Below are 57,671 nucleotides of genomic sequence, written 5' to 3'. Positions count from 1 at the left end.
TCAACGCCCCTGCTGGCTGCATCATGCGCGGCCCTTCGGTGGTGAGCGAGGGCACCGTCTCCCTGGCGGCGGGGGAAGCGGTCAGTTTCGATTACAAACCGGTCGCGGGCGGCGACACCTACGATGTCTTCGGCTATCTGTTGAACGTCAACACCGGCGAATACCAGATCATCCTGAACGAAACCGGGAACGGTACGGGCGCGGTGGATTGGAAAAGCCATACGGCAACGGCTGATAGGGCCGGCACCTACAAGTTCGTCTTCGTTTCGGGCAGTTTCGACCAAACTGCCGGCAAGCAGGTCGGCGGCTCGCTGTACGTCGACAACATCAAGACCAACACCTCGGGCAGCAAGGGCCTGCAAGGCAGTTCCATCACCTTCAACGGCAGCCTCAACAGCACCGACAACAACCTGGCCATCAAGGCCGACGACATCAACTTCAACGGCGGCGTCGGCAGCGTCACCGGCAATGGCAAGATCGCCCTCGAGACCAACACCCCGAGCAAGAACATTGCGGTGGGCGGCAGCACCGGTGACGCCCCCGGTTCGTTGGAGCTGACCGGCACCGACATCAGCGCATTGGGCGACGGGTTCACCTCCGTCAAGATCGGCGGCGCGGACATGACCGGTGACATCAGCATCATCGAAGCGACGCGGATCAACGACAACCTCATCCTGGATGCCGGTACCGGCGATATCCACATCAATGACCAACTGACCGTGGCGGACGCGCCGGGCACCGGTAGCGACGACAACAAACCGGCTCCGGTCCTGGCATTGCAAAGCAATGGCGGCAAGATCGACCAGACCGCCGGCGGTGCAATTGTCGCCGATGGCCTGGTGCTGTTGGGTGACGGTGCCGTTCATGACCTTGACAACGCCGCCAACGACGTCAACACGATCGCCAGTAACACCGGCACGGTCAGCTTCGCCGATGTCGATGACCTGACCGTCGGCGTGGTGACCGTTCCCGATAGCCAGACCCCGGCAAACCCGCAAGGCGTGCCGGTCGCAGGCATGACCCAGAGCGGCGACCTGAACCTGGTCGCCGACACGCTCACGGTCGACCAGGCCTTGCTCACCCAAGGCGATACGAGCCTGACCGCCGACGAAATCGATCTCGCCGCGAGCGTTGCCGGTAGCGGCAGCCTCACGCTGAAACAGAAGACCGATGGCCTGGATATTCACCTGGGCGGCAGCGATGACCCGGAAGTGACCGGGCCTAACGATCCGCTGGTGCTGTCCGACGCTGACCTGGCGAATATCCGGGATGGTTTCGACAAGGTCGTCATCGGTAACGACAAGACGCGCAACATCACCGTCGACGATGAAGGCGCGACGTTCGTGGACGACCTGGCACTGGTCGCAAGCGGCGTTCTGGACCTGCTGGGCGATTTGACGCTCAAGGATCCCGAAGGCACCGACGAAGACGGCACCACCGGCAAGGGGCTGACCCTGAGCGTCGACGCGGGCAAAGGTGCGACCCAGGCAACAGGCGCTACCATTACTGCAGACGAATTGGCCTTGCGTGGCGACGGCGATTTCAACTTGGGTAAAGGCGGGCATGACGTGAGCGTCATCGCCGCCGATGTCGGCAGCCTGAAATTCGCCGGCAACGGCAACCTGACGGTGGGCGTCGTGGACGGCACGGTGGGGATCACCTCCGATGAGGCGGTCACCCTGAAAACCGATCACGACCTGACGTTGGTTAAAGGCATCACCATTGAAAATGGTCCACGTGATGACGCCAGCCAGGGCCAGACCCGTGCCGACGACATCATCACCCTGGAGGTGGCGGGCAAGACCACCCAGTCCGGCGACGCCGGGGCCAAGCTCGATGCCCGCGGCCTGGTGCTGCTGGGCGGCAATTACGCCCTGGGCAACACCGGCAACGTGATCGGCGATATTGCCAGCGAGGCGGGCAAGGTCCAATTCAACAACAGCGGGAACCTCAAGGTGGGTTCGCTCACCGCGACCCATGCCGACGGCACGCAGACAACCATCACCGGCGTGAACAACACCGGCGACGTCAGCATCGGCACCCAAGGCAACCTGGCGATCAACGAAGGGCTGGCGACCAGCGGCAACGTGTTCCTCAATGTCGACGGCAAGACCACCCAAAACGCCAAGGGCAACATCACCGCTGACGGCCTGGCCCTCAACGGTGGCGACTTCGAGTTGCGCAACAACGGCAACGTGGTGGGTGACATTGCCAGCGAGGCGGGCAAGGTCGCCTTCAACAATACCGGCAACCTCAAGGTCGGCACGCTGACTGAAACCGATGGCAACGGCAATCTGATCAAGACCACCACCGGCGTGAACAACACCGGCGACGTCAGCATCGGTACCCAAGGCAACCTGGCGATCTACGAAGCGCTGGCGACCAGTGGCAACGTATTCCTCAATGTCGGTGGCACGACCACCCAGGACGGCAACGGCAACATCACCGCCGACGGCCTGGCCCTCAACGGTGGCGATTTCGAGTTGCGTAACAACGGCAACGTGGTGGGTGATATTGCCAGCGAGGCAGGCAAGGTCGCGTTCAACAATACCGGCAACCTCAAGGTCGGCACGCTGACCGAATCCGACGGCAACGGCAAGCTGGTCAAGACCACCACCGGCGTGAACAACACTGGCGACGTGAGCATCGGCACCCAAGGCAATCTGGCGATCAACGAAGCGCTGGCCACCCGCGGCAACGTGTTCCTCAACGTCGATGGCAAGACTACCCAGAATGCCAAAGGCAACATCACCGCAGATGGCCTGGCGCTCAAGGGCGGCGATTTCGACCTGCGCAACGCCAGCAACTGGGTCGGCGATATCGCCAGCCGCGCGAAGGACGTCAGCTTCGTCAACCGCAGTGACGTCACCGTCGGCAGGCTGACCGAGACGGCACTGGACGGCACCCAGTTGGATCAGATCGTCGGCATCGGCAACACCGGCAAAGTCCAGGTTGTCACGACGACCGGCAACATCACCCTGGCCGAGAACGTCAGCACCGCCAGCAAAGCCACTGATGCGATCGTGCTCAACGCCGGTCAATCCGCTTTGGCGGGCGTGGCCACGGGCGGTGACGTGAAGGCCGACGCAGGCGTGACGGTGTCCACCGGCGTCGGTGGCCGGGCGGTGATCTATACCGGTAGCCTCGCTGGCAGTACCCGCGTGGTGGATGTGGTCGGCAGTGGCAGCGGCAATTTCCGCTACAACAGTGACGAGCAGCAGAGCAATTTCGGCAGGGCGTTGGGTAGCACGGGCGTGCATGCCGTGTACCGCGAGCAACCCACCTTGGTGGTATCCACCAACGGTACGACCACCCAGACCAAGCCGTTCGATGGCCAAACCACGTTCAATGGCGGCGGTATAGCCGGTTATGACGCCAACGGTCTGTGGAACGGCGACACCAAGCAAATGCTCGGCAACCCACTGTATTCGGTAGGGACACAAGGTCCGGGCTCGCACCTGATCAACATCGGCGGGCTGGCTGACCTCGGTTACCTGATCGTCAGCAACCCGACCAATGCCAACCTGACCGTGACAGCGTCCGTTGACTACGACGCCGTCCGGCAGAGCGTCGCCGATGCAACACGCGTCGGTGCGCAGGTGACGTCGCCGCATGCCCCTGAGCTCAACCCGGCACAGCCGAAACCGGCTGACTGGTCCGACTACGGGGTCGACGACGGCGGTCTGTTGCTGGTGGACCAAGGTGGTACTCGTGGGAACGGCGCCGGCAATACTGACAGCGATTCCGCTGCCCAGGCCGAGAGCGCCGACAGCGAGCGGGAACTGGCCGGGAACGTCTGCGCCGATGGCGGTGTATCGGGTGGAAGCGCTTGTGCGGCCTACCCGCCGCAGACCGTTTTCGTCGTGCGCGGCGGTGTGCGCTTGCCGAGTCTGGCCATGCGTCCCTGATCCCTGACATCCACCTTTTCATTTGAAGGAGCCCCTTGGCCACGTCCGCGGACGTGGCCAAGGCTCAGGCAAGCCGAATCATTCGAGATTTATTCAATGCATAACAAATTGATGTCCTGCGCCGCCGGTCTGGCGTTGCTATTCACTTCACCGGTCTGGGCGGCGACCCTGCCGGCACGCCCGATTCCCGATGCCGGTCTTATCCTGCAGGAACTGCCGATTCCACAGCAGGAGTTGCCGCAAAGCATTCGCCTGGATGTGGAAGCGCCGCAAGCGGCCCAGGAAAAAGTCGGCGGCGCCAAAGTCCAGCTCAGCGCCGTCCATTTCACCGACAACACGCGCATCGACGAGGCCAGCCTGCAACGCGTGGTCGCCCCGGCCATTGGTCAGGCCCTTGACCTGGACGCGCTGCGGGAAGTGGCCCGGCAGGTCACGCTCTACTACCGCGAGCAGGGCTACCCGTTTGCCCGTGCCTATTTGCCGGCACAACGCATGGCCAACGGCGAGCTGACCATTGCCGTGATCGAAGGCCGCTATGGGAAAGTCACCGCCACCCACGACGATGCGAAACTGGCCGCGCAGGCGCAGCCCTTCCTGGACGACTTGAAGCCGGGCGACGTGATCGAGCGTGACCGACTGGAGCGCAGCATATTGGTGCTCTCAGACTTGCCAGGCGTGGCTGTCCGCCCGGTCATCCGGCCAGGTGAGGCACTCGGTACGGGCGATCTTGACGCCAAAGTGAGTAAAACCGAGGCCTTCGAAGGCAGGGCTACGCTGGACAACCACGGCAACCGCTACTCGGGGCGCAACCGCCTGACGGTACAAGGTGACTGGAACAGCCCGTTGATGCTGGGCGACAAGCTCAGCGCCGCCGTGATGGCCACCGATGAAGAGCTGTATTTCGGCAGCCTCGGCTACTCGATGCCATTGGGTACGTCCGGCCTGCGCGGCAACGTGGGTTACGCCCAGAGCGCCTATGACCTGGGCGCTGAATTCGCCGACCTGGGGGCGACCGGCACCGCCGAGGTCAGCAGCATTGGCCTGAGTTACCCGCTCCTGCGCAGCAACCAGGCGAACGTCATGTTGGCCGGGCAATACCAGCACAAGGACCTTGAGGATAAGTACGAAGTGCTGGGCCTCAGTTTTGAAAAAAGCAGCAACACGCTGCCCATCAGCTTGCAATTCGACGTCAGGGACACCTTGTTCGGCGGCGGCATCACCTACGGCGGCGCGACGCTGACCTACGGTGACCTGAAACTGGATTCGGCCCTGCGCGAGGGCGACCGTCAGACTGCCCAGACCGAAGGCCAGTTCAGCAAAGTGAACGTCGACCTCGCCCGTCTGCAAGCGCTGCCCGCCAACTTCACACTCTTTGCTCGTTTCCTTGGGCAGTGGAGCCAGGACAACCTGGACTCGTCCGAAGATTTCAGCCTTGGCGGTGTCGATGGCGTACGGGCTTATCCGCAAAGCGAAGCCTCGGGCGACGAAGGCATGCTGACCCAGATCGAGCTTCGCTACCCGATCGACAAGCTCACGCCCTACCTGTTCTGGGATGCCGGCAAAGTGCGCATCAACCACAACGAGTGGGCCGATGAGGAAAACACCCGCAGCATCTCCGGCGGCGGTGTGGGTCTGCGCGCTCAATACGGCCAGATCTCGTTCGATGCAACGGTCGCATGGCGCCACTCCGGCGGCGAAGCACAGAGCGATACCCGTCAGGAAAACCCCCAACTGCTCGCCCAGATCGGTTACCAGTTCTAACCGGTTCAATTCACGGTTGTACTGCTGTTCACCAAACCGTGGCGAGGGAGCAAGCTCCCTCGCCACGGTTCAAGTGAACGACATCCCCCCGCATCAGCGGCCGCCCCGGCCGGAACGACCGTTTATCGCCCATTTAAAATTTGATAGCTTCAGTTCTCGCCTGATCTGCCGTTATAGCGACTTGTTGCCGGCCCGATACGTGATTCCTCGCCTGGCAATTCGCGACAGTGACCTGGCTAACCACAACAAGAGACCTGGCGAATGGACAACGCACGATACGAAAGGCAGGCAGCGACGGCGGGGGGCGTGGCGGCGTCTGAGCTGTTGCCGCATATTCTGCTGATCGACGATGTCCCTGAAGACATCCGCGCCACGCTCATTCTGTTGAAAACCCAGCCCTGGCGCATCTCCCTGGCCAGCGATGCCTATCAAGGCTATCAACGGGCACTTGCCCTGCGCCCGGATCTCATCGTCCTGGACGTGCACATGCCGCAAATGGATGGTTTCAGCCTGTGCCGGCTGTTGCGCGAGGCACCGGCCACCCGGCATATCCCGATCCTGTTCCTGTCGTCGGCCAATACCTCATTGGAGCGGTTGGAAGGGCTGTCGGTGGGCGCGGTGGACTACATCCTCAAATCCTGCGCCGCCGAAGAAGTGTTGGCACGTATCAAGATCCACCTGCAATTGACCTGGCGAGCGCCGCCGGTCGCTCGAGAAACCCCGGCCGATCCGGAACCGCAAGGCGATGAAATCGTGCTGCGCGCAGCGATGCGGCTGATTGAACATCAGCTGGACGACATACCGTCCCTGGGCATGCTCGCGCAAAAGGTCGGCACCCACGAAAAACGCCTCTCTGCCATTTTTCGCGAACACCTGGGCATGACCGTGTTTGCCTACATTCGTGACGCGCGGCTGCGGCGCGGCCAGGAATTGCTCTGCGAAAGCGCCATGAGCGTGCAGGACGTTGCCGAAGTGGTGGGCTTTCGTAATGCCTGCAACTTCACCACCGCATTTCGACAGCGAATCGGCATGACGCCCAGTCAGTTTCGCCAGCAAACCCTGGGCATCAACGAAATCGAGTCGGCCGGGCGTGCCTGATGCGGCTACTACAGTTTTTCTTGCTGACGATAACGTTGTTTTCCACAGGCCTGCTGCGTGCGGCGCCTGTGGATATCTGCCGGACTGACCACCTGGACCTGATGCCCTCGGCGCAGATTTTCGAAGATGCCCAGGCCGGCCTGAGCCGGGCGGAAGTCGCTCAACTGCCCGAAAGCCGTTTCAATGCTGTAACGCCTCACTGGCCGACCCAGGGCTATAGCCGCTCCGCGTTCTGGTTGAAATGGCATTTCACCAATTCGAGCGCAGAGGCGTGCTCGCGCATGCTGGTCGTCGGGGCGCCGCGCCTGGAAGACATTCGCGTCTACCAGCCGGGGCATGAGGCCCACGCCGGCGGCGCCTATCCCTTGGCCGACTGGCCGCAGCCGGCGGCGCGTCAACCGGCATTCCCGGTGTCGTTGGTGGCGGGGGAGAGCGCCACGGTGTTGGTCCGGGTAACGAGCAATTTCCAAATGCTACTGGAGCCGGAGCTGTGGTCCGAACCGGCGCTGCTGCGCACTCAACAACGGACGTACCTGAGCGACGGGCTCACCCTCGGCATCGTCCTGCTGGTCGTCCCGTTCGGTCTGATCGTCGGCTGGATCCTCCGCTCCCGACTGCTCACTGTGAACGCGGGCGCAGTTCTCAGCTACATCCTGCTGACCTGCATCCTCAACGGCTACCTGATCTACTGGCCCGCTGCGCTGGGCTGGACGCGTGAGCTGCTGACCTGTGCCAGCGCGCTCTCGTTCGTGCTGTTCCTGGCCTACTTCCGCGTGTTGTTGCAGGTGTCCGTGCTGCCCAGAGTCATTGGCTGGAGCTATTGTGTGCCGCTGTTGGGCTGTGTCCTTGGCCGACTCTGGTGGCTAAAAATCGATCCGGTCCAGGGCGCGCAGATAGTCCAGGTGTCCCTGTTTAGTTTTTATGGTGCGCTGCTAGCCACGCTGTTCATGGCTTGGCGCAGAAGGCTCACTTACAACTGGATGGCGTGGCTGGTGCCGGCGCTATTGCTTGGGCAATTGCTAATGCGGATTTTCTTCCCGCAAGAACAACTGCCCTGGCAATCGCCGGAAACTAAATACAGCCTATCGTCCACCTTGTCCGGCGTGGTGTTGCTGGTATGCACGTTGATCATGGAAGTCAGCCGCAGCCGCCATCGCGAAAAGAACGCCCTGTCCAGCCTCGAACAACAGCGCCTGGCCGAGCACGAACGCCTGGAAAGCACCGTAGCGCTGCGCACCTCGCAACTGCGTGAATCGCTGGCGGCCCGCAGCGCGTTGATGGCGCGGATCAGCCACGACCTGCGCTCGCCGCTGGTGCGCATCATCGACTACGCACGCCTGCTGCACGCCGGGCCCAACCGCGACTATCAAGCGACGATCGAGCGCAACGCCCGCCAGCAACTGGAGCTGATCGACGAAATGCTCGAATTCTCCCGTGGCGAACTGGAACAGATGCAACTGTCCCTCGCACCGGGTTATCTCTACGGCTTCCTGAAAGAGATCGCAGACGAGGCGGGTTTCCTCGCCGCGCGCCAGGGCAATACCTTCGAGGCGGACTTGGCAGACGACCTGCCGCCGCTGGTGGAAGCTGACTTCAAACGCCTGCGGCAGATCCTCATGAACCTGCTGGCGAACGCGGCGAAATTTACCCGCGATGGCCAGATCCGCTTCGAAGTGAGCGCTCATCCGGGGACTACCGCCGACACCGTGGAACTGCGCTTCAGTGTGATCGACAGCGGCATCGGCATAGAGCCACAAGAGTTCGAACAACTGCTGCAACCGTTCCGCCGCGGCCGCAATGCCCAGCGTTACGAAGGCAGCGGGCTGGGCCTGTCGATCGTCACGCAACTGCTGGAACGCATGGACAGCCGCCTCGAACCCCAAGCCACGGAGCAGGGCAGCCACTTCAGTTTTCGCCTGCCATTGAAATGCGCCCAAGAACACGACTTGGAACACGGCATCCTCGACAACAACGCCACGCCGCTCGATGGCCAGGGCAAACACGTCCTGCTGGTGGACGACATCGAGCAAAACAGCGAGTGGCTCTATGACCTGCTGGCCGGCTACGGTTTTGATGTGAGCATGGCGGCGAACGGCGAAGACGCCTTGGCCTGCCTGGCTGAACAACCGATCGACCTGCTGATCAGCGACCAGATGATGCCGGGCATGGACGGTTGGGAATTGCTGCGCCAGGTGCGCGAACGCTGGCGCCATCTGCCCGTAATGCTTTACTCGGCGGTCCCGTCACGCAGACCGGAGAACTACCCCAAGGACCTGGACTTCGACGCGGTACTGCTCAAGCCCGCCGACAGCCGCCAATTGCTGGGATGGGTCAAGACACTGGCCTGCCCGGACACGGTGCGTCGCGCGATGGCTCGGGAGTTCTAGCATGCCGGGTTTGGGTTACCGGCTGCTCTTGCTCGGCAGCCTTTCAGCGTTGCCTTGGGCATCGGGCTATGCCGAACAAGCGGCCCCCAGCGCCCTCACACTCGACGAAACCACCGTCACCGCTCGGCGCCGCGAGGAAGACCCACAGCAAGTGCCGATCCCGATCAACGTTCTCTACGGCGATCAACTGGACGAGGCCGGCCTGCATACGCTTAAAGACATCCAGCAACGCGTACCCGGTTTGATAGTCTCCGGTCACGACGCCCGTTACGCCGGCTTCGGCCTGCGCGGTTTCGGCGCGACGGCCTATAACGATGGCCTGGAAGGCAGCGTCGGCACGTACGTCGATGGCGTTTACCAGGCGCGCCAGGGCATGGCCTTCACCGAGTTGATGGACATCGAGCGCATCGAAGTCTTGCGCGGGCCGCAAGGCACCTTGTTCGGCAAAAACACCACGGCGGGCGCGCTGAATATCATCACTCGCCAGCCGACCTTCCAGCCCGAGGCCAACCTCGAAGCCAGCTACGGCGAGCACGGCTTGCGCGAATTTCGCGGGACGATTTCCGGTCCGCTGCAAGACGACGTCCTGGCCGGCCGACTGAATGTCTTCGACAGCGCCGCCGATGGCACCGTGGAAAACCTGCACGACGGCAGCCGCCTCGGCGACGCCGACAGCCAGGGCCTGCGCGGTCAATTATTGTGGACGCCGAACAGCGACTTCAGCGCCCGCCTGATCGCCGACTACGCCGAGCAAAACGAGGCCGGCAACGTCCTGCTGCCCAATCACTACAGCGAGCAAACCCGCAAGCGCGCCAAGTTCCACGGCTATCCACTGACCGAGCCCGACCCTTACAAACGCGAATCCCGCATCGACTCGCCGGGCCGTCCGCAAACCTTACAGAACGGCGTGTCATTGGAATTGAACTGGGACATCGACGAGGCAATGCGCTTCACCAGCATCACCGCCTACCGCGATTGGGACTACCGCGCCACCCGCGACGGCGACAGCACCGCGCTGGCGGTGGCGCAGTCCGAAACCGAGCTCGGCCATCGGCAGTTCAGCCAGGAATGGCGCCTGTCCGGCACGGCCGGTTCGTCCGTTGACTATGTCGCCGGCCTCTACTATTTGCGCCAGCAGCTCGACCGCGAGATCGACGCCGAATTCGGCAAGGACGCCGCGCCCTGGTTCGTCGGCGATCAGCTCGACCAACTGAAAAAACTCTTCGGCATCAATTTCACCCATCCGAGCCAGGTGCCTTCCATGCTGCTCGATGGCGCCCAGCAACATTTCGACGGCGAGCAGAAGGGCGACAGCCGGGCGATCTTCGGCCAGCTTTCCTGGCGCCCGATCGAACCGCTGGAACTTACCGGCGGCCTGCGCTACAGCCATGAGCGCAAGGACGGCTGGATCTCCCGCGACGTCAGCAACCTCGCCCCGTTGACCGGCTTGCCGCCGGTGTTCCAAGCCGGAGGGCAACTGCTGCGCGACATCGCCCTCGGCCGGGGTTACTACCGCGAGGATTCGATCGAAGAACACAACGTCTCCAGCCTCGCCAGCGCCAGCTACCGTTTCAGCGAGGCGGTGATGGGCTACGTCAGTTGGTCGCGGGGCTACAAGGCCGGCGGCATCAACTTCGACGTGGTCGGCCCGTTCACCGCGCCGACCTTCGAGCCGGAGCGCGCCACGTCGCTGGAACTGGGCGTGAAAACGCGCTTCTGGAATGAGCGCGCATTGCTCGACCTTGCCGTCTACCAGACTGACGTCGACAACTACCAGGCACTCACCTACAGCCCGCCGACCTCGCTGTTCGCACCACCGCTGCGGGACAACCTGATCAACGTCGGCAAAGTCCGCCTGCGCGGCATCGAACTCGATACCGCCTGGCAACTCGCCCCACGACTCACCGGCCGCCTGGGCCTGGCCTGGAGCGATGCGCGCTATCGCAGCTTCCCCAACGCGCCATGCCCACCGGCTTCGGGCCAATGGACCTGCGACCTCAGCGGCGAGCGCCTCTACAACGCGCCGGAATGGAACCTCAGCAGCGGCCTCGACCATACCCACCCGCTGCCCTACGGATTGGAAGCCTTCAGCGGCGTCGACTACAGCTTTCGCACCGGTTACTACGGCACCCTCGAAGGCGGCGAGGGCAGCTATCAACCCAGCTACGGCCTCACCAACCTGCGCCTGGGCCTGCGCAGCCAAGACCGTGCATGGGAAGTGGAAGGCTGGGTGCGCAACGTCTTCGACCGGCAGTACATCACCGCCGTGTATTCACTGCTCGGCGCCGGCGACTATGGCGTCATGACCGGCAGCGAACGCACCCTCGGCACCACCGTCAGGCTTCGCTATTGACCGAAATAAACCGCGTCGGACAAAACGCCAAACGGTTACCGCCGGCCTTCTTCGACAGGTACATCGCCTGATCCGCCTTGTTGATCAGCCCATCGACCTCCAGCCCATGCTCCGGATAAAACGCCACCCCGATACTCGCCGCAATCTCCACCGTCTGCGCGCCGATCAAAATCGGCGCATTGGCCGCCGCCAGCATCCGCTTGAGCAACGGCTCGCAGTCCTCCACCGCCTGCAACCCCACCAGCCCCGCGACAAACTCATCGCCACCGAGCCGCGCCAACGTATCGCCCTCGCGCAACGTCGCATTGATCCGCGCCGCGACAATCTGCAACACCCGATCTCCCCAGTCATGGCCATAACTGTCGTTCAGCGCCTTGAACCCATCCAGATCAATAAACGCGATCGCCACCTTCTGCTGATAAAGGCGCGCCTTGCCCAACGCCTGACGCATGCGCTCGGCCAGCAACAGGCGATTGGGCAACTGCGTAAGCGCGTCATACCGCGCGTCACGCTCCAGCAACCGCAAACGCTGCTTCATTTGCGTCATGTCACTGAACAGCGCCACATAGTGCTGAACGTTGCCGTGACGGTCATGCACCGCACTGACGCTGATCCGTGACGTCATCTCCCGGCCATCCTTGCGGTTGCTCTGAATCTCACCGGACCAATGCCCGTGGAAATCCAACGCATTTTTCACCGGCGCATAAAACGCCGCGAGCCGCCGCAGCATGCGATGGGAGTTCAAATCCCGGCCTAGCACCTCGTCCTGCCCGTAACCGGTCAGCCGCGTAAAGGCCTCGTTCACGGCGATGACCCGGCCGAATGGGTCGACCAGGATGATGCCTTCGCGGGCGTGGCTGAACACGGTGGCGGCCAGCTCTGGGCAGAGGGTGTTGAGGTGCCGGTCCAGCGCGCTTTCGTCACGGGTCGCCGGCCATATCTTGGAATCGAAACCTTGCTGGGCCAGATAGGCGGCCAGGGACGAGAGGGAATTGTGCAGGCGGGTGAGCGCATTCGTGGCGAGCCTGGAGTTGCGGCAGTAGCTGCGAATGAAGGTGCGTAGGTTCATGGGAGGTACACAGTGCTCGGTTGCAGCGGTAGGGTGAGTGAAGAGGGGATTATCGAGGCGGGGGGGGGTGAGCGTGTTTGCTAAAGCGGATGTGAGTTTTGCGGGAAGGGATGAAGTCGAAAGATTTTTGTGTGGGTTTTATAGCTGGGGCGAATTAACAGTCACGTACTTGTTGCTAGATGTTATTACGAACTGTCATTTCCTACAGGTGCGCGAGAATTTTCGAGGGCCGTATTCTGAGGGCGATATCGCGAGATTTCGTTTGAACAGTGTCGCGCTATCACGGTGCTTGATTTCGTGAGGTGCGATATGGAATTCGTAGAGAACTACAAAGGCTGCGCGATACACAAAAGCGCAGTGGGAGGCCGATGGACCGATGGGGTTTGGGTGGGGCCTCGTTATGACTACAACATCTTTTTTCCCGATGGAACGGTCTGCGCGCGGGCTTGTGACAGCGCAGAGGGGGCGAGAGCCGAAATTGATAAAGTGGCTGATGCGTTTGTGCGTGTTCCTAGGAAATTTGAGTGGGCGTTTTTTCTGGAATTCTTGGGCGTGCGGAAAGGGGACGGGGTTGTTCGCAGAAGGTGACGGACGAGTCTGTCAGTCATTGCTAACGCGAACCGCGAGCCGACGTCGCCTTGCGCCTTTGCCTACAACTACGCCAGAATCCGCCGGCTTGTGCGCCTGGGGTTGCGTCGGTAGTTTGGGTTCGGTCACTGCTCATCAGTGATCGGGTTTAGCAGCTCGCCGAGTTAAGTCGCACAACGCATCGTCAGTCAGGAATCCCCATTCCTGCACTCGATGGTGGCTGTGCGCAGGGCGCCCTCGGGCGCGCCGATTTCTTAACTCGTCGGTCTGCTAACCTGCGTGCAGCTGCCTCCCAATTCGTTTAGCAGCGAACGGGTCGTGGCCTCAACCAGAGAGTTAAGACCATGGTTAAAATTACACCGAATCCTCCCGTTACCGATGAACACGTGTCGCGTGCTCAGGCTGCGCGGAACAAGAAAATTGATGATGCGGCCACTCGCGCGTTAGATTACTACCTGAAACCCAAGCCTAAGAGCGAAACGTCTGACAAGCCCGACTCCATTTTCCGGATTGATCCTGGGATTGATTCTGAGTGTTTGCTTGCGAATCTCAGTGAGAACCTGGCTTCGGCGAATGCGATGATCAGTGATCTTGCGTTCGACCTGGATGGCTCGCGAAGGCGGGTTGCGTTGGGGATTTTGCAGGTGATTGAGGTGAGTGAATTGTTGGCGAATCGGGCGTTGGATATTGTTGAGGTGAGGTAGCCGAGGCGTTCGCCTCGGTAGAGGAAAGGTCTTGCGCAGCAGACCTTTCCTGCCGCCTGACGGGAGCATCAAAGCACACCGGAGACCTGCACCGTGTGTGGGAAGACCAGAGTCGTTTTGATCTGCGCAAACACATCCGACAATTCCCGGTACTCAAGCCGGTGGAGGACTTGCGTTGTTCCGCACCGTCCAAGTGGGCGATCGGGGCTTTGATGTGAGCTGGAGTGATGACTCGGAACTGGCGGCTGTCACCTTGCATCGGTTGGCGCTGGAGCAAGCTGTGATGTAAACAGGAATTACAGAGTCATGCTTTGCATTAAATGGGTGGCCTGAAAAGCCCGTGGCGTACTGCCTGTTATTTTTCGAAATGCCGCCACATAAGCGGCTGCACTTGCAAACTGAAGAGTGTGCGCAACCGATTTTACGGACCGATTCGATGCCAGCAAATCCAGTGAGGCGACGATGCGCGCTCGTTGGTGCCAGGTGCGATAGTTCAAGCCAACTTCCGCGCTAAAGCGCCGCGTAAAAGTGCGTTCGGACATGGCCGCACGATACGCAATTTCAGATATCGGCCAATGCCATTGATTGCCTGAAATCAGTTCCATCAATGCCGTGCGCAGCCGGTCGTCAGTCGGCATCGGTAAATGTGTCGGCAGGCAAGCTGCTTCACGCAATGCATGCAGCAGTAAATGCACCATCAGGTCGCGCATTTCATCTTCGCGCGGCTGCTCGAACAATCCCAGTACCAACTCCTTGATCAGCGTGGATGCCACAACTGCGTGCACCTCGTGGCAGCGCGCGAAGTTGGCGATTTGGGTGAATAGCGCCGGTTGGAAATACACCGTTCGCATTTCAACATCCGACAGGATCTGAATGGTATGCGGTTGATGTGGCGGTATCCACAACGCGCGTTGCGGCGGAATCGTCCAGCGACTCAGGTGGGTCTCAATCAACATGATGCCGCTCAACGCAAACACCAGTTGCCCGGTCTGGTGCTCGTGCGAAGGCAGCACAGCGCCACGCTCATGCCGCTTCGCTAACAGGCGAAACCCGGCGGGCTCGTGATGGCGCGTCAGCGATGTTTTTTGGCCGATGGAGTCTGACATGCCAAACATACTATAGGACTCTGACTACTTGAATCGAGGCCATCATGCATCGTGAATCTGATCTTGTTCACCTAGGCCGTACCAGTGCCGCAGCGGTTCATGCGGTCAACCCGCCCTTGGTACGTGCGTCAACGGTCGTGTTTGAAACCCTGGAGGAATATCGGCACTCGTACCAGAGCAGGGTTTTTGAATCGTTCCGTTATGGGCGTTCGGGTACAGTGACCGCGTTTGAGTTACAGGAGGCCATGGCACGAATTGAAAATGCCGAAACCTGCATCGCCACCTCCAGCGGTTTGAACGCTATCACCGCAGTGTTAGGCGCGCATGCGGGACCGGGAAAACATATTCTGGTCTACAACGGTGTGTATGGTCCGACCCGTATATTTTGCGAGCAATCGCTGACAGCACTCGGCACGCGGATCAGCTTCTTCAATGACGGCACCGAAGTAAGCCAACTGATCGATGACGATACGAGTCTTGTGTTCATCGAAGTGCCTTCGTCGTTGACGATGCAGATGCTGGACATCACGCAAGTTTGCGCGGCGGCGCACGAACGGGGCATACCGGTTGCCTGCGATTCAACATGGGGCTCACCGATGTATTTCAATGCCCATGCGTTGGGGATCGATATTTCGATTCATTCGGCAACCAAATTCATCAACGGTCACTCAGACGTCATTCTCGGTCTGGTTACCGGTGCTTACTCAACGTTGGAAACGACGCGCCAATGGTGTGACCGCTACGGCTCACATGCCTCCCCGGACGTTTGCTGGCTCGCCCTGCGCGGATTGAGGACACTCGCCGTGCGCATGCCCCGGCATCAAGCCAGCGCAATCGAAGTGGCTGAATGGTTGTGTAAACATCCGAAGGTCAAATGCGTGATGTTTCCAGTGCTGGCGTCAGACCCTGGGCACGCACTTTGGAAAAAGCAGTTTGCCGGTGGCGCGGGGCCCTTCACCTTCGAACTGCAACCGTGCAACGAAGCCGCTTTCGAACGGTTCATCAATGCGTTGACATTGTTTGGTCTGGGTACCAGTTGGGGCGGTTATGAAAGCTTGGTGATGCCCGCAATTCCATACGCGTTGCGCTCGGTCAAGACCCTGCCTGACGAGGGGCGACTGGTTCGTCTGCACATCGGGCTCGAACATGCGCCGGATCTGTGTGCAGATCTGGCTCACGCGTTTGATCGGATGGATGAGTGAGGCTGGGCAGCGGAGTTCAGTCCGGTGGCATTTGGGGAATGAAGCAGGAAAATCGCTTCTTTTGAAAGGTCTGACAGTCTCGGCTCACAGAGCCCGCAAACCCCACAGCGCGTTGCGCCTTTGCCAACAGCTACGCCAGAATCCGCCGGCATGTCCGCCTTGGGTTGCATCAGTAGTTTGGGACCTGTCACTGCTCATCAGTTACCGGGTTTAGTCGCCCGTCGTTGCTAAGTCGCTCAAGCGTCCATCAGTCAGACGTCTTCAAATTAAAGAGATCGCGCTCGGGGGCATGGTCGTACTTGTGCTTCAGCATCGGCTTGGCGATCAGTGCCCGCTGTAGAGCGGGCACCACTTCCTATGGGAGAAAAAGGCTTACGCCAGCTTACCAGTTGTAACTCACTTTGGCGGTAATTTCGCGACCCGGGTTGTAATAGTTCGCCGTGCCGGAACCGACCACGTGTTGCTCGTCCAGCAGGTTGCTGACATTCACGGCAAGGTCGGTGCCCTTTGCAATCTGGTAGTTGAAGGCGGCGTCGAACAAGGTGGTGCCATCGCTCTTGCTGTTGTTGGCGGCCTCCATGTAATAGGCACCGACGTAGCGTGCGCCCAGGCCGAGGCTCACGTCAGTGCCGGGCAAGCTGTAGTAACTCCACAGAGAAGCGGAATGCCTCGGTGCCGTGGTGAACTCATTGCCCTTGAGGGAGCTGCCGTCGTACAACGTACCGCGCAGCACCTCGGACTTCATGTAGGAATAGCCGCCAATCAGGCTGAGGTTCTGCGTCAGTTGCGCTTTGGCCTCCAGGTCGAGGCCGCGCACTCGCGACTCGCCCACCGTCTGCTGTTCGATGATGCCGCTTGGCAGCACCACAGCGATCGTGACGTTTTCCTGGGTCAGGTCATAAACGGCTGCAGAGAACAGCGCGTCCATCGCCATGGGCGAATACTTCACGCCCACTTCGTACTGCTTGCCCGTTTGCGGTGTAACGCCAACCTGGGGGGGCGAGACGGATTCCACCATGCTCACATAGGTGGACACCTCATCGTTGACGATATAGGTCAACGAACCGCGGTAGGAGGTTTCGGAGAAGTTGTCTTTCTCAGTGGATTGCAAGCCTTCGCTGGTCAGGTCCATCGAGTCGTTGCGCATACCCGCGGTGACGATGAAACGCTCGTAGAACGATAGGTTCTGCTGAAGGAATACGGCCTTGGTGGTCGCGTCTCGCTTATTGACGGCATACGGCGTGATTGAGCGTGAAACGCCAGTAAACACCGGATTTGCAATGTCAATCGGGGTCGCCAGGGCGTAGACCGAGCTTTCCTTGGTGGTCGAATCGAGGTACTCCACGCCCACCAGGCTGCTGCTGTCGATATTCTCGAAGCGGGCATCGTATTGCAGCATCAGATTGCCGTTGAACTGGTCGGCTTCACTGTCCGTTCCAAACAGATACCGGTCAACGGTAGTACCGACACGTGCGGCGCTGTCGCTGATGTAAACGTAGCCAAAATCATCGGTCAGTTTGCTGTAACGCAGGTTGCTGCGCAGTACGAAGCCGTTGTCGAAATCATGGGTAACATTGCCGCTGAGGCTGGTGCGCTCGACATCGTGAAAGTTGTAGCTGGGCTCACCATAAAACTTGCTGCGGTCGTATTCCTTGTCCAGCGGATAACCACCACTGTTGGGCGAACTTTCGGTTTTCAGGTAGTCCAGAATCATTGTGGCCGACGTGTAGTCGGTAGGTGCCCAAGTGAGGCCACCCATCACCAACTTGTTGTCGTCCTGTGAGTGGTCGTACTCGCGGTCGCTGTTTTGCCCTTTGGCAGTAAAGCGGCCGGCCAGGGTTTTTTCGTCGTTCAGCGCGTCCCCCACATCGACGCCTGTCTCGACATGGTCAAAGGAACCGTAGGTCACGTAGCCCTGGCCAAACTGCTCGAAGCGCGGCTGTTTAGTCACGAAGTTCACCGAGCCACCTGGGTCCGCCGGGCCAAACAGCGTGGAGTTGGCGCCACGCAGAATCTCGATGCGCTCATAGGCGAAAGGATCTTCGCGTACGCCGCGCATCGAACTCAGGGTCAAGCCGTCACGGTAGGTAGTGGCCTGGAAGCCGCGGATCTGGAAATAGTCGTTGCGGTCGTCCGAACCATAAAAGTCGCTGATCACGCCCGGCGTGTATTGAAGTGCCTCTTCAGTGGTGCTGACGCTGCGTTGCTCCATTTCCTTGCGGGTCACAACCGACACGGAGGCGGGCGTGTTGAGAATGTTGGTTGCCACCTTGCCGCCGACCCAGAGCTCCTTGGCGACCACCGAGTTGGTGTCGTCGTCGGCGTTGACCTTGACCTTGGCATTGATGATAAGGGGGGCGAGGCGGTAGTCCTCGGTGTCGGTTGCGCCAAGTTCGAGCGGGCCGGCAGGCTTTTGTTGAGGTATCAGCAGGTAAGCGTTCGGGCCTTGCTGCTCGATTTGCAACTCGCTTCCCTGTAACAACATTGACAGCGCTGCCGACGTATCGAAGGTGCCGTTCACGCCTCCCGTTGTGCGGTTCGCTACGCTCGAGTCATCGAAGGAAAGACTGATGCCCGCCTCGCGCGCAAAGCGGTCAAGCGCCGGCGCCAGCGGGCCGGCAGCGATATTCCACTGCTGGACCTGGTTGCGGTGTTCAGCGCTCGAAGATTGCGCCAGCGATGGCAGGCCGTAGCTGCTGACGATCAAACCCAGAATCACGCCTTGTACGGCATGACTCAATGGACGGCGCTGTGTAACCGGGGACGAACTCATTTTCTCGCTCCATGGAAGGGTATCGGCAGATTGGCCTGTAACGTCGGCCTTCCTTACAAGTCGAACGAGAATGAGAAACTACCTCATTAGTTTTTTCAAATACGAGAAAAGTGCGAATGGACTCAGCTGGCGGCGGTCAATGTCACCCAGTAACGGGTCCGATAATCAACGTGCAAGCGCAACGACTGCGCGACCAATGCCAGCACCTGATCGTTGTCAGCGAGCTGAAAGGTGCCGGAAACCCGACGGTCAGCCACTTCTTCGGCGCATCGCAATACGCCGGGACGGTAGCGCGACAACTCAACAATAAAATCACTGAGGCGCATATTGCGCGCGGTGATCACCCCGTCACTCCAGCTCCAGAGATCAAGGCCGTTATCCTTGAACTTATGGACGCCATTTGATGTGAACAGCAGCAGGTTTGCGGCCTGGACACTGCTGCTTGCGCTATCGGCCAGGGTTTGACTGGCTCCCGGAAATACCGTGACTGTGCCTTCCTGAACCGCGAGCAGGGTGCCGTCGTCACGTTCCCGCGCCAGGAAGCGGGCACTCTGAGCGCGCATGACCCCGTCCCGTGTCTGTACCCAGAAGGGGCGCGTTTGTGTCGAGTGTTCATCCGCGCCGACATTCACGATGATTTCACCACGCCGCAGAATGATCAGGCGCCGCTGTGCGTCGAAATCGCTGTCGACAGCGCTGTCGCTATTGAGCTGGATAAGGCTGCCATCATCGAGCTGGACGCGTCGTTGCTCACCGGTGCTGCTGCGCTGCTGCGCAAGCATGGCCGGCACGGGTGTGTAATCCCGGCCGAGCCAGGCGGCTGCGCCGACAGTGGCCAACAGGCCCAGTAGCTTCAGGCTTTCCCGTCTTCGTATGCCACGGTGGGTGCCGTTAAGGGTTTGTCGGGCCAATTGCGCTGGCACGCCGGCGAATTCATCCCCAAGCGCTTCCACACGCTGCCACGCCAACAGGTGCTCTGGGCGCTGCTGTAGCCAGTGCTCAAAAGTGCGCTGTGTTTGCTCATCTGGCTGATTGAAGCGAAGGCGCACCTGCCAGTGGATCGCCTGGTCGACAACGGCCGGATCCAGCGCCTGCGACTCACGCCTCGACATAACGCAAGCGATAACAGTGTTGCAGGGCTATGGCCAGGTCGCGCTCCACCGTCGCACGGGAAACGCCCAACTTTTCGGCTATTTGCGCGCAGGTCAAGCCGTCTAGCCGGGCAAATAGAAAGGCCTGGCGAACTCTCGGCTTAAGCATATCGAGCATGCGATCTATCCGCTCGAGCGTATCAAGAATCAGCAGTCGGCTTTCTTCCGAGGGAACCTCGTGTTGAGGCAGTAACGCGACGCTCTCCAGATAGGCACGTTCGAGTTCGCGACGACGATACTGATCAATCATCAGCCCGCGGGCGATGCTGCTCAGATAGGCACGGGGTTCGCGCAAGGGGCTTGATTGACGGGATTTGAGCAGACGTACGAAGGTGTCTTGCACCAAATCTGCTGCGTTATCGCGACATCCAATGCGTCGGCTTAGCCAGCCGTGTAACCACGAGTGGTGGGTGCGATAGAGCAGCGCTAGATCTGCAGTGCCTAGTATTTCGTCGCTGCGCATCGGTATTCCGGCGAGTAATTGATAATTACTCGCATTCTACCTGCGCGATAGGACTCAGGCAAATGCGTGGCGCTCAGCGTCCGCTTTTGGCCGTTTTTGCCATGTCCCGCTCAAAGAACATCGCGCAGATAGGCCTTGAGCGTGAGAGCTGGGCCACGAAGTTCCTCCATCGCCCGCACAGAACCAAAGTCCTCTGCCAGCCGCGCCAACTCTCGGCCCAGCACTGTATCCACCCCACCAATCGCCCCCAACGCCAAATCCAGGCATCGGCCGATTTCGCCCTGAATCCCTGTCACATCGCCCCGCCGTATCAACAACTCAAAAACCTCACGGTCGCAACTGCCCATCAATGGATCATCTCGCAGAATCGGGCTGTGACCCTCTGCCTCATAAGCCAGCTTGAGGGAATAAAGAGCGACCGTTTCCAGTAGCAATTCCATGGGGTGAAATCCTTGGTGACTGGGTGAGAAGGGTGGGTTATGTCTTGGATTTGGCTGCTCGGGTACTGGTGAAGGGGGTGACTGCTTTGTGAGCGGTTCGCACTCAAGCGGGAGCAACTTCTTCCTCACCATGGGGTTGGCTATGGGGGCCCGCTTCACGCCCTGAGCTCTGCGTTAGCCGCGGCAAATCACTTTCCAGCAGACGAAAAAAAAGACCTTGAATTTCAAGGTCTTTCTTTAAGATGGTGCCCCGAGGGAGACTCGAACTCCCACTCCTTTCGAAAACGGATTTTGAATCCGCCGCGTCTACCAATTCCGCCATCAGGGCTCAATGGCGGCGAAGTATAGAGAGGTGCCTACCGTTGGTCAATCACGTTTCATGGTGAATTTTTGATAATTCCGCTAGACTTTCGGCCCCTGCTAGACGAACCCCATCATGCGTGTTGCTGACTTTACCTTCGAACTCCCGGATTCGCTGATCGCTCGCCACCCTCTGGCCGAGCGTCGCGCCAGTCGACTGTTGACCCTGGACGGGGTCAGCGGTGCCATGGCTCACCGTCAATTCACTGATTTGCTTGAGCATTTGCGCCCGGGCGATTTGATGGTGTTCAACAATACCCGAGTCATTCCCGCGCGTTTGTTTGGCCAGAAGGCCTCCGGCGGCAAGCTGGAAATTCTGGTGGAGCGGGTGCTGGACAGCCATCGGGTGCTGGCCCATGTGCGGTCGAGCAAGTCGCCCAAGCCGGGCTCGTCGATCTTGATCGACGGCGGCGGTGAGGCGCGGATGGTGGCGCGCCATGACACGTTGTTCGAGCTGGAGTTTGCCGAAGAGGTGTTGCCGCTGCTCGACCGTGTCGGGCATATGCCGTTGCCTCCTTATATAGACCGCCCGGACGAAGGTTCGGACCGCGAGCGTTATCAGACGGTGTACGCCGAGCGCCTGGGGGCGGTGGCGGCGCCGACGGCGGGGCTGCATTTTGATCAGCCATTGCTGGAGGCGATTGCCGCCAAGGGCGTGGAGACGGCGTTCGTGACGCTGCACGTCGGCGCCGGGACGTTCCAGCCGGTGCGCGTGGAGCGCATCGAAGACCACCACATGCACAACGAATGGCTGGAAGTCAGCCAGGAAGTGGTCGATGCCGTGGCGGCCTGTCGCGCGCGCGGCGGGCGGGTGGTGGCGGTGGGGACCACCAGCGTGCGTTCCCTGGAAAGCGCCGCGCGCGACGGCGTGCTCAAGCCGTTCAGTGGCGACACCGACATTTTTATCTACCCGGGCCGGCCGTTTCATGTGGTCGATGCCTTGGTCACCAACTTTCATTTGCCTGAATCCACGCTGTTGATGCTGGTTTCGGCGTTCGCCGGTTATCCCGAAGCCATGGCCGCCTACAAGGCCGCCGTCGAGCATGGATACCGCTTTTTCAGCTACGGTGATGCGATGTTCATCACCCGTAACCCCGCGCCACGCGGACCCGAGGAAACAGTATGAGTCGCACCTGTCGCATGTCCTTCGAGTTGCTTGCTACCGATGGCAAGGCTCGTCGCGGTCGTCTGACCTTCCCCCGCGGTAGCGTGGAAACCCCTGCGTTCATGCCGGTGGGCACCTACGGCACGGTCAAGGGCATGCTACCCCGTGACATCGTCGCCACGGGCGCGGAGATCATCCTCGGCAACACCTTCCACCTGTGGCTGCGCCCGGGCATGGAAGTGATCAAGGCCCACGGCGACTTGCACGATTTCATGCAGTGGAAAGGCCCGATCCTGACCGACTCCGGCGGCTTCCAGGTGTTCAGTCTCGGTGCCATGCGCAAGATCAAGGAGGAGGGCGTGACCTTCGCTTCTCCGGTCGATGGTTCCAAGGTGTTCATGGGGCCGGAAGAGTCGATGCAGGTGCAGCGCGACCTGGGCTCGGACATCGTGATGATCTTCGACGAATGCACGCCGTACCCGGCCGATGAGGACGTGGCGCGGGTGTCCATGGAGCTGTCGTTGCGCTGGGCCCAGCGCTCGAAGAACGCCCATGGCGAAAACACCGCGGCGCTGTTCGGCATCGTCCAGGGCGGCATGCACGAGGATTTGCGCAAGCGCTCGCTCGACGGCCTGGACAAGATTGGCTTCGATGGCCTGGCGATTGGCGGCCTGTCGGTGGGCGAGCCGAAGCACGAGATGATCAAGGTGCTCGATTACCTGCCGGGCCTGATGCCGGCTGACAAACCTCGTTACCTTATGGGCGTTGGCAAACCGGAAGATCTGGTTGAGGGTGTGCGCCGCGGGGTGGACATGTTCGATTGCGTGATGCCAACCCGTAATGCCCGCAATGGGCATCTGTTCATCGACACTGGCGTGCTGAAGATCCGTAACGCGTTCCATCGCCATGATGATTCGCCGCTCGATCCGACGTGCGATTGCTATACCTGCCAGAACTTCTCCCGCGCTTATCTGCATCATTTGGACAAGTGCGGCGAAATGCTCGGCAGCATGCTCAATACCATCCACAATTTGCGCCATTATCAGGTGCTTATGGCTGGTTTGCGCGAGGCTATCCAACAGGGTACATTGGCCGCCTTTGTCGAGGCCTTCTATGCCAAGCGCGGGTTGCCTGTTCCGCCTTTGGACTGAGTTTTCCGATCCCTAGATTCAATATTTGCAACTGGAGTGCTAAATGAGCTTTTTTATCTCTAATGCCATGGCTGACGCGGCTGCACCTGCTGCTGCCGGCCCTATGGGTGGCGGTTTCGAGTGGATTTTCCTGGTCGGCTTCCTGGTCATCTTCTACCTGATGATCTGGCGTCCACAGGCCAAGCGCGCCAAAGAGCAGAAGAACCTGCTCGGCAGCTTGCAGAAAGGCGATGAAGTGGTCACCACCGGCGGCATCGCTGGCAAGATCACCAAAGTGGCGGATGACTTCGTGGTACTGGAAGTGTCGGACACTGTTGAAATGAAGTTCCAGAAGGGCGCCATCGCGGCCACGCTGCCAAAAGGCACGCTGAAAGCGATCTAAGTAACAACTTCTCTTCAATCGACGGGGCGCGCAAGGCGCCCCGCGTCATAAGCGGGCGGCGTGATGCTGAACAAATACCCTCTGTGGAAATACGTACTGATCCTGGCGGTGCTGGCGGTCGGTGTGATTTATTCCGCTCCGAATTTATACCCGGATGACCCGGCCATCCAGGTCAGCGGCGCCAGCACGGCGTTGCAGGTCACCCAGGCCGATCTGGACCGCGCGAGCGCAGCGCTCAAGGCGTCCAATATCGATGTGAAGGCTGCGTCCATCGCCGAAAACGGCAAGGGCGGCCTGTTGCGCCTGGTCAAGTCGGAAGACCAGCTGCCAGCCAAAGACGTCGTTCGCAAGGCCTTGGGCGACGATTATGTGGTTGCCCTGAACCTGGCCCAGACCACCCCGCAGTGGCTGCGCAAGCTGGGTGCCCACCCGATGAAGCTCGGCCTGGATTTGTCCGGTGGTGTGCACTTCCTGCTGGAAGTGGACATGGACAAAGCCCTCGACGCACGCCTGAAAGTCTATGAAGGCGACGTCAAGAGCCTGTTGCGCAAAGAGCGCTTGCGCTATCGCAGCCTGCCGCAACTCGACGGTGCCATTCAGTTGGGCTTCAGTGATGAAGACACCCGCGAGCAGGCCCGTGCCCTGATCCGCAAGAATTTCAATGATTTCGACATTGTGCCGGCCGACCTCAATGGTCAGGCGGTGCTGCGTCTGGCGATGACCCCAGCCAAGCTGGCGGAAATCCGCGAATACTCCATCAAGCAGAACTTGACCACGGTGCGTAACCGCGTCAACGAGCTGGGTGTGGCCGAGCCGATCGTCCAGCGCCAGGGCGCCAACCGCATCGTGGTTGAGCTGCCGGGCGTGCAAGATACCGCCGAAGCCAAGCGTATCCTCGGCAAGACCGCCAACCTGGAATTCCGCCTGGCCGCTGAGCCGGGGGCTTCCAAGGCCTCTTCCGAGAGCTTCGAGTTCCGTGAAGGCGGTCGTCCGGCGGCGCAGATCGAGCGTGGCCTGATCATCACCGGTGACCAGGTGACCGACGCCCAGGCGGGCTTCGACGAGCAAGGTCGTCCACAGGTGAACATTCGCCTCGACGGTCATGGCGGCGAACTGATGAGCCGCGCCACGCGCAGCAACGTCGGTCGCAGCATGGCGGTGATCTTCATCGAGCAGAAGCCGACCACCACCTACACCAAGCAAATGGTCAACGGCGTCGAGAAAGACGTGCCGGTCCAGACCTTTAAGGAAGAGAAGAAGATCATCAGCCTGGCGACCATCCAGTCGCCACTGGGCAGCCAGTTCCGCATCACTGGCCTGAACGGCCAGGGCGAATCCTCGGAACTGGCCCTGCTGCTGCGTGCCGGTGGCCTGGCCGCGCCGATGTACTTCGCTGAAGAACGCACCATCGGCCCGAGTCTGGGTGCCGACAACATCGCCAAGGGTGTCGATGCGTCGCTGTGGGGCATGCTGTTCGTGTCGCTGTTCATCATTGCCATCTATCGCTTCTTCGGCCTGATCGCCACGGTTGCGCTGGCGGTTAACATGGTGCTGCTGCTGGCCCTGATGTCGCTGTTGGGCGCCACGCTGACTCTGCCCGGTATCGCCGGTATCGTCTTGACCATGGGGATGGCGGTGGACGCCAACGTGCTGATTTTCTCGCGGATACGTGAAGAGATTGCCGCGGGCATGTCGATCCAGCGGGCAATCAACGAAGGCTTCGGCCGCGCATTCACTGCGATTATCGACTCCAACCTGACCACGTTGCTGGTCGGCGGGATTCTCTTTGCCATGGGCACCGGCCCGGTCAAGGGCTTCGCAGTGACCATGTCCCTCGGGATCTTTACCTCGATGTTCACAGCCATTCTGGTGACCCGTGCAATGGTCAACCTGATTTATGGTGGCCGTGACGTCAAGAAGTTGTGGATTTAAGGGGCTGCCATGTTACGTACAATCAACTTCATGGGCGTTCGCAACATTGCGTTCGGCGTCACATTGTTCCTTACCGTCCTGGCCTTGTTCAGTTGGGCCACCAAGGGCCTGAACTACGGACTGGACTTCACCGGCGGTACGCTCATCGAGCTGACCTACGAGCGTCCGGCGGATGTTGGCAAGGTGCGCGAGCAGCTGATGACGTCGGGTTATACCGACGCTGTTGTGCAAAGCTTCGGCGCGACCACCGATCTGCTGGTGCGCATGCCTGGCGAGGACCCGCAACTGGGTCAGCAAGTGGCTGACGCCTTGCAGAAGGCTGGCGGCGACAACCCGGCCCAGGTCAAGCGCGTCGAGTTTGTCGGCCCGCAGGTAGGTGAAGAGCTGCGCGACCAGGGCGGCCTCGGCATGCTGTTGGCGCTGGGCGGCGTGATGCTCTACCTGGCTTTTCGCTTCCAGTGGAAATTCGCGGTGGGCGCGATTGTCTCGTTGATCCACGACGTGATCGTGACCGTGGGCATCCTGTCGTTCTTCCAGATCACCTTCGACTTGACGGTGCTGGCGGCGGTGCTGGCGATTATCGGTTACTCGCTCAACGACACCATCGTGGTGTTCGACCGGGTGCGTGAAAACTTCCGTGTGCTGCGCAAGGCCTCGCTGATCGAGAACATCAACATCTCGACCACCCAGACCCTGCTGCGAACAATGGCAACGTCGATCTCGACCTTGCTGGCGATTGCCGCGCTGCTGTTCTTTGGGGGCGACAACCTGTTCGGCTTCTCCATCGCGCTGTTCATCGGTGTGATGGCGGGTACCTACTCGTCGATCTACATCGCCAACGTGGTGCTGATCTGGCTGAACCTGAGCTCCGAGGACCTGATTCCTCCGGCAGCCACCGAGACCGAGGTGGACGACCGCCCGTAAGGCTCGGTTTTCCGTCCGTCACCGCTAAAAAGGCGCGAGTTGAACTCGCGCCTTTTTTTGTGCTCCAAGGCTGGGAGAAGCGCGGATTAATCCGCATGTGATGGCCTGGAGGTTCAAGTGAACAAATCGATGCTGGTTGGTGCGGTATTGGGTGCTGTCGGTGTGACTGCCGGTGGTGCGGTCGCGACCTACAGCTTGGTAAAGAGTGGCCCCGAGTATGCGCAAGTACTGGCCGTGGAACCGGTCAAGACCCAAATCAAGACCCCGCGTGAAGTGTGCAAGGACGTCACCGTGACTCGGCAGAAGCCGGTCCAGGATCAACACCAGATCGCCGGCACCGTGCTGGGCGCGGTGGCCGGAGGCCTGTTGGGCAACCAGATCGGTGGCGGCAACGGCAAGAAAATCGCCACCGTGGCGGGTGCGGCCGGCGGCGGTTATGCCGGTAACAAGATTCAGGAAGGCATGCAGGAGCGCGACACCTACACCACCACCCAAACTCGCTGCAACACCGTCAATGACATCAGCGACAAGGTTGTAGGCTACGACGTTCGCTACATGCTCGACGGCAAGGAAGGCAAAGTCCGCATGGACCGCGACCCGGGCAACCAGATCCCGGTCAGCAAGGAAGGCCAGCTGATCCTGGGTCAGAACGAACCGGCTCAGTGATCCAACCGCTATGAAAAAGCACCCTCCGGGTGCTTTTTTTTTCGCCCGATTTTTATGCCTCGCCCCTATATCCAGGCGTAAATTCATCGTGGCGAGGGAGCTTGCTCCCGCTCGGTTGCGCAGCGATCGCAAAATTTCTGGGGCCGCTGCGCAGCCCAGCGGGGATAAATCTCCTCGCCACAGGGGTATTTGGTGTGAAACGCATGCATAAAAAAAGCACTCCGAAGAGTGCTTTTTTTATAGCTGAACTGCTTAGCGCTTCAACGAAGCCGGCAAGTGCGGCTGGATAGCCGTCAGCACGGCCTTGAAGCATTTGGTGTTGCCGGCAACGATGTGGCCTTTTTCAAGGAAGTCGTGACCGCCGGTGAAGTCGCTCACCAAGCCGCCGGCTTCCTGGATCAGCAGGGCGCCTGCCGCCATGTCCCACTCGGACAGGCCCGATTCCCAGAATGCATCGAAACGACCGGCAGCGACGTAAGCCAGGTCAAGGCTCGCGGCACCGGCGCGGCGGATGCCGGCGGTTTGGCCGACCAGGGCGCGGAACATGCCCAGGTAGTTGTCCAGGTTGTCCATCTGGTCGTCACGGAACGGGAAACCGGTACCCAGCAGGGCGCCGTCCAGGCTGGTGCGGCCGCTGACCCGCAGGCGACGACCGTTCAGTTGGGCGCCGCGACCACGGCTGGCGGTGAATTCTTCCTGGCGAACCGGGTCCAGCACGACGGCGTGTTCCAGGCGACCACGGTATTTGCAGGCGATGCTGACAGCGAAGTGAGGAATGCCGCGCAGGAAGTTGGTGGTGCCGTCCAGCGGATCGATGATCCACAGGTACTCTTCGCCTTCGATGCCAGTGCCGGCGTGCATGCCGGTCTCTTCACCGAGGATGGAGTGGTTGGGGTAAGCCTTGCGCAGGGCGTCGACGATCTTCTGTTCGGCGGCGCGATCAACCTCGGACACGTAGTCCTTGGCGTCTTTTTCATCGACCTTGATGGTATCCAGGCGCTCGATGGAGCGGAAGATCAGTTCACTGGCGCTGCGGGCGGCGCGCAGCGCGATATTCAGCATGGGCTGCATGGATGTGTCACCTAAGGTTGTTAAAGAAAGCCGCGCATTCTATCAGAAAGTTTTCTCAGGAGAAGGTTGGTGTTCGCTTTCATAGCTTAACGGTAGGTGCTTAGGTAAGATTTGCTCCCTTTTAAGTGTTCGAGAGCGCCTCCCTTGTTGCAGAACATTCGTGTCGTCCTGGTCAATACCAGCCATCCGGGGAACATCGGCGGAGCTGCGCGGGCCATGAAGAACATGGGCCTGTCGCGGCTGGTGCTGGTCGAGCCTCGCTCGTTTCCCCATCACGAAGCCGATGCCCGGGCGTCCGGCGCCGGTGATGTCCTGGCCAATGCCCAGGTCGTCGCCACGTTGGAAGATGCCCTTGTAGGGTGCAACCTGGTGCTCGGCACCAGCGCCCGTGATCGCCGCATCCCCTGGCCGCTGCTCGACCCTCGCGAGTGCGGCACCAAAGTGGTCGAGGAAGCCGCCCAGGGCGCTGAAATCGCGCTGGTGTTTGGCCGTGAAGATTCCGGCCTGACCAATGAAGAGCTGCAGCGATGTCACTTTCACGTGCATATCCCCTCCGACCCCGAATTCAGCTCGCTGAACCTCGGGGCGGCGGTGCAGGTGTTGAGCTATGAAGTGCGCATGGCCTGGCTGAAAGCCGAAGGCCAGCCGAGCAAGGTGGAAAAATACGAGGCGACGTCGCCGCGCAGTGAGACACTGGCGACCATGGACGAGTTGGAGCGGTTCTATGAGCACCTGGAGCAGACCCTGGTGGATATCGAATTCCTCGACCCGGACAAGCCTCGGCATTTGATGGCGCGCCTGCGTCGGTTGTACGGACGAAGCTCGGTGAGCCGAGCGGAAATGAATATATTGCGCGGCATCCTCACGGAAACCCAGAAAGCGGCCCGTGGCGAGCTGATTAAGCGGAAGGAATAAAATGTTCGAACGTTTGCGTGAAGATATCCAGAGCGTTTTCCATCGTGACCCAGCGGCGCGCAATGCTTTTGAAGTGCTGACCTGCTACCCGGGCATGCACGCCATCTGGATCCATCGCTTGTCCGGCGCCTTGTGGAACATGGGTTGGAAATGGTTGGCGCGGCTGGTCTCGAACTTCGGGCGCTGGTTGACCGGCATCGAGATCCATCCGGGCGCCAAGGTCGGCCGCCGGTTCTTCATCGACCACGGCATGGGCATCGTCATCGGCGAAACGGCGGAGATTGGCGACGATGTCACGCTGTACCAGGGCGTGACCCTCGGCGGCACCAGCTGGAACAAAGGCAAGCGACACCCGACGCTGGAAGACGGCGTCGTCGTCGGTGCCGGGGCCAAGGTGCTCGGGCCGTTCACGGTGGGCGCGGGGGCGAAAGTCGGCTCCAACGCGGTGGTGACCAAGGCCGTGCCCCCCGGCGCGACCGTGGTCGGCATTCCAGGTCGGATCATCGTCAAGTCGGACGAGGAGCAGGACGCCCGGCGCAAAGCCATGGCCGAGAAGATCGGTTTCGACGCCTACGGTGTTGGCGAAGACATGCCCGACCCGGTGGCTCGCGCCATCAATCAGTTGCTCGATCACCTGCAAGCGGTGGACGGGCGCCTGGAGGGGATGTGCGGCGCCCTCAAGGACCTCGGTAGTAATTATTGTGCCAAGGACCTGCCCGAACTGCGCGAAGAAGATTTCGCCTGCGTGAAGGACAAGGACGAAACCCGCGCCAGCTGATCTCGTCGCGGTGAAAGCTGGTCGCCGCAGGCCGGCCTTTGCTATGATGCGCGCGCTGTTTTGCGGGTAATCCCGAGTAAATCACTAGGTCTTATACTTGACTTAAATACTCGGGAATTGCATACTCGCCCCCATTCCGAACTCCGTGGTAATTGTCCATGCGACTGACTACAAAAGGCCGATACGCCGTGACCGCGATGCTGGATCTGGCATTGCACGCGCAGCACGGGCCGGTGTCCCTGGCCGATATCTCCGAGCGCCAGGGCATTTCCCTGTCTTACCTTGAACAGCTGTTTGCCAAGCTGCGCCGCAGCAACCTGGTTTCCAGCGTTCGTGGCCCCGGTGGCGGCTATCAGCTGTCGCGGGAGATGCAAGGCATTCAGGTCGCCCAGGTGATCGATGCCGTGAACGAATCGGTCGATGCGACCAAATGCCAGGGGCTGGGCGATTGCCATGGCGGCGATACTTGCCTGACCCATCATCTGTGGTGCGACTTGAGCCTGCAGATCCACGAATTTCTGAGCGGTATCAGCTTGGCCGACCTTGTGACTCGCCGTGAGGTGCAAGAAGTAGCCCAGCGTCAGGACCAGCGCCGTTGCAACAGCAAGGCGCCGCGCCTGGACAAGATTGAAGCGTCCGCCGTCGAATGACTGCCGCAGAGCACGCGGAACGCCAGCCAGCCTGATTTAGGAGAGAGTCCATGAAATTGCCGATTTACCTTGATTACTCTGCGACCACCCCGGTTGACCCGCGTGTCGCGCAAAAGATGAGTGAATGCCTGCTGGTCGACGGAAACTTCGGTAACCCGGCCTCGCGCTCCCACGTGTTCGGCTGGAAAGCCGAAGAGTCGGTCGAAAATGCCCGCCGCCAGGTCGCTGACCTGGTCAATGCCGACCCGCGTGAGATCGTCTGGACCTCTGGTGCTACCGAATCCGACAACCTGGCTATCAAGGGTGTCGCGCATTTCTACCACACCAAGGGCAAGCACCTGATCACCTCCAAGATCGAGCACAAGGCTGTCCTGGACACCATGCGCCAACTGGAGCGTGAAGGCTTCGAAGTCACCTACCTCGAGCCAGGCGAAGACGGCATCATCACCCCGGCCATGATCGAAGCTGCACTGCGCGACGACACCATCCTGGTGTCGATCATGCACGTGAACAACGAAATCGGCACCGTTAACGACATCGCTGCCATCGGCGAACTGACACGCTCCAAGGGCGTCCTGTTCCATGTCGACGGCGCGCAGTCTACCGGCAAGGTCGACATCGACCTGTCGAAGCTGAAAGTCGACCTGATGTCGTTCTCCGCCCACAAGACCTACGGCCCTAAAGGCATCGGCGCGCTGTACGTGAGCCGCAAGCCGCGTGTTCGCATCGAAGCGACCATGCACGGCGGCGGTCACGAACGCGGCATGCGTTCGGGCACCCTGGCGACCCACCAGATCGTCGGCATGGGCGAAGCCTTCCGCGTGGCCAAGGAAGACATGGCTGCCGAGAACGTGCGCATCAAGGCCCTGAGCGACCGTTTCTTCAAGCAGGTCGAGCACCTCGAGGAGCTCTACGTCAACGGCAGCATGACCGCCCGCGTACCGCACAACCTGAACCTGAGCTTCAACTACGTTGAAGGCGAGTCGCTGATCATGGCACTCAAGGACCTGGCCGTGTCGTCCGGTTCGGCGTGCACCTCGGCGTCGCTGGAACCTTCGTATGTACTGCGCGCCCTGGGCCGCAACGACGAACTGGCGCACAGCTCGATCCGCTTCACCTTCGGCCGCTTCACCACCGAAGAAGAAATCGATTACGCCGCGCAGAAAGTCTGCGAGGCCGTTACCAAGCTGCGCGCTCTGTCGCCGCTGTGGGATATGTACAAAGACGGCGTCGACATTTCGAAAATCGAATGGGCGGCGCACTGAGAAGTCGCCACCAGAGCGGCTCCACTGATGAGGATTAAAGCAAATGGCATATAGCGAAAAGGTCATCGACCACTACGAGAACCCGCGCAACGTCGGCAAGATGGACGCGCAGGATCCTGACGTCGGCACCGGCATGGTCGGCGCCCCGGCGTGCGGCGACGTCATGCGCCTGCAGATCAAGGTCAACGAGCAAGGCATCATCGAAGACGCCAAGTTCAAGACCTACGGCTGCGGCTCGGCCATCGCGTCCAGCTCCCTGGCCACTGAGTGGATGAAGGGCAAGACCCTCGATGAAGCCGAAACCATCAAGAACACCCAGCTGGCCGAAGAGCTGGCCCTGCCGCCAGTGAAGATCCACTGCTCGGTACTCGCCGAAGACGCCATCAAGGCTGCCGTTCGCGATTACAAGCAGAAGAAAGGCTTGATCTGACCCGCGTTACGGTAAGGAGTTTTCCATGGCTATCCAGATGACAGAAGCGGCAGCTAACCATATCCAGCGCTCACTTGCGGGGCGCGGCAAGGGCGAGGGTATCCGCCTGGGTGTTCGCACCACGGGCTGTTCTGGCCTCGCCTATGTACTGGAATTCGTCGACGAAGTCGGTGAAGACGACCAGGTGTTCGAAAGTCATGGTCAGAAAGTGATCATCGACCCGAAGAGCCTGACGTACCTGGACGGCACCGAGCTGGATTTCGTCAAGGAAGGGTTGAACGAAGGCTTCAAGTTCAACAACCCCAACGTGCGCGGTGAATGTGGCTGCGGCGAAAGCTTCAACATCTGAGGCAGCTTGTGGGTACTCCTTGTCACTTTGCGTTGTTCCAGATGCAGCCTGCGTTCCAGCTGGATCTCGAGCAGTTGTCCGCGCGTTATCTTGAATTGGCCCGTGGCGTCCATCCCGACCGCTTTGCCGATGCCTCCGAGGCGGAGCAGCGGCGGGCGCTCGAGCAGTCGGCGAACCTCAACGAGGCTTACCAGACGCTCAAGCACCCGGCCAAGCGCGCGCGTTACCTGCTCGCCATCAGCGGCCATGAGTTGCCGCTGGAGGTCACGGTCCACGATCCCGAGTTCCTGTTGCAGCAGATGCAATGGCGTGAGGAGCTCGAAGACCTGCAGGACAGCGCCGACCTGGCCGGTGTCGCGGTATTCAAGCGTCGCTTGAAAGACGCCCAGCAAACACTGAACGACAGCTTCGCAGCCTGCTGGAACGATGCCGCGCAACGCGAACAGGCCGAACGCCTGATGCGGCGCATGCAGTTCCTCGACAAGCTCACCTACGAAGTGCGCCAGCTAGAAGAGCGCCTCGACGATTAACCCAGTGCCGCTCCGGTCGCACGCCTGATTACAGATAAGTCCTGATTACGATGGCCCTACTGCAGATCGCCGAACCCGGCCAAAGTCCACAACCGCACCAGCGTCGCCTGGCTGTGGGGATCGACTTGGGTACCACCAACTCCCTGGTCGCTGCCTTGCGCAGCGGTCTCTCCGAACCGCTGGCCGACGAGCAGGGGCGGGTAATCCTGCCGTCCGCCGTGCGCTACCACGCCGATCGTGTCGAAGTGGGCGAGTCGGCCAAGCTGGCCGCCGCCACTGATCCATTCAATACCATCGTATCGGTCAAGCGCCTGATGGGTCGTGGTTTGTCCGACGTCAAGCAATTGGGCGATCAGCTGCCGTACCGCTTTGTCGGTGGCGAATCCCACATGCCGTTCATCGAAACCGTACAGGGCCCGAAAAGCCCGGTTGAAGTGTCCGCCGACATCCTCAAGGTCCTGCGCCAGCGTGCCGAAGCGGCGCTGGGCGGTGAACTGGTGGGTGCGGTCATCACTGTTCCAGCCTATTTCGATGATTCCCAGCGCCAAGCCACCAAGGATGCGGCCAAGCTCGCGGGCCTTAATGTGTTGCGCCTGCTCAACGAGCCGACCGCCGCGGCGGTTGCCTACGGCCTGGACCAGCATGCCGAAGGCCTCGTTGCCATCTACGACTTGGGCGGCGGTACTTTTGATATCTCTATCCTGCGCCTGACGGGCGGTGTTTTCGAAGTCCTGGCCACCGGCGGCGACAGTGCCCTGGGCGGCGATGACTTCGACCACGCCATTGCCGGCTGGATTATCGAGCAAGCGGGCCTCTGCGCCGACCTCGACCCGGGTGCGCAACGCCATCTGCTGCAAGCCGCCTGCGCCGCCAAGGAAGCCCTGACCGACGCCGTCTCCGTTGAAGTCGCTTATGGCGAGTGGAAAGCCTCCCTGACCCGCGAAACCTTCGATGCCCTGATCGAGCCCATGGTCGCCCGCAGCCTCAAGGCCTGCCGCCGTGCCGTGCGTGATTCCGGCGTTGAGCTTGAAGAGGTGAAGGCAGTGGTCATGGTCGGCGGTTCGACCCGCGTGCCTCGGGTTCGCGAAGCCGTCGCCGAAGCCTTTGGCCGCCAGCCGCTGACCGAAATCGACCCGGATCAGGTGGTCGCCATCGGCGCCGCGATCCAGGCTGACACCTTGGCCGGCAACAAGCGCGAAGGCGGCGAACTGCTGCTGCTCGATGTGATTCCGCTGTCCCTGGGCCTGGAAACCATGGGTGGCCTGATGGAGAAGGTGATCCCGCGCAACACCACCATCCCCGTCGCCCGCGCCCAAGACTTCACTACTTATAAAGACGGCCAGTCGGCCATGATGATCCACGTGCTGCAAGGCGAGCGTGAGCTGATCAGCGACTGCCGTTCCCTGGCCCGCTTCGAACTGCGCGGCATCCCGGCGATGGTTGCTGGTGCGGCGAAGATCCGCGTGACCTTCCAGGTCGATGCCGACGGTTTGCTCAACGTCTCTGCCCGCGAACTGGGTTCGGGCGTCGAAGCGAGCATCCAGGTCAAGCCGTCCTACGGCCTGACCGACGGCGAAATCGCCAAGATGCTCAAGGATTCCTTCCAGCACGCCAGCGACGACAAGGTCGCGCGCGTGCTGCGTGAGCAACAAGTCGACGCCCAGCGTCTGATCGAAGCCGTGCAAGCCGCCCTTGAAGCCGACGGTGACCGCCTGCTCGACGCTGAGGAGCGCATGGTCATCGAGCTGCAAGTGCAGGAGCTGTCCGAATTGCTCAAGGGCACCGATGGTTATGCCATCGAGCAGCAGACCAAGCGTCTGTCGCAAGTCACCGATGCCTTTGCTGCCCGCCGCCTGGACTCGACGGTGAAAGCCGCCCTGGCGGGGCGCAACCTGAATGAAATCGAGGAATAACTGATGCCGCAGGTGATTTTTCTGCCCCACGAGAAGTTCTGTCCTGAGGGCATGGTCGTGGAGGCCGAGCCCGGGATTTCCATTCTCGAGCTGGCCCATGAGCACCATATCGAGATCGAGAGTGCCTGTGGTGGCGTCTGTGCTTGCACGACGTGCCATTGCATCATTCGTGAGGGCTTCGATTCGCTGGAAGAGGCAGACGAGTTGGAAGAAGACTTCCTCGATCGGGCCTGGGGGCTGGAGGCACAATCGCGTCTGAGCTGCCAGGCAATCGTCGGCACTGAAGACCTGACCGTCGAAATCCCGAAATATTCGCTTAACCATGCGGCTGAAGCGCCGCACTGATGGTGAGACTGTCATGAGCTATGGTTGGAATGACGTACAACGCATCGCGGAAGAATTGGCCGAGGCCCACGAGGGTCTCGATCCGTACTCTGTAGGTTTCGTCCGTCTGCAGCAGATGATCCTGGAGCTGCCGGACTTCGATCCCACTTCTGGCCGAGTCGGCGAGAAGGTGTTGGAAGCGGTCCAGGAGCTCTGGGCCGCGGAATTGGACTGATCGCCTCGCAGGTTAGGCAATACCTAAGAACCCGCGTATAATTCGCGGGTTTAATTTTTCGTAAATTACCGTTTCTGGAGTTACACCATGGCTGTTCAACGTACTTTCTCCATTATCAAGCCTGACGCCGTTGCTAAAAACGTGATCGGCAAGATCGTTACCCGTTTCGAAGACGCTGGCCTGCGCGTTGTAGCTTCGAAAATGAAGCAGCTGTCCAAAGCCGAAGCCGAAGGCTTCTACGCTGAGCACAGCGAGCGCGGTTTCTTCGGTGAACTGGTAGCCTTCATGACTTCCGGTCCGGTTGTCGTTCAGGTGCTGGAAGGCGAAAACGCCATCGCTCGCAACCGTGAGCTGATGGGCGCTACCAACCCTAAAGAAGCCGCTGCCGGCACCATCCGCGCTGACTTCGCTGAATCGATCGACGCCAACGCCGTCCACGGTTCGGACTCCGAAGCCGCCGCTGCTCGCGAAATCGCTTACTTTTTCTCCGCTACTGAAGTAACCACTCGCTAAGCCCAGGCTTTTGAGTGAAGGTGAATCCATGACTACATCGAACGGCAAAACCAACCTGTTGGGCCTGACCCAGCCGGAAATGGAGAAATTCTTCGACTCGATCGGGGAGAAGCGTTTCCGTGCCGGCCAGGTGATGAAATGGATTCACCACTTTGGCGTCGACGACTTCGACGCCATGACGAATGTCAGCAAGGCCTTGCGCGAAAAGCTCAAGGCTGTTGCTGAAATTCGCGGTCCGGAAGTGGTCAGCGAGGACATCTCCAGCGACGGCACCCGTAAGTGGGTGGTGCGTGTGGCGTCCGGTAGCTGCGTCGAGACCGTCTACATTCCCCAGGGCAAGCGCGGCACCTTGTGCGTTTCGTCCCAGGCAGGCTGTGCCCTGGATTGCAGTTTCTGCTCCACCGGCAAGCAAGGCTTCAATAGCAACCTCACCGCCGCCGAAGTGATCGGCCAGGTGTGGATTGCCAACAAATCCTTTGGCAGCGTCCCGGCAACCGTCGACCGTGCCATCACCAACGTGGTGATGATGGGCATGGGTGAGCCGCTGCTGAACTTCGACAACGTCGTGGCCGCCATGCACCTGATGATGGATGACCTGGGCTACGGCATCTCCAAGCGCCGCGTGACCCTGTCCACCTCCGGCGTGGTGCCGATGATCGACGAGCTGGCCAAGCACATCGACGTTTCCCTGGCGCTGTCGCTGCACGCACCCAATGACGCATTGCGTAACCAATTGGTACCGATCAACAAGAAGTATCCGCTTAAGATGCTGCTCGAGTCGTGTCAGCGCTACATGTCGTCCCTGGGCGAAAAACGCGTGCTGACCATCGAGTACACCTTGCTCAAGGACGTGAACGACAAGGTTGAACACGCCGTCGAGATGATCGAGCTGCTCAAGAACATCCCCTGCAAGATCAACCTGATCCCGTTCAACCCGTTCCCGCATTCCGGCTACGAGCGCCCGAGCAATAATGCGATTCGTCGCTTCCAGGATCAGCTTCACCACGCTGGCTTCAACGTCACCGTGCGCACCACCCGCGGCGAAGACATCGACGCCGCGTGTGGCCAGTTGGTAGGACAGGTGCTGGATCGCACCCGTCGCAGCGAACGCTACATTGCCGTGCGCGAATTGAACGCCGCCGACGATGCAGTGCAAACCGCTGCGAACAGTCACTAAGAGAGGAACTCTATGTCCCTGCGCTTTGCGCTGCTGTTGCTGTTGGCCGGCCTTTGTTCCGGTTGTGTGCTGTCGGGTGACTACAACCCGATGAAGACCAGCAAAGGCCGCGACGAAGCGCGCGAAGCCTATGTGCAGTTGGGCATCGGCTATTTGCAGCAGGGCATGACCGAGCGGGCCAAGGTGCCTCTCAAGAAAGCCCTGGAGCTGGACGGCAGCGATGCCGATGCCAACGCGGCGCTGGCGCTGGTGTTCCAGGCGGAGATGGAGCCGGAACTGGCCGATGAGCATTTTCGCAATGCGCTGTCGGCCCGGCCGCAAGATGCCCGGTTCCTGAACAACTACGGCAGCTTCCTTTACGAGCAGGCCCGTTACAAAGAGGCCTACGAACGCTTCGAGCAAGCGGCCGCCGATACCCTTTATCCCGAACGTTCACGGGTTTTTGAAAACCTTGGCATGACCGCCGCGAAACTTGGCCAGCGCGACCTGGCCCGCCAGCAGCTTGAAAAGGCACTGCGACTCAACCGCCAGCAGCCGCGCGCATTGCTGGAAATGGCTGAGTTGTCTTACGAAGACAGGCATTATGTGCCCGCGCGTGACTATTACGAGCGTTTTAGCCTGCTGAGCGAGCAAAATGCACGTAGTCTATTGCTCGGCGTTCGGCTGGCACATGTGTTCGAAGACCGTGACAAGGCCGCAAGCTATGGCCTGCAACTCAAAAGACTCTATCCCGGTACGCCGGAATATCAGCAATACCTGTCGGAGCAATGATGAAAGCGGCGCATCCCGAAGTTGTAGCAGCGACTCGCGTAAATCCCGGTGAGACCCTGCGTCAAGCCCGCGAAAGCAATGGTTGGTCGCTGGCCGAAGTGGCCCTCAAGCTCAATCTCACCGTGACTTCCCTGGGCAATCTGGAAGCTGGCGCGTTCGACAAATTGCCTGGGCACACCTTTGCCCGGGGCTACATCCGCGCCTATGCCAAATTACTCGGCATGGACCAGACCGTGCTGGTCCAGCAATTCGATCAATACACCGGTTCCGACGCCCAGGGCAGCAGCGTGCACAGCCTGGGTCGTATCGAAGAGCCGGTGCGTGTTTCCCACACCATTTTGCGAATCGTCAGCCTGTTGCTGCTGATCGCGGTGATCGGTGGCGGTTTCGTCTGGTGGCAGGACCAGGCGTCCTTGCGCACCAAGGAACCGGTCGCCATGAACCCTGAACACGTTGAAGTCGAAGGTGCCGACGGCACCACCCAGATCCATCCGTTGGACGAGCCGGAAGACCAGGCTGTCGTTGAGGCGCAAACCGAAGGCGAAACCGCCCTGGCGTTGCCTCAGGGCCAGGATGGCACCGAGGCCGATGCTGCAGCGGGCGCCGCGCCGACCGCTCCATCGGTTGCCCCCCCGACTCCTGCGCCTGCCGCACCGACGGCTCCCGCCCACGCCGGCACCGCGTCGGCAGCTCCGGCCCCGACGCCGGCCGCGCCAGCGCCAACCGTGGCTACGCCGACGGCTCCCGCTACCCCGGCGGCTCCGGCAACCGCGGCGGCTCCGGCCCCGGGTGACGGTCAGGTACAGATCCAGTTCACCGCCGACTGCTGGACGCAAGTCACCGACGGCAACGGCAAGGTGCTGTTCAGTGGTCTCAAGCGCAAGGGCGACACCACCGCCATCAACGGCAAGCCTCCGTTTGCCATACGCCTGGGCTATGCCCGTGGCGCGCAGGTCAGCTACAACGGCCAACCGGTCGACGTGGCTCCGTTCACCAGTGGCGAGACCGCTCGCCTGAAGTTGGGTCAATAAGTCATGCACGGCGAATCTCCAATCAAACGTCGCGAATCCCGGAAGATCTGGGTCGGTAACGTGCCCGTGGGCGGCGATGCGCCAATCGCTGTGCAGAGCATGACCAACAGCGACACCAACGACGTAGCCGCCACGGTTGCGCAGATCAATCGCCTGGAAGCCGCCGGTGTCGACATCGTGCGGGTTTCGGTGCCGGACATGGACGCCGCCGAGGCGTTCGGCAAGATCAAGCAGCTGGTCAAGGTCCCGCTGGTAGCCGACATTCATTTCGATTACCGCATCGCTTTGCGCGTGGCCGAGCTGGGCGTCGACTGCCTGCGCATCAACCCGGGCAACATCGGTCGCGAAGACCGCGTGCGCGCGGTGGTGGATGCCGCCCGTGATCGCGGCATTCCGATCCGCATCGGCGTCAACGCCGGTTCCCTGGAAAAAGACCTGCAGAAGAAATACGGCGAACCGACCCCGGCCGCGCTGGTTGAGTCGGCCCTGCGTCACGTCGAGCACCTGGAACGCCTGAATTTCCCGGACTTCAAGGTCAGCGTGAAGGCGTCCGATGTGTTCATGGCCGTCGAAGCCTACCGCCTGCTGGCCAAGGAAATCGTCCAGCCGCTGCACCTGGGCATCACTGAAGCCGGTGGGTTGCGTTCGGGTACGGTGAAATCTGCCGTCGGCCTCGGTATGCTGCTCGCCGAAGGGATTGGCGATACCATCCGCATCTCGCTGGCGGCGGACCCGGTCGAGGAAGTGAAAGTCGGCTACGACATTCTCAAATCCTTGCACCTGCGTTCCCGCGGTATCAACTTCATCGCCTGCCCGAGCTGCTCACGGCAGAACTTCGATGTGGTCAAGACCATGAACGAGCTGGAAGGGCGCCTTGAAGACTTGCTGGTGCCGCTGGATGTCGCGGTGATCGGCTGCGTGGTCAACGGGCCGGGCGAAGCCAAGGAGGCCCATATCGGCCTGACTGGCGGTACGCCGAACCTGATTTACATCGACGGCAAGCCGTCGCAGAAACTGACGAATGACAATCTGGTGGATGAGCTGGAACGGCTGATCCGCCAGAAAGCGGCCGAAAAGGTCGAAGCCGACGCAGCGGTCATCGCGCGCGGTTAAGTCGAAAGATTAAGGAATACATGTGAGCAAGTCTCTGCAAGCCATTCGTGGCATGAACGACATCCTGCCCGAGCAGACGCCCCTGTGGCGCTATTTCGAGGGCACCGTGGCGCGTTTGCTGGATAACTACGGTTACCGGCAGATCCGCATGCCGATCGTCGAATTCACCGAGCTGTTCAAGCGCTCCATCGGCGAAGTCACCGACATCGTCGAGAAAGAGATGTACACCTTCGACGACCGCAACGGCGATTCGCTGACCCTGCGTCCCGAAGGCACCGCGGCGTGCGTGCGTGCGGTGCTCGAACACGGCATCACCGGTGGCGGCCAGGTGCAGAAACTCTGGTACGTCGGCCCGATGTTCCGTCACGAGCGTCCGCAAAAAGGCCGTTATCGCCAGTTCCACCAAATCGGCCTCGAAGTGTTCAACCTGGAAGGTCCGGACATCGACGCCGAGCTGATCGTCATGACCTGGCGCCTGTGGGGGGAGCTGGGGCTGCGCGATGCGGTCAAGCTTGAGCTCAACAGCCTGGGCACCAGCGAGTCCCGTGGCCGTTATCGCGAAGCGTTGGTGGAATTTCTTTCCGGGCACGTGGACAAGCTGGACGAAGACAGCCAACGCCGCCTGAAGACTAATCCACTGCGGGTACTGGACACCAAGAATCCGGAAACCCAGGCGATCCTGGTCGACGCGCCGAAAATGGCCGACTACCTCGACGACGAATCCCGTGCGCATTTCGAAGGGCTGAAGGCGCGCCTGGACGCCGTCGGCATTCCCTACGTGATCAACCCCAAGTTGGTCCGTGGCCTGGATTACTACAGCAAGACCGTATTCGAATGGGTCACCGACAAGCTCGGCGCCCAGGGCACCGTGTGTGCCGGCGGCCGCTACGACGGGCTGGTGGAGCAGATGGGTGGCAAGCCGACCCCGGGCGTGGGCTTTGCCATGGGCATCGAGCGCCTGGTACTGATGCTTGAAGCACTGGACAAGGTGCCTGAAGCGTTGGCCCGCCAGGTTGACGTCTACCTGTGCGCCTTCGGCGAGGCCGCCGAACTGGCAGCCCTGGCCCTGAGCGAACGGGTCCGCGACCAATTGCCCAACCTGCGCCTGCAGATCAATGCCGGCGGCGGCAGTTTCAAAAGCCAATTCAAGAAGGCCGACAAGAGCGGTGCGTTGTACGCATTGATCCTCGGCGACGACGAACTGGCCCAACAAGTGGTAGGTTTCAAACCCCTGCGTGGCCAGGGCGAACAACAAAGCATTGCCTGGGATGCGCTTGCTGCACACCTGGCCACCTGCGTCGTGCAGGGTTGAAGCTGTCAAACAGCCGATTTAGCGATTAAGGAGTATTGGGGTGTCGAGTAGCGAAGATGAACAGCTGGCGGATTTGAAGGACTGGTGGACGCGCAACGGCAAGCCACTGCTCACTGGCGGCCTGCTGGCGCTGGTCATCGTGTTCGGCTGGCAGGCCTACCAGAAATACCAGGGCAACCAGTCGCAAGGCGCCTCGATGCTCTATCAGCAACTGCTGGAAACCACCCTGACACCGGACGGCAAGCCTGACGCTGCCCGCGTGGCGGACCTGGCTGGCAAGCTCAACAAAGAGTTCGGCGGCACCGCCTACGCCCAGTACGGCAGCCTGTTCGTGGCCAAGGTCGCGGTAGACAGCGGCAAACTGGACGACGCGGCCACCGAGCTGAAGGCCATCGTCGACAAGCCGGCCAACCCGACCCTGGGTGAAGTGGCGCGTCAGCGTCTGGCACAGGTGCTGGCGGCGCAGAACAAGGCTGAAGACGCCTTGAAGCTGCTCGACGGCGACGCCGACAAGGCGTTCCTGGCAACTCGCGAAGAACTCAAGGGCGACCTGCTGGTACAGCTGGGCCGCGCTGATGAGGCCCATGCGGCCTACCAAAAAGCCAAGGCTGCGCTGTCGGATGAAGCCGCGGTCGGTGGCCTGCAAATCAAGCTGGACGACCTGGCTAAAGGGGATGCGTGACGTGATCCGTTGGAAACATGCAGCATTGCTGGCCCTGGCCATTCTGGCCGCGGGTTGCAGCAGCAACAGCAAGAAAGAACTGCCTCCAGCCGAACTGACCGACTTCAAAGAAGAAGTCGTGTTGCAGAAGCAATGGAGCCGTTCCATCGGTGACGGCCAGGGCGAAACCTACAACATGCTGGTGCCGGCTATCGACGGCGACACCATCTATGCCGGCGACGTCACGGGCGTCATCATGGCGATGGACCGCATGAACGGTGACGTGAAGTGGGAGCAGGATCTTGAACTGCCTGTGTCCGGCGCCGTTGGCGTGGGTTACGGGCTGGTGATGATCGGCACGCTCAAGGGTGAGATCGTCGCCCTGGACGCGAGCAGTGGTGAAGAGAAATGGCGCGCCCGCGTGACCAGTGAAGTCCTTGCACCGCCTGCCACCAACGGTGACGTAGTGGTGATCCAGACCCAGGATGACCGTCTGATCGGTTTGGATGCCGCCACCGGCAACCAACGTTGGTTGTATGACAGCACCCCGGCGGTACTGACCCTGCGCGGCACCAGCGCACCGATTGTCACCAACCGCCTCGCGGTGGCTGGTTTGTCGACCGGTAAAGTCGTTGCCCTGGACATTTCCAACGGCGTACCGGTGTGGGAACAGCGAGTAGCCATTCCGCAAGGACGTTCGGAGCTGGAGCGCGTGGTCGACATCGACGGTGGCCTGCTGCTGTCCGGCGGCACGCTCTACGTTGCCAGCTACCAGGGCCGCGTTGCGGCGCTGGACCTGGAAAGCGGCCGTGTGTTGTGGCAGCGCGATGCCTCCAGCTACGCCGGTGTCGCCCAAGGCTTCGGCAGCGTCTATGTGAGCCTGTCCTCGGGCACCGTCGAAAGCGTTGACGAGCGTTCCACCACGGCATTGTGGAGCAATGATTCCCTGGCCCGCCGTCAGCTGTCGGCCCCGGAAGTGTTCTCCAGCTACGTTGCAGTGGGTGACCTGGAAGGTTACCTGCACCTGCTCAGCCAGGTGGACGGTCGTTTCGTCGGCCGCGAGCGCATCGACAGCGACGGCCTGCGTGCCCGTCCGCTGGTGGTGGGCGACATGATTTATGTGTATGGCAACAGCGGCAAACTGGAAGCCCTGACCATCAAGTAAGACTATGCTTGGGGCTAATCCCCCAAGCGGCCTTGTTCGCAAGGTTTGCAGTGCTTCCATGGGCTGCCCCGAGCACCAGCCGCTGCCTCGCAGCGGCTTTTGTATTTTCTGAAATAACGAAGTGGAGAGCCGCATGGTTCCCGTAATCGCCCTGGTGGGCCGACCGAACGTCGGCAAGTCCACCTTGTTCAACCGCCTGACCAGGACTCGCGACGCCATCGTCGGCGACTTGTCCGGTCTGACCCGTGATCGCCAATACGGTGAGGCCAAGTGGCAAGGGCGTACCTATATTCTGGTCGACACCGGCGGCATCTCCGGTGATGAACATGGCATGGATGAGAAAATGGCCGAGCAGTCGCTGCTCGCCATTGAAGAAGCCGATGTGGTGCTGTTCCTGGTAGACGCCAAGGCTGGTTTTACCGCCGCTGACCAGATGATCGCCGAGCACTTGCGCAAACGTAACAAGCGCTCCTACGTGGTTGCCAACAAGGTCGACAATATCGACCCGGACATGGCTCGCGCCGAGTTCGCACCATTGGGCATGGGCCAGGCGATCCCGATCGCCGGCGCCCACGGTCGCGGCATCACCCAGATGCTGGAAATCGCCCTGGCTGATTTCCCCAAGGACGACGCAGACGAGCCGGAAGAGGGCGAGGAAGAAATCGTTGCTGAAGGCGAGGAAGCCAAGCGCATTCCAGGCCCGAGCGAAAAAGACGGGATCAAAATCGCCATCATCGGCCGCCCTAACGTCGGCAAGTCGACCCTGGTCAACCGCATGCTCGGCGAAGACCGGGTCATCGTCTACGACCAGCCCGGCACCACCCGCGACAGCATCTACATTCCCTTCGAACGTAACGAAGAGAAGTACACGCTGATCGACACCGCCGGTGTGCGCAAGCGCGGCAAGATCCACGAAGAAGTCGAAAAATTCTCCGTGGTCAAGACCCTGCAAGCGATCAAAGACGCCAACGTGGTGATCTTCGTAATGGACGCCCGCGAAGGCGTGGTCGATCACGACTTGAACCTGCTGGGCTTTGCCCTGGAAGCCGGTCGTGCGCTGGTCATCGCGATCAACAAGTGGGACGGCATGACGCCGAGCGAGCGCGATTATGTGAAGGTCGAATTGCAGCGCCGGCTGTTCTTTGTCGACTTCGCCGACATCCACTTTATCTCGGCCCTCCACGGCACCGGCGTGGGCAACCTCTACGCTTCGGTACAGAACTCGTTCAAGTCGGCGGTCACTCGCTGGCCGACCAACCGCCTGACCCAGATCCTCGAAGATGCGGTGGGCGAACACGCGCCACCGATGGTCAACAATCGGCGGATCAAGTTGCGCTACGCCCACTTGGGTGGCGCCAACCCGCCGATCATCGTGATCCACGGTAACCAGATCGAGAAGGTGCCCAAGTCGTACGTTCGCTACCTGGAGAATACCTATCGCCGCGTCCTGAAGCTGGTCGGCACGCCGATCCGCATCGAGTTCAAGGGCGGCGAGAACCCGTACGAAGGCAACAAGAACACCCTCACCGATCGCCAGGTCAACAAGAAGCGCCGCTTGATGTCGCACCACAAGAAGGCCGACAAGAAGCGCCGCGATAAGAAATAGAAGCAGCGGCAAGTTTCAAGCTACAAGCTGCAAGTTTGGTGCGCATCAGCTTGTAGCTTGTAGTTTGTAGCTTGTAGCTTGTAGCTCGCAGAAGGCGCGTCCAATGATCACCAGCAAGTTGCCGAATGTCGGCATCACGATTTTCACCCAGATGTCCCAGCTCGCGGCGCAGACCGGCGCGCTCAACCTGTCTCAAGGGTTTCCCGATTTCGATGGTCCGCAGGCCCTGCGCGATGCGGTTGGCCGGCATATCGCCCAAGGCCATAACCAATATTCGCCGATGACTGGCCTGCCAGCGCTGCGGCAGCAGATCGCGGCAAAGATCGTCCGCAGTTATGGCGCCACCGTCGATGCCGATCAGGAAGTCACCGTGACCCCCGGCGCGACCCAGGCGATTTTCTGCGCCATCGCGGCGGTGGTTCACAGCGGCGACGAGGTGATTGTCTTCGACCCTGCCTACGACAGCTACGAGCCTGCCGTGCAGTTGGCCGGCGGGCGTTGCGTGCATGTGCAATTGGGCCTGGATGACTTCGCCATCGACTTCGAGAAGCTCGGCGAAGCCCTGAGCCCGCGTACGCGCATGATCATCCTCAATACCCCGCACAACCCCAGCGGCGCATTGATCAGCCGCGCCGAGCTGGACCAGTTGGCGGCGCTGATTCGCGACCGCGACATTTACCTGATCAGCGATGAAGTCTATGAACACCTGGTGTTCGACGGCGTACCCCACGCCAGCGTCCTCGCCCACGAAGAGCTGTATCGCCGCGCTTTCGTGGTCAGTTCGTTCGGCAAGACCTATCACGTCACCGGCTGGAAAACCGGCTACGTGGTGGCGCCAGCGGCCCTGACTGCGGAGCTGCGCAAAGTGCACCAGTACGTCAGCTTCTGCGGCGTGACGCCGTTGCAGTACGCCCTGGCCGACTACATGGCCGAGCACCCGGAACACGTTGACGAACTGCCGGACTTCTATCAGGCCAAGCGCGACCTGTTCTGCGATCTGCTGGCGCCGTCGCGCTTCAACTTCAAGCGGGTCGCCGGCACTTATTTCCAGCTGGTGGATTATTCGCAGATTCGCCCGGACCTGAATGACGTCGACATGGCCGTCTGGATGACCCGCGAACATGGCGTAGCGACCATTCCGATTTCCGTCTTCTACCAGAACCCGCCCCAAGGCCAGCGCCTGGTGCGCCTGTGCTTTGCCAAACGCGAGGAGACGCTGCGCGAAGCGGCGGAAAAACTATGCGTGATTTGAGTGCATTGCCGGACCTGAACATTGCCTTGATCCAGACCACCTTGGCCTGGCACGACCGCCAGGCGAACCTGGAGCATTTCGAGACGCTGCTCGAACAGTCGCGCGGGGCGGACCTGATCATCCTGCCGGAAATGTTCACCACCGGGTTTTCCATGGAGTCCGAAACCCTGGCGGAGCCTGAAAACGGCCCCGCCAGCCAATGGCTCAAGGTCCAGGCGGCGAAGCTGGACGCGGTGGTCACCGGCAGTGTGATCGTCCAGGCCAGCGACGGCAGCCATCGCAACCGCTTGCTGTGGGCGCGACCGGGCGGCGAAGTGCTGCATTACGACAAGCGCCATCTGTTCCGCATGGCGGGTGAACACAATCACTACACACCGGGTGATCAGCAGGTGTTGTTCGAGCTCAAGGGCTGGCGGATTCGGCCGCTGATCTGCTACGACCTGCGCTTCCCGGCGTGGAGTCGCGATGCCGAGGACACCGACCTGTTGCTGTACACCGCCAACTGGCCGGGCGCCCGGCGCCAGCATTGGAATCGGCTGCTGCCGGCCCGTGCCATCGAAAACCTTTGCTATGTGGCGGCGGTGAACCGTATCGGCACCGACGGCAAGGGTTTCGCCTACACCGGCGACAGCCAGGTGCTGGACTTCCAGGGCGAGACACTCCTCAGCGCCGGCGAGGCCGACGGCGTGTTCAGCGTTCGCCTGAGCGCGGCGGACCTGGCGGCGTACCGCACACGGTTCCCGGCGAACCTGGACGCTGATCGCTTCGAATTCGTATATTGAAACGATTCAGCCCTCAAGGACCGCTGTAGCAGGCCGATAACGGGTCAGCCAAGGAGGAGTCCCCATGACCAGTATCAGCGCAACGACCGTAAACCCTTATCCGCTGTCGGCACCCAAAGTGTCCATTCGCGGGGCTGAAGAAGAAAAAGTGGTCAGTCCAGTAGCACCGACTGATAGCGCGGAAGAAAAAGACAAGAAGTTGGAAGTCGACACCAGCGGCGCGAACATTGCCGGTGTTGGCGGCAGCAATGGCAGCAATGTCATCGAACAGCTGAAGAAGCAGATCGAGCGGACCGAGAAGTTGCTCGCCGACCAGCAAGCCCAGTTAGCCCGTGTTCAAAAAAGCCAGGCCAACCAGGAGCAGAAAGCCCAGGAAGCCATGGCGATCCAGACCCAGATCATGGCGACCCAGGCAACTTTGCAGACTTTGCAGGCTGCGCTTTTGCAGGCGATGACCGTTTCGATCGATACCCATGCCTGATAATTGTATGGCCTGACAGCTAACCAGAAATCAAACAAAAGGCCCCGGGATTCACATCCCGGGGCCTTTTTGTTATTCAACGACCGATCAGGCCGCTTTGGCTTCCGGTTGGCTCAGCGAGCGGTTCAGCGCGCTGAACAGCGCCTTGAAGCTTGCCGTGGTGATGTTTTCATCGATGCCCACGCCATGCACCGCACGCTCGCCGTTGACTCGCAGTTCAATATACGCGGCGGCCTTGGCATTGGTACCGGCGCCGATGGCGTGTTCGTTGTAGTCCATGATTTCCACCGGGATCGGCAGCCCGGCCACCAGGGCTTCCAGCGCGCCGTTGCCCTTGCCGCGCCAGTGCAGGTTGGTCTCGCCCTGGCCCTTGCTGGCCACTTCCACTTCCACGGCGCTGTTGCCGTTTTCTTCCTGCAGGCGATGGCTGACCAGCGCGTACGGGGTGTTGGCTTGCAGATACTCGCGCTGGAGGAGGGCGTGGATCTGCTGGGCGGTCATTTCCAGGCCCAGGCGGTCGGTTTCACGCTGCACCACTTGGCTGAACTCGATCTGCATGCGACGCGGCAGGCTGATGCCGTATTCCTGCTCCAGCAGATAGGCGATGCCGCCTTTGCCCGACTGGCTGTTCACGCGGATCACCGCTTCGTAGCTGCGCCCGATGTCGGCCGGGTCGATCGGCAGGTACGGCACTTCCCACAGGGTGTCCGGTTTCTGCTGGGCGAAGCCTTTGCGGATTGCGTCCTGGTGCGAGCCGGAAAACGCGGTGTGGACCAGGTCGCCGACGTACGGATGGCGAGGGTGAACCGGGATCTGGTTGCACTCTTCGACTACTTTGCGCACGCCGTCGATGTCGGAGAAATCCAGCTCGGGGTTGATGCCCTGGGTGTACAGGTTCAGCGCCACGGTCACCAGGTCGACGTTGCCGGTGCGCTCGCCGTTGCCAAACAGGCAGCCTTCGACGCGGTCGGCGCCGGCCATCAGGCCCAGCTCGGTGGCGGCCACGCCAGTGCCGCGGTCGTTGTGGGTGTGCAGGCTGATGAGCACGCTGTCACGGCGGGTGATGTTGCGGTGGAACCACTCGATCTGGTCGGCATAGATGTTTGGGGTGGCGACTTCCACGGTGGCCGGCAGGTTGAGGATCACCTTGCGCTCGGGCGTCGGGTTCCACACTTCGATCACTGCGTCGCAGACTTCCTTGGCGAACTCCAGTTCGGTGGCGCTGAAGGTTTCCGGCGAGTATTCGAACTGCCACTGGGTTTGCGGTTGCTGGGCGGCATATTTGACGAACAGCTTGGCCGCGTTCACGGCGATTTCCTTCACACCTTCCTTGTCCTGGTTGAACACGATGCGGCGGAACGACGGGCAGGTGGCGTTGTACAGGTGGACGATGGCTTTCTTCGCCCCACGCAGGGATTCGAAGGTCCGGGCGATCAGGTCTTCACGGGCCTGGGTCAGCACCTGGATGGTGGTGTCGTCCGGGATGTGGCCTTCTTCGATGAGGGTGCGCACGAAATCAAAGTCCGTCTGCGAAGCGGCCGGGAACGAAGCCTCAATTTCCTTGACGCCTACCGCCACCAAGGTTTTCCAGAAGCGCAGCTTCTTGGCAGCGTCCATCGGCTCGATCAGCGACTGGTTGCCATCGCGCAGGTCGGAGCTGCACCAGATCGGCGCGGCGGTGATGGTCTTCGACGGCCAGGTGCGATCCGGCAGGTTGATGGTCGGGAAGGCGCGGTATTTCGAAGACGGGTCTTTGAGCATGCTCATGGGGCGGAATCCTTATTGTCGTGGCCGGAAAAAGGCGGCCTGCCGGTGGTTCTAATGGGTTGGCTTTTCAGCCGGGACGAGGTGCCGCGATTCAGCCCGGCAGTCGTGCGCTGACGAGGCACAGGCTGCGGTGCTGGCGAAGCTGAATGAGGGTATGAGAGGTTTTCATGCCCTCAACCCTAACCGCGCCGGCGGGGGATCGCAAGCAGTCGGAAAAAATTGGGAGAAGTTCTGTTTTAAGGCTCTTGTGCGAGATTTAATCGCGTGTATCTCAGCGAAGTGTCTCGCCAATTGCGTCGATGTTTCGAGCCTGGCAATTATGGACGGATGGAGATGAGACCGGCGGCCTCATCAGGCTCAGGGTTGGAAAGCCCCGATAAAAATCGCCGGGTCCACTCGCGCATCGTTCAGGCTGATATTCCAATGCATATGCGGCCCGGTTGCCCGTCCTGTGGCGCCGACTTTGCCGACCACCGTCCCTCGCGCCAATTGCTGGCCGATCTTCACGTCAATCTTCGACATGTGGCAGAACATGCTGATGAAGCCCTGGCCATGGTCGACGAACACCGTGTTGCCATTGAAAAAGTAATTGCCGGTGAGGATGACCTTGCCGGCGGCCGGGGTCTTGATCGGCGTGCCAGCGGGCACGGCGAAATCCAGGCCGGAATGCGGGTTGCGTTCCTCGCCGTTGAAAAACCGGCGCACGCCAAACTTGCTCGACAGCGGACCGTTGACCGGTTTGTCCAGTAACAGGTTGCTGGGAATGTTCGGGCTGAAGCTGCGGTAGGCCTTCAGTTGAACCGCGAGCTCGGCGTTAATCCGCGCAAGGTCCGCCGGCTCCGGATTCACCTGGCGTTTGTTTTTCAGCGTGATGTGCTGCTCGGGGTACTTCTTGTAGCCGACCACGAAGGGCTGGGTGGCGCCGCCACTGCTGATTTGCTGGGTACCGGGCTGGACCGTCAGCGGAATGCCGACGATCGCCAGCCAGTTTTGCTGCTCCTTGACCACCAGCACCGGTTTGCCCTGGTACGTGGCTTTCGGCGCCTGGGCCGCGGCGCCCAAATCGACCACGGCCACGCCGCCGGGCACCGGCTTGTTCAGCAGGCGAGTGATGTAGCTGTCGGCGTGGGCATTGACGCTCAGGCACAGCAGAAGCAGTGGAGCGAGAAATCTCGGCATGAATCAATCCAGTAGAGAAAGGGTGACCGGCGTCAGGTGATTGTCTTCGACCCGCACCAGGAGCTCGCCTTCGCCGAGCTTGGCAGTCAGGCGCTGGCCGGTCTGGGTCTGTGCGGCGTTGCGGATTGCATGGCCGCGCTCGTCGAGCAGAATGCTGTAGCCACGGCCGAGGGTCGCCAGGGGGCTGACGATGTGCAGCGTCTGCATCTGGTTCTGTAACTGCACACGCCGGGTTTTCAGGCCTTCGCGCATGGCCCGGGGCAGGCGTTCGGCCAGGCTCTCCAGGCGATGGCGCAACATCGCCAGTTGCCGGCCCGGATGTTGCCCGGCCAAGCGAGTCTCCAGGCGGATCAAACGCTCGTTACGGGTATTGAGACTGCGTTCGAAGGCCCGGCGCATGCGCATGTCCAGGTCGTCGAGGCGCTGGGCTTGCTGGCGCAGGCGTTCGCCGGGATGCCGCAGGCGTCGGGTCAGGCCTTCGAGGCGAAGTTGATCGCGCATCAACCGGTCGCGCATGCGCATCACCAACCGGCGATGCAGGGTTTCAACCCGGCGAACCAAATCGCCTGCATCCGGCGCCAGTAGTTCGGCGGCGGCGGACGGCGTCGGCGCGCGCACGTCGGCGACGAAATCGCTGATGGAGACATCGGTTTCATGGCCGACGGCGCTGACGATCGGCGTGACACAGGCGTCCACCGCGCGGGCCACCGCTTCTTCGTTGAAGCACCACAAGTCTTCCAGCGAACCGCCGCCCCGGGCCAGGATCAACGCATCGAAACCGCGGGCGTCCGCCAGTTTCAAGGCGCGGACGATTTGCCCGGTGGCTTCGCGGCCTTGCACGGCGGTGGGAATCAGCGTCAGGGCAATCTGCGGCGCCCGGCGGCGGAACACACTGATGATGTCGCGGATCACCGCGCCGGTGGGCGAACTGATGATCCCGATGCGCTGCGGGTGAGCCGGCAGCGGCACCTTGCGCTCGGCGCTGAACAGGCCTTCAGCGCTGAGTTTTTCCTTCAAGGCATCGAAGGCCAGGCGCAGGGCGCCATCGCCGGCCGGCTCGACGGTGTCGAGGATCAATTGATAGTCGCCGCGACCCTCGAACAGCGAGACCTTGCCGCGTACCTTCACCGCCAAACCGTCCTTCAAGGCCTGGCGCACCCGCGCGGCGTTCTGCCGGAACAGTGCGCAACGCACCTGGGCGCCGCTGTCCTTCAGAGTGAAGTACACGTGGCCAGAGGCGGGCCGGGCGAGGTTGGAGATTTCGCCCTCGACCCAGATGTTGCTGAACACGTCTTCGAGCAGCACCCGCGCGCGGCCGTTGAGCTGGCTGACAGTCAAGACCTCGCGGTCCAGGCCCAGTCGGGCAAAGGGATCTTTAATCATGGGCGGCATGATAAGGGGATTCGCAGGTGAATCTCCATGAGCGCAGACATTTCGACTCCATTAGCTCCATTACGGACAGGTCCGTCAGCATAAATGCTGGATATGCCGCGACACATCTGGCTAAAGTCGCCGCTTTCGTCCTCAGGGAAGTGCCGGGTGGAGCTTTTGTCATGGCTGGGCCAGTGGGCATTCGCACCGATGCAATGGCTGGTGATCGGGCTTGCGATCATCCTGGCCTACATTGTTTTCGGTATCGCCGGGTTTGGCACCGCGTTGGTGGCCGCGCCGATCTTGCTGCTGTACATGCCGCTGTCGAAGATCGTGCCGCTGCTGGTGCTGCTGGATTTTGTCGCGGCGTTCGGCAATCTGTTGCCCTCGCGGCGAGACGTCGCCCGGCCCGAGTTGCTGCGGTTGTTGCCGTGCATGGCGGTTGGGTGCACCTTGGGCGTGATCTTCCTGCTCAACCTCAAGTCCGATCTGCTGCTGTTGTTGATGGGCCTGTTCATCAGCACCTATGCGATTTACAGCCTGTTGATAAAAACCCGGCCGGCGCAGTTGTCGGCGCTGTGGGCGCTGCCGATGGGAACGGTGGGCGGGATGTTCGGTGCGTTGTTCGGCAGTGGCGGCTTTTTATATGCCATCTACCTCAACAGCCGTTTGCCCAAGGAGGCGTCCCGGGCGACTCAAAGCGCGTTGATCAGTTGCAGCACGGTGGTGCGCTTGAGCCTGTTCATCGTCGCTGGGGTATATGCCGAGCTACCCTTGTTGGTACTGGCGTTGTGTTTGTTGCCGGCCATGGCGCTGGGGCTGTGGGTCGGGCGTCGCTTGACCATGAAAATGTCGCGAGAGGCGTTCGTGCGCCTGGTTACCTGGTTGGTGCTCGCCAGCGGCATTGCGTTGATCGTGCGCTACCTGAGTGCTTGACCTGGCTCGGCCAGGGATTAAGCTGCCGGCCTTCTATCAGACCCGCCAGGGAAACAGCCAGGCCTCGCCATGAATTCGCAAAGCATCATCGTCCCGAAAATTTCCACCCTGCCGGTCCACGAGCCCCGGGCCCGGGCGATCGTGCGCTGGCTGGTGCGCAAGAATATCGTCGAGGAGCAACTGACCACTTGCGGGCGCACCGGCAACCGCATGGCCCACGCCATCGCCCCCGGTGCCCGCCATGTGGTCCTGCATCCCGACGCGCTGCCGTTCGGCGAACCGGTCAACGGCCTGGAGATCATCACCAAGCGCTGCATCTATACGCCGGCCAAGGGTTTTCTCGAAGAAGCCGGCTGCGCCGAGTGCCGCCGGGAAATCGGCGAGGCGCTGTTCGAAAGCCTGGAAGATTGGATGCCGGGGCGCACCGACAACTTCACTTGTCCCGAATGCGGGCATGAAGACGACATCAACGGGTTCCTGTTTCTCCAGCCCTGCGGTTTCTCGAACCTGGGGTTCATTTTCAATAACTGGCTCGAAGCGGGGTTCAAGCAGGACTTTCTCGATGAGTTCGCCGACTGGCTCGATCTGCCGGTGAGTTGGGTGAGGGTTGAGTTGTAGCGAGTCACAACTCCTAAGAGAAACACACAAACCCTGTTGGTTTTAGCCAGTCAATCACCCCGCCAATAATAGACAGAGTTTTACATTGAGCCAGACGGGGTCCATGAGTATAATGGCGCGCTTCCATTTTCCCGCTCGGGAGCCCCCGCGATGCTGCGTATCAGCCAAGAAGCTCTGACCTTCGACGACATTCTCCTAGTGCCCGGATATTCCGAAGTACTGCCTAACGAAGTCAGTCTCAAGACCCGTCTCACCCGTGGCATCGAACTGAATATCCCGCTGGTTTCCGCTGCCATGGACACCGTGACCGAAGCCCGCCTGGCCATTGCCATGGCCCAGGAAGGCGGTATCGGTATCATCCACAAGAACATGACCATCGAACAGCAGGCCGCCGAAGTGCGCAAGGTCAAGCGGTTCGAGGCTGGCGTGGTCAAGGATCCGATCACCATCGAGGCGGATGCCACGGTCCGGGATCTGTTCGAACTGACCCGCATGCACAACATCTCCGGCGTTCCGGTACTGCACGATGGCGACCTGGTCGGCATCGTCACTTCCCGCGACGTGCGTTTCGAGAACCGCCTGGATGCCTCCGTTCGCCAAGTGATGACGCCTAAGGAGCGCCTGGTCACGGTCAAGGAAGGCACCAATAAGGACGAAGTCCGCGAGTTGCTGCATAAGCACCGCATCGAGCGCGTGCTGATCGTCGACGACAAGTTCGCCCTCAAGGGCATGATGACCGTCAACGACATCGAAAAAGCCAAGGCTTATCCGCTGGCCAGCAAGGATGATCAAGGTCGTCTGCGCGTAGGCGCTGCGGTCGGCACCGGCAAGGACACGGGTGACCGCGTCGCGGCCCTGGTCAATGCCGGCGTTGACGTGGTGGTGGTCGACACCGCCCACGGTCACTCCAAAGGCGTGATCGACCGCGTTCGCTGGGTCAAGCAGAACTTCCCTGACGTGCAGGTCATCGGCGGCAACATCGCCACTGGCGCTGCGGCCAAGGCCCTGGCCGAAGCTGGCGCCGACGCGGTCAAGGTCGGTATCGGCCCTGGCTCGATCTGCACCACGCGCATCGTCGCCGGTGTCGGCGTGCCGCAGATCAGCGCCATCGCCAACGTCGCCGCCGCCCTTGAAGGCACCGGCGTGCCGTTGATCGCCGACGGCGGTATCCGCTTCTCCGGTGACCTGTCCAAGGCCATCGTCGCCGGCGCGTCTTGCGTGATGATGGGTTCGATGTTCGCCGGTACCGAAGAAGCGCCGGGCGAGATCGAACTGTTCCAGGGTCGTAGCTACAAGGCCTATCGCGGCATGGGTTCGCTGGGTGCCATGTCCCAGGCCCAGGGTTCTTCCGACCGTTACTTCCAGGACTCCTCCGCGGGTGCCGAGAAGCTGGTGCCGGAAGGCATCGAAGGTCGCGTGCCGTACAAAGGCACCCTGAGCGCCATCATCCATCAACTGATGGGCGGCCTGCGTTCTTCCATGGGCTACACCGGCAGCGCCGACATCGAAGAGATGCGCACCAAGCCGGAATTTGTCCGCATCACCGGCGCTGGCATGGCTGAGTCCCATGTCCACGACGTGCAGATCACCAAGGAAGCGCCGAACTATCGGGTCGGCTGACGCCGACAGCTTTGAGCCACAAGCTATAAGTTACAAGCGGTGGTTGCGCTGCAGCAGCCACCGCGTATTACCCGATCAACTTGCAGCTTGCGGCTTGCGGCTTGCAACTGCTCTTCAGAGTTTCTCCCATGGCCCTCGACATTCACGCTCACCGCATCCTGATCCTCGACTTCGGCTCCCAGTACACCCAGCTGATCGCCCGCCGCGTGCGCGAGATCGGCGTGTACTGCGAACTGCATCCGTTCGACATGGATGACGAAGCGATTCGCGAATTCGCTCCCAAAGGTGTCATCCTCGCTGGCGGCCCCGAGTCCGTACACGAAGCCGACAGCCCGCGCTGCCCGCAAGCCGTGTTCGACCTGGGCGTGCCGGTCTTCGGTATCTGCTACGGCATGCAGACCATGGCCGAGCAGTTGGGCGGCAAGGTCGAAGGCTCGGACCTGCGTGAGTTCGGTTATGCCCGCGTCGACGTGGTCGGCAAGAGCCGCCTGCTAGACGGCATCGAAGACCACATCGACGCCGATGGCCTGTTCGGCCTCGACGTGTGGATGAGCCACGGTGACAAGGTCACCAAGATGCCGGAAGACTTCCACATCCTCGCCAGCACCCCGAGCTGCCCGATCGCTGGCATGTTCAACGACGATCGTCGCTACTACGGCGTGCAGTTCCACCCGGAAGTGACCCACACCAAGCAGGGCGGCCGCATCCTGTCGCGCTTCATCCTCGACATCTGCGAGTGCGAAGCCCTGTGGACCCCGTCGAAGATCGCCGAAGACGCCATTGCCCAAGTCCGTGCCCAGGTCGGTACCGACAACGTGCTGCTGGGCCTGTCCGGCGGCGTCGACTCCTCGGTGGTTGCCGCGCTGCTGCACAAGGCCATCGGCGACCAATTGACCTGCGTCTTCGTCGATAACGGCCTGCTGCGCTTGCACGAAGGCGAGCAAGTGATGGCCATGTTCGCCGAGAACATGGGCGTCAAGGTGATCCGCGCCAACGCCGAAGAACAGTTCCTGAACAACCTGGCCGGCGAGTCCGACCCGGAGAAGAAACGCAAGATCATCGGCCGCACCTTCATCGACGTGTTCGATGCCCAGTCCAACAAGCTGGACAACATCAAGTACCTGGCCCAGGGCACCATCTATCCCGACGTGATTGAGTCGGCCGGCGCCAAGAGCGGCAAGGCCCACGTGATCAAGTCCCACCACAACGTCGGTGGCCTGCCGGAAGAGATGAACCTGAAACTGGTCGAGCCGCTGCGCGAACTGTTCAAGGACGAAGTGCGTCGCCTCGGCCTGGAACTGGGCCTGCCCTACGACATGGTCTACCGCCACCCATTCCCGGGCCCGGGCCTGGGCGTGCGGATCCTCGGCGAAGTGAAGAAGGAATATGCCGACCTGCTGCGTCGTGCCGACCACATCTTCATCGAAGAACTGCGCAAGGCCGACTGGTACCACAAGGTCAGCCAGGCGTTCGTGGTATTCCAACCGGTGAAATCGGTGGGCGTGGTCGGCGATGGCCGTCGTTACGCCTGGGTCGTGGCGCTGCGCGCCGTGGAAACCATCGACTTCATGACCGCTCGCTGGGCACACCTGCCGTACGAGCTGCTGGAAACCGTTTCCGGGCGGATCATCAATGAGATCGAAGGTATTTCTCGCGTGACTTATGACGTGTCGAGCAAGCCGCCGGCGACGATTGAGTGGGAATGAGGTTCGTCCGCAACGCTTTGTACCCTGTTCGGTAGAGCAATGCCGACAGGGTATCCATAGCGCTTTTCTGCGCAGAGGCAGTTGCGGCCTGGGACGGTTTTGATCCAGCGACGCCAGGCGCTTACGAGCTTTACCCTCAGCCTTAAACAACAAAACCCGCATCGGCGGGTTTTGTTGTTTAAGGCGCAAACGTTGATCAGAAATCGTAACGCACGTTTGCGGTGAAGGTGTCGGCGTCGAAGCCGCTGCTGGTCAGGTAGTTGTACGTCCCTCCCACGCTCCACGCGCCTACGCGGTAGTTCGCGCCCAGTCCCAGCTCGTAGCTGTCGCGTGCCGGTGTCGCGCCTGTAGTGGTGAATGGCGTACCGCCGAGCACGAAGGTGGAGGTGGTGCCGGCCTTGTCGCCGATGAAATCGTGCCAAGCCATCAGCTTGGCTTCCGGTTCCAGGCTGCCCAAACCTACGTCAAAAGCCGCCGCCAGACGAGCGCCCAGGCCCATTTCGCCGATTTCATAGCGCTGGCTGCCGACGTTGAGGGCGGCTGAGCTACCTTTTTCACGGTACGAATCCATCGTTACGTTGGCATAGCGCGCGCCGATCTGTGGTTCCAGCAGCCACTGCTTGTCGA

At 60.9% G+C, this 57,671-nt stretch carries 50 protein-coding genes and 1 tRNA gene (2 of these 51 running past the window's edge); 39 read left to right on the top strand and 12 right to left on the bottom strand.

The features are described 5' to 3' along the window. The 5 genes from J3P95_RS20825 to J3P95_RS20805 form a co-directional block, all read left to right on the top strand. A protein-coding gene (locus J3P95_RS20825) for a filamentous hemagglutinin N-terminal domain-containing protein (RefSeq protein ID WP_434579852.1) crosses the window boundary here: on the top strand, positions 1-3,908 show its 3' portion. 2,200 nt of this gene lie to the left of the window's left edge; only the last 3,908 of its 6,108 coding nucleotides appear in the window; its start codon lies off the left edge, out of view; it ends in the stop codon at positions 3,906-3,908. Between the two features lie 96 nt (positions 3,909-4,004). After that, entirely contained in the window at positions 4,005-5,669 is a 1,665-nt protein-coding gene (locus J3P95_RS20820) for a ShlB/FhaC/HecB family hemolysin secretion/activation protein (RefSeq protein ID WP_434558569.1), read from the top strand. A 261-nt stretch (positions 5,670-5,930) separates the two neighbouring features. After that, complete coding sequence (locus J3P95_RS20815) at positions 5,931-6,767, top strand: response regulator transcription factor (RefSeq protein ID WP_434558568.1); 837 nt, start codon at positions 5,931-5,933, stop codon at positions 6,765-6,767. Further along, positions 6,767-9,154 (top strand): ATP-binding protein, encoded by a 2,388-nt coding sequence (locus tag J3P95_RS20810; RefSeq protein ID WP_434579854.1) that lies wholly within the window; start codon positions 6,767-6,769, stop codon positions 9,152-9,154. The genes J3P95_RS20815 and J3P95_RS20810 overlap by 1 nt, the downstream gene beginning before the upstream one ends. A gap of 1 nt (position 9,155) precedes the next feature. After that, entirely contained in the window at positions 9,156-11,507 is a 2,352-nt protein-coding gene (locus J3P95_RS20805) for a TonB-dependent receptor (RefSeq protein ID WP_434626084.1), read from the top strand. On the opposite strand, the gene J3P95_RS20800 is transcribed toward J3P95_RS20805, so the two are convergent. Next, positions 11,491-12,576, bottom strand: coding sequence for a diguanylate cyclase domain-containing protein (locus J3P95_RS20800; protein WP_434579858.1), 1,086 nt, complete (start codon positions 12,574-12,576; stop codon positions 11,491-11,493). The genes J3P95_RS20805 and J3P95_RS20800 overlap by 17 nt on opposite strands. A 932-nt stretch (positions 12,577-13,508) precedes the next feature. Here J3P95_RS20800 and J3P95_RS20795 point away from each other — a divergent pair. Further along, positions 13,509-13,868, top strand: a complete 360-nt coding sequence (locus tag J3P95_RS20795; RefSeq protein ID WP_434579860.1) for a DUF6124 family protein — start codon at positions 13,509-13,511, stop codon at positions 13,866-13,868. 296 nt (positions 13,869-14,164) lie between these two features. On the opposite strand, the gene J3P95_RS20790 is transcribed toward J3P95_RS20795, so the two are convergent. Continuing rightward, the gene (locus J3P95_RS20790; protein ID WP_434579861.1) at positions 14,165-14,974 is read right to left on the bottom strand and encodes a helix-turn-helix domain-containing protein; all 810 of its coding nucleotides are present in this window, start codon (positions 14,972-14,974) and stop codon (positions 14,165-14,167) included. Positions 14,975-15,018: 44 nt separating this feature from the next. Here J3P95_RS20790 and J3P95_RS20785 point away from each other — a divergent pair, with 44 nt between their 5' ends. After that, positions 15,019-16,176, top strand: a complete 1,158-nt coding sequence (locus J3P95_RS20785; RefSeq protein WP_434579863.1) for a trans-sulfuration enzyme family protein — start codon at positions 15,019-15,021, stop codon at positions 16,174-16,176. Positions 16,177-16,558: 382 nt separating this feature from the next. Here J3P95_RS20785 and J3P95_RS20780 read toward each other — a convergent pair whose 3' ends face one another. The 5 genes from J3P95_RS20780 to J3P95_RS20760 form a co-directional block, all read right to left on the bottom strand. Next, positions 16,559-18,949, bottom strand: a complete 2,391-nt coding sequence (locus J3P95_RS20780) for a TonB-dependent siderophore receptor (protein ID WP_434626079.1) — start codon at positions 18,947-18,949, stop codon at positions 16,559-16,561. Between the two features lie 122 nt (positions 18,950-19,071). Further along, positions 19,072-20,061 (bottom strand): FecR domain-containing protein, encoded by a 990-nt coding sequence (locus J3P95_RS20775; protein ID WP_434579865.1) that lies wholly within the window; start codon positions 20,059-20,061, stop codon positions 19,072-19,074. Further along, a complete protein-coding gene (locus tag J3P95_RS20770; RefSeq protein WP_434558551.1) occupies positions 20,048-20,563 on the bottom strand; it encodes a sigma-70 family RNA polymerase sigma factor in 516 nt (171 codons plus the stop codon). Before J3P95_RS20770 ends, J3P95_RS20775 begins: the two co-directional genes overlap by 14 nt. 110 nt (positions 20,564-20,673) lie before the next feature. Then, positions 20,674-21,003: a hypothetical protein gene (locus J3P95_RS20765; RefSeq protein ID WP_434579868.1), complete on the bottom strand. Its 330-nt coding sequence runs from the start codon at positions 21,001-21,003 to the stop codon at positions 20,674-20,676. 243 nt (positions 21,004-21,246) lie between these two features. Beyond that, positions 21,247-21,331, bottom strand: a tRNA-Leu gene (locus J3P95_RS20760). 108 nt (positions 21,332-21,439) lie between these two features. On the opposite strand from J3P95_RS20760, the gene queA reads away from it, so the two are divergent. From queA to J3P95_RS20730, 6 genes are all read left to right on the top strand, one after another. Further along, positions 21,440-22,489, top strand: a complete 1,050-nt coding sequence (gene queA, locus J3P95_RS20755; protein ID WP_434558549.1) for a tRNA preQ1(34) S-adenosylmethionine ribosyltransferase-isomerase QueA — start codon at positions 21,440-21,442, stop codon at positions 22,487-22,489. A 14-nt stretch (positions 22,490-22,503) separates the two neighbouring features. Beyond that, entirely contained in the window at positions 22,504-23,619 is a 1,116-nt protein-coding gene (tgt, locus tag J3P95_RS20750) for a tRNA guanosine(34) transglycosylase Tgt (RefSeq protein WP_186635473.1), read from the top strand. A 43-nt stretch (positions 23,620-23,662) separates the two neighbouring features. Continuing rightward, entirely contained in the window at positions 23,663-24,001 is a 339-nt protein-coding gene (yajC, locus tag J3P95_RS20745) for a preprotein translocase subunit YajC (protein WP_003185175.1), read from the top strand. Between the two features lie 63 nt (positions 24,002-24,064). Continuing rightward, positions 24,065-25,933: a protein translocase subunit SecD gene (secD, locus tag J3P95_RS20740; protein ID WP_434579870.1), complete on the top strand. Its 1,869-nt coding sequence runs from the start codon at positions 24,065-24,067 to the stop codon at positions 25,931-25,933. A gap of 9 nt (positions 25,934-25,942) precedes the next feature. Beyond that, positions 25,943-26,857, top strand: coding sequence for a protein translocase subunit SecF (secF, locus tag J3P95_RS20735; protein WP_434558547.1), 915 nt, complete (start codon positions 25,943-25,945; stop codon positions 26,855-26,857). A gap of 117 nt (positions 26,858-26,974) precedes the next feature. Then, the gene (locus J3P95_RS20730) at positions 26,975-27,523 is read left to right on the top strand and encodes a glycine zipper 2TM domain-containing protein (protein ID WP_018607449.1); all 549 of its coding nucleotides are present in this window, start codon (positions 26,975-26,977) and stop codon (positions 27,521-27,523) included. 252 nt (positions 27,524-27,775) lie between these two features. Here the strand turns inward: J3P95_RS20730 and suhB are convergent, their stop codons facing one another. Beyond that, positions 27,776-28,594 carry a type III secretion system regulator SuhB gene (gene suhB / locus J3P95_RS20725; RefSeq protein WP_003185165.1) on the bottom strand — a complete coding sequence of 273 codons (819 nt, stop codon included), beginning with the start codon at positions 28,592-28,594 and terminating at the stop codon, positions 27,776-27,778. Between the two features lie 144 nt (positions 28,595-28,738). Between suhB and trmJ the strand changes: the two genes are divergently transcribed. From trmJ to J3P95_RS20615, 22 genes are all read left to right on the top strand, one after another. After that, positions 28,739-29,509, top strand: a complete 771-nt coding sequence (gene trmJ, locus J3P95_RS20720; RefSeq protein ID WP_186611087.1) for a tRNA (cytosine(32)/uridine(32)-2'-O)-methyltransferase TrmJ — start codon at positions 28,739-28,741, stop codon at positions 29,507-29,509. A 1-nt stretch (position 29,510) separates the two neighbouring features. Beyond that, positions 29,511-30,287, top strand: coding sequence for a serine O-acetyltransferase (gene cysE, locus J3P95_RS20715; protein ID WP_186634742.1), 777 nt, complete (start codon positions 29,511-29,513; stop codon positions 30,285-30,287). Between the two features lie 158 nt (positions 30,288-30,445). Next, entirely contained in the window at positions 30,446-30,937 is a 492-nt protein-coding gene (iscR, locus tag J3P95_RS20710) for a Fe-S cluster assembly transcriptional regulator IscR (RefSeq protein WP_434558544.1), read from the top strand. A 50-nt stretch (positions 30,938-30,987) separates the two neighbouring features. Further along, positions 30,988-32,202: an IscS subfamily cysteine desulfurase gene (locus J3P95_RS20705; protein ID WP_434558543.1), complete on the top strand. Its 1,215-nt coding sequence runs from the start codon at positions 30,988-30,990 to the stop codon at positions 32,200-32,202. 43 nt (positions 32,203-32,245) lie between these two features. Continuing rightward, positions 32,246-32,632: a Fe-S cluster assembly scaffold IscU gene (gene iscU, locus J3P95_RS20700; protein ID WP_003185157.1), complete on the top strand. Its 387-nt coding sequence runs from the start codon at positions 32,246-32,248 to the stop codon at positions 32,630-32,632. Positions 32,633-32,657: 25 nt separating this feature from the next. Then, positions 32,658-32,981, top strand: coding sequence for an iron-sulfur cluster assembly protein IscA (gene iscA, locus J3P95_RS20695; RefSeq protein ID WP_003185155.1), 324 nt, complete (start codon positions 32,658-32,660; stop codon positions 32,979-32,981). A gap of 8 nt (positions 32,982-32,989) precedes the next feature. Beyond that, positions 32,990-33,511, top strand: coding sequence for a co-chaperone HscB (hscB, locus tag J3P95_RS20690; RefSeq protein WP_250964535.1), 522 nt, complete (start codon positions 32,990-32,992; stop codon positions 33,509-33,511). A 50-nt stretch (positions 33,512-33,561) separates the two neighbouring features. Continuing rightward, on the top strand, positions 33,562-35,424 hold the full coding sequence (gene hscA, locus J3P95_RS20685) for a Fe-S protein assembly chaperone HscA (RefSeq protein WP_434579871.1): 1,863 nt from the start codon (positions 33,562-33,564) through the stop codon (positions 35,422-35,424). 3 nt (positions 35,425-35,427) lie between these two features. After that, entirely contained in the window at positions 35,428-35,769 is a 342-nt protein-coding gene (fdx, locus tag J3P95_RS20680) for an ISC system 2Fe-2S type ferredoxin (protein WP_039592120.1), read from the top strand. A 13-nt stretch (positions 35,770-35,782) separates the two neighbouring features. Continuing rightward, positions 35,783-35,983, top strand: a complete 201-nt coding sequence (gene iscX, locus J3P95_RS20675) for a Fe-S cluster assembly protein IscX (RefSeq protein ID WP_434558538.1) — start codon at positions 35,783-35,785, stop codon at positions 35,981-35,983. Between the two features lie 87 nt (positions 35,984-36,070). Then, positions 36,071-36,496 carry a nucleoside-diphosphate kinase gene (gene ndk, locus J3P95_RS20670; RefSeq protein ID WP_042727994.1) on the top strand — a complete coding sequence of 142 codons (426 nt, stop codon included), beginning with the start codon at positions 36,071-36,073 and terminating at the stop codon, positions 36,494-36,496. A gap of 28 nt (positions 36,497-36,524) precedes the next feature. Continuing rightward, entirely contained in the window at positions 36,525-37,673 is a 1,149-nt protein-coding gene (gene rlmN, locus J3P95_RS20665; RefSeq protein ID WP_434558537.1) for a 23S rRNA (adenine(2503)-C(2))-methyltransferase RlmN, read from the top strand. 12 nt (positions 37,674-37,685) lie between these two features. Further along, positions 37,686-38,444: a type IV pilus biogenesis/stability protein PilW gene (gene pilW, locus J3P95_RS20660; RefSeq protein WP_434558536.1), complete on the top strand. Its 759-nt coding sequence runs from the start codon at positions 37,686-37,688 to the stop codon at positions 38,442-38,444. Beyond that, a complete protein-coding gene (locus J3P95_RS20655) occupies positions 38,444-39,475 on the top strand; it encodes a RodZ domain-containing protein (RefSeq protein WP_434558535.1) in 1,032 nt (343 codons plus the stop codon). Before pilW ends, J3P95_RS20655 begins: the two co-directional genes overlap by 1 nt. A gap of 3 nt (positions 39,476-39,478) precedes the next feature. After that, entirely contained in the window at positions 39,479-40,588 is a 1,110-nt protein-coding gene (ispG, locus tag J3P95_RS20650; protein ID WP_434558534.1) for a flavodoxin-dependent (E)-4-hydroxy-3-methylbut-2-enyl-diphosphate synthase, read from the top strand. 22 nt (positions 40,589-40,610) lie between these two features. Continuing rightward, a complete protein-coding gene (gene hisS, locus J3P95_RS20645; RefSeq protein WP_434558533.1) occupies positions 40,611-41,900 on the top strand; it encodes a histidine--tRNA ligase in 1,290 nt (429 codons plus the stop codon). 40 nt (positions 41,901-41,940) lie between these two features. Continuing rightward, on the top strand, positions 41,941-42,582 hold the full coding sequence (locus J3P95_RS20640; protein WP_434558532.1) for a tetratricopeptide repeat protein: 642 nt from the start codon (positions 41,941-41,943) through the stop codon (positions 42,580-42,582). After that, a complete protein-coding gene (gene bamB / locus J3P95_RS20635) occupies positions 42,575-43,726 on the top strand; it encodes an outer membrane protein assembly factor BamB (protein WP_434558531.1) in 1,152 nt (383 codons plus the stop codon). The genes J3P95_RS20640 and bamB overlap by 8 nt, the downstream gene beginning before the upstream one ends. Positions 43,727-43,859: 133 nt before the next feature. Then, the gene (gene der, locus J3P95_RS20630) at positions 43,860-45,332 is read left to right on the top strand and encodes a ribosome biogenesis GTPase Der (protein ID WP_186611099.1); all 1,473 of its coding nucleotides are present in this window, start codon (positions 43,860-43,862) and stop codon (positions 45,330-45,332) included. Positions 45,333-45,435: 103 nt separating this feature from the next. After that, positions 45,436-46,584, top strand: coding sequence for a pyridoxal phosphate-dependent aminotransferase (locus tag J3P95_RS20625; protein ID WP_434579876.1), 1,149 nt, complete (start codon positions 45,436-45,438; stop codon positions 46,582-46,584). After that, complete coding sequence (locus tag J3P95_RS20620) at positions 46,572-47,366, top strand: amidohydrolase (protein ID WP_434558529.1); 795 nt, start codon at positions 46,572-46,574, stop codon at positions 47,364-47,366. Before J3P95_RS20625 ends, J3P95_RS20620 begins: the two co-directional genes overlap by 13 nt. Positions 47,367-47,430: 64 nt before the next feature. After that, entirely contained in the window at positions 47,431-47,847 is a 417-nt protein-coding gene (locus J3P95_RS20615; protein ID WP_186611102.1) for a hypothetical protein, read from the top strand. 87 nt (positions 47,848-47,934) lie between these two features. On the opposite strand, the gene leuA is transcribed toward J3P95_RS20615, so the two are convergent. The 3 genes from leuA to xseA all read right to left on the bottom strand — a co-directional run bounded on the left by leuA (position 47,935) and on the right by xseA (position 52,176). Continuing rightward, positions 47,935-49,614: a 2-isopropylmalate synthase gene (leuA, locus tag J3P95_RS20610; protein ID WP_434558528.1), complete on the bottom strand. Its 1,680-nt coding sequence runs from the start codon at positions 49,612-49,614 to the stop codon at positions 47,935-47,937. Between the two features lie 357 nt (positions 49,615-49,971). Then, complete coding sequence (locus J3P95_RS20605) at positions 49,972-50,793, bottom strand: peptidoglycan DD-metalloendopeptidase family protein (RefSeq protein WP_434558527.1); 822 nt, start codon at positions 50,791-50,793, stop codon at positions 49,972-49,974. A gap of 3 nt (positions 50,794-50,796) precedes the next feature. Next, the gene (gene xseA / locus J3P95_RS20600; protein WP_434558526.1) at positions 50,797-52,176 is read right to left on the bottom strand and encodes an exodeoxyribonuclease VII large subunit; all 1,380 of its coding nucleotides are present in this window, start codon (positions 52,174-52,176) and stop codon (positions 50,797-50,799) included. 198 nt (positions 52,177-52,374) lie between these two features. On the opposite strand from xseA, the gene J3P95_RS20595 reads away from it, so the two are divergent. The 4 genes from J3P95_RS20595 to guaA all read left to right on the top strand — a co-directional run bounded on the left by J3P95_RS20595 (position 52,375) and on the right by guaA (position 57,044). Beyond that, positions 52,375-53,100, top strand: a complete 726-nt coding sequence (locus tag J3P95_RS20595; RefSeq protein WP_434581162.1) for a sulfite exporter TauE/SafE family protein — start codon at positions 52,375-52,377, stop codon at positions 53,098-53,100. A gap of 69 nt (positions 53,101-53,169) precedes the next feature. Then, positions 53,170-53,718 carry a sugar ABC transporter ATPase gene (locus J3P95_RS20590; RefSeq protein WP_434558525.1) on the top strand — a complete coding sequence of 183 codons (549 nt, stop codon included), beginning with the start codon at positions 53,170-53,172 and terminating at the stop codon, positions 53,716-53,718. Positions 53,719-53,868: 150 nt separating this feature from the next. Then, the gene (gene guaB, locus J3P95_RS20585; protein WP_434558524.1) at positions 53,869-55,338 is read left to right on the top strand and encodes an IMP dehydrogenase; all 1,470 of its coding nucleotides are present in this window, start codon (positions 53,869-53,871) and stop codon (positions 55,336-55,338) included. Between the two features lie 128 nt (positions 55,339-55,466). Then, entirely contained in the window at positions 55,467-57,044 is a 1,578-nt protein-coding gene (gene guaA / locus J3P95_RS20580; protein WP_420231535.1) for a glutamine-hydrolyzing GMP synthase, read from the top strand. 196 nt (positions 57,045-57,240) lie between these two features. Here the strand turns inward: guaA and J3P95_RS20575 are convergent, their stop codons facing one another. Continuing rightward, on the bottom strand, positions 57,241-57,671 hold the 3' portion of the coding sequence (locus J3P95_RS20575) for an autotransporter outer membrane beta-barrel domain-containing protein (protein WP_434579880.1). The gene runs 1,879 nt beyond the window's last position; 431 of the gene's 2,310 nt are visible here — the last part of the coding sequence; the start codon falls outside the window, past its right edge; it ends in the stop codon at positions 57,241-57,243.

This window comes from Pseudomonas sp. Z5-35 (genome assembly GCF_051131945.1).
Taxonomy (GTDB): Bacteria; Pseudomonadota; Gammaproteobacteria; order Pseudomonadales; family Pseudomonadaceae; genus Aquipseudomonas; species Aquipseudomonas marvdashtae.
Note: the sequence above shows the minus strand (reverse complement) of the source record. Positions and strands in the feature narration are given on the sequence as shown.

Coding starts and splice junctions, on each gene's coding strand:
- J3P95_RS20820 (WP_434558569.1), top strand. CDS start 4,005: ATGCATAACAAATTGATGTCCTGCGCCGCCGGTCTGGCGTTGCTATTC.
- J3P95_RS20815 (WP_434558568.1), top strand. CDS start 5,931: ATGGACAACGCACGATACGAAAGGCAGGCAGCGACGGCGGGGGGCGTG.
- J3P95_RS20810 (WP_434579854.1), top strand. CDS start 6,767: ATGCGGCTACTACAGTTTTTCTTGCTGACGATAACGTTGTTTTCCACA.
- J3P95_RS20805 (WP_434626084.1), top strand. CDS start 9,156: ATGCCGGGTTTGGGTTACCGGCTGCTCTTGCTCGGCAGCCTTTCAGCG.
- J3P95_RS20800 (WP_434579858.1), bottom strand. CDS start 12,576: ATGAACCTACGCACCTTCATTCGCAGCTACTGCCGCAACTCCAGGCTC.
- J3P95_RS20795 (WP_434579860.1), top strand. CDS start 13,509: ATGGTTAAAATTACACCGAATCCTCCCGTTACCGATGAACACGTGTCG.
- J3P95_RS20790 (WP_434579861.1), bottom strand. CDS start 14,974: ATGTCAGACTCCATCGGCCAAAAAACATCGCTGACGCGCCATCACGAG.
- J3P95_RS20785 (WP_434579863.1), top strand. CDS start 15,019: ATGCATCGTGAATCTGATCTTGTTCACCTAGGCCGTACCAGTGCCGCA.
- J3P95_RS20780 (WP_434626079.1), bottom strand. CDS start 18,949: ATGAGTTCGTCCCCGGTTACACAGCGCCGTCCATTGAGTCATGCCGTA.
- J3P95_RS20775 (WP_434579865.1), bottom strand. CDS start 20,061: ATGTCGAGGCGTGAGTCGCAGGCGCTGGATCCGGCCGTTGTCGACCAG.
- J3P95_RS20770 (WP_434558551.1), bottom strand. CDS start 20,563: ATGCGCAGCGACGAAATACTAGGCACTGCAGATCTAGCGCTGCTCTAT.
- J3P95_RS20765 (WP_434579868.1), bottom strand. CDS start 21,003: ATGGAATTGCTACTGGAAACGGTCGCTCTTTATTCCCTCAAGCTGGCT.
- queA (WP_434558549.1), top strand. CDS start 21,440: ATGCGTGTTGCTGACTTTACCTTCGAACTCCCGGATTCGCTGATCGCT.
- tgt (WP_186635473.1), top strand. CDS start 22,504: ATGTCCTTCGAGTTGCTTGCTACCGATGGCAAGGCTCGTCGCGGTCGT.
- yajC (WP_003185175.1), top strand. CDS start 23,663: ATGAGCTTTTTTATCTCTAATGCCATGGCTGACGCGGCTGCACCTGCT.
- secD (WP_434579870.1), top strand. CDS start 24,065: ATGCTGAACAAATACCCTCTGTGGAAATACGTACTGATCCTGGCGGTG.
- secF (WP_434558547.1), top strand. CDS start 25,943: ATGTTACGTACAATCAACTTCATGGGCGTTCGCAACATTGCGTTCGGC.
- suhB (WP_003185165.1), bottom strand. CDS start 28,594: ATGCAGCCCATGCTGAATATCGCGCTGCGCGCCGCCCGCAGCGCCAGT.
- cysE (WP_186634742.1), top strand. CDS start 29,511: ATGTTCGAACGTTTGCGTGAAGATATCCAGAGCGTTTTCCATCGTGAC.
- iscR (WP_434558544.1), top strand. CDS start 30,446: ATGCGACTGACTACAAAAGGCCGATACGCCGTGACCGCGATGCTGGAT.
- J3P95_RS20705 (WP_434558543.1), top strand. CDS start 30,988: ATGAAATTGCCGATTTACCTTGATTACTCTGCGACCACCCCGGTTGAC.
- iscU (WP_003185157.1), top strand. CDS start 32,246: ATGGCATATAGCGAAAAGGTCATCGACCACTACGAGAACCCGCGCAAC.
- iscA (WP_003185155.1), top strand. CDS start 32,658: ATGGCTATCCAGATGACAGAAGCGGCAGCTAACCATATCCAGCGCTCA.
- hscA (WP_434579871.1), top strand. CDS start 33,562: ATGGCCCTACTGCAGATCGCCGAACCCGGCCAAAGTCCACAACCGCAC.
- fdx (WP_039592120.1), top strand. CDS start 35,428: ATGCCGCAGGTGATTTTTCTGCCCCACGAGAAGTTCTGTCCTGAGGGC.
- iscX (WP_434558538.1), top strand. CDS start 35,783: ATGAGCTATGGTTGGAATGACGTACAACGCATCGCGGAAGAATTGGCC.
- ndk (WP_042727994.1), top strand. CDS start 36,071: ATGGCTGTTCAACGTACTTTCTCCATTATCAAGCCTGACGCCGTTGCT.
- rlmN (WP_434558537.1), top strand. CDS start 36,525: ATGACTACATCGAACGGCAAAACCAACCTGTTGGGCCTGACCCAGCCG.
- pilW (WP_434558536.1), top strand. CDS start 37,686: ATGTCCCTGCGCTTTGCGCTGCTGTTGCTGTTGGCCGGCCTTTGTTCC.
- J3P95_RS20655 (WP_434558535.1), top strand. CDS start 38,444: ATGAAAGCGGCGCATCCCGAAGTTGTAGCAGCGACTCGCGTAAATCCC.
- ispG (WP_434558534.1), top strand. CDS start 39,479: ATGCACGGCGAATCTCCAATCAAACGTCGCGAATCCCGGAAGATCTGG.
- bamB (WP_434558531.1), top strand. CDS start 42,575: ATGCGTGACGTGATCCGTTGGAAACATGCAGCATTGCTGGCCCTGGCC.
- der (WP_186611099.1), top strand. CDS start 43,860: ATGGTTCCCGTAATCGCCCTGGTGGGCCGACCGAACGTCGGCAAGTCC.
- J3P95_RS20625 (WP_434579876.1), top strand. CDS start 45,436: ATGATCACCAGCAAGTTGCCGAATGTCGGCATCACGATTTTCACCCAG.
- J3P95_RS20620 (WP_434558529.1), top strand. CDS start 46,572: ATGCGTGATTTGAGTGCATTGCCGGACCTGAACATTGCCTTGATCCAG.
- J3P95_RS20615 (WP_186611102.1), top strand. CDS start 47,431: ATGACCAGTATCAGCGCAACGACCGTAAACCCTTATCCGCTGTCGGCA.
- leuA (WP_434558528.1), bottom strand. CDS start 49,614: ATGAGCATGCTCAAAGACCCGTCTTCGAAATACCGCGCCTTCCCGACC.
- J3P95_RS20605 (WP_434558527.1), bottom strand. CDS start 50,793: ATGCCGAGATTTCTCGCTCCACTGCTTCTGCTGTGCCTGAGCGTCAAT.
- xseA (WP_434558526.1), bottom strand. CDS start 52,176: ATGATTAAAGATCCCTTTGCCCGACTGGGCCTGGACCGCGAGGTCTTG.
- J3P95_RS20595 (WP_434581162.1), top strand. CDS start 52,375: ATGCAATGGCTGGTGATCGGGCTTGCGATCATCCTGGCCTACATTGTT.
- J3P95_RS20590 (WP_434558525.1), top strand. CDS start 53,170: ATGAATTCGCAAAGCATCATCGTCCCGAAAATTTCCACCCTGCCGGTC.
- guaB (WP_434558524.1), top strand. CDS start 53,869: ATGCTGCGTATCAGCCAAGAAGCTCTGACCTTCGACGACATTCTCCTA.
- guaA (WP_420231535.1), top strand. CDS start 55,467: ATGGCCCTCGACATTCACGCTCACCGCATCCTGATCCTCGACTTCGGC.